Origin of the sequence: Vibrio sp. La 4.2.2, assembly GCF_027586995.1 — a bacterium.
In the GTDB taxonomy this organism is placed as follows: Bacteria; Pseudomonadota; Gammaproteobacteria; order Enterobacterales; family Vibrionaceae; genus Vibrio; species Vibrio mediterranei.
Map to the genome: position 1 here is coordinate 1 of NZ_JAPPTJ010000017.1, position 57,671 is coordinate 57,671.

Annotated in this window: 54 protein-coding genes (1 of these 54 running past the window's edge); 31 read left to right on the top strand and 23 right to left on the bottom strand. The window is 45.3% G+C overall.

Going from position 1 to position 57,671, the window contains the following annotated elements:
- The 6 genes from OH456_RS24275 to OH456_RS24300 form a co-directional block, all read right to left on the bottom strand.
- Nucleotides 1-1,728 (bottom strand): VCBS domain-containing protein (locus OH456_RS24275; protein WP_270034373.1); only part of this gene is annotated, 1,728 nt, incomplete at its 3' end.
- A gap of 296 nt (nucleotides 1,729-2,024) precedes the next feature.
- Nucleotides 2,025-2,516: an Lrp/AsnC family transcriptional regulator gene (locus OH456_RS24280; protein WP_006070243.1), complete on the bottom strand. Its 492-nt coding sequence runs from the start codon at nucleotides 2,514-2,516 to the stop codon at nucleotides 2,025-2,027.
- A 122-nt stretch (nucleotides 2,517-2,638) separates the two neighbouring features.
- Complete coding sequence (locus tag OH456_RS24285) at nucleotides 2,639-2,878, bottom strand: hypothetical protein (RefSeq protein WP_231892911.1); 240 nt, start codon at nucleotides 2,876-2,878, stop codon at nucleotides 2,639-2,641.
- A 311-nt stretch (nucleotides 2,879-3,189) separates the two neighbouring features.
- Nucleotides 3,190-6,246 (bottom strand): efflux RND transporter permease subunit, encoded by a 3,057-nt coding sequence (locus tag OH456_RS24290; protein WP_270034374.1) that lies wholly within the window; start codon nucleotides 6,244-6,246, stop codon nucleotides 3,190-3,192.
- Between the two features lie 2 nt (nucleotides 6,247-6,248).
- Nucleotides 6,249-7,304 (bottom strand): efflux RND transporter periplasmic adaptor subunit, encoded by a 1,056-nt coding sequence (locus OH456_RS24295; protein ID WP_270034375.1) that lies wholly within the window; start codon nucleotides 7,302-7,304, stop codon nucleotides 6,249-6,251.
- Nucleotides 7,304-8,377 (bottom strand): efflux RND transporter periplasmic adaptor subunit, encoded by a 1,074-nt coding sequence (locus OH456_RS24300; RefSeq protein ID WP_006070247.1) that lies wholly within the window; start codon nucleotides 8,375-8,377, stop codon nucleotides 7,304-7,306. Before OH456_RS24300 ends, OH456_RS24295 begins: the two co-directional genes overlap by 1 nt.
- A gap of 270 nt (nucleotides 8,378-8,647) precedes the next feature.
- Between OH456_RS24300 and OH456_RS24305 the strand changes: the two genes are divergently transcribed.
- The 19 genes from OH456_RS24305 to cydX all read left to right on the top strand — a co-directional run bounded on the left by OH456_RS24305 (nucleotide 8,648) and on the right by cydX (nucleotide 25,320).
- Entirely contained in the window at nucleotides 8,648-9,367 is a 720-nt protein-coding gene (locus OH456_RS24305) for a TetR/AcrR family transcriptional regulator (RefSeq protein ID WP_006070248.1), read from the top strand.
- Between the two features lie 166 nt (nucleotides 9,368-9,533).
- Nucleotides 9,534-10,301 carry a transcriptional repressor AgaR gene (gene agaR / locus OH456_RS24310; RefSeq protein WP_124941638.1) on the top strand — a complete coding sequence of 256 codons (768 nt, stop codon included), beginning with the start codon at nucleotides 9,534-9,536 and terminating at the stop codon, nucleotides 10,299-10,301.
- Between the two features lie 352 nt (nucleotides 10,302-10,653).
- The gene (gene agaR / locus OH456_RS24315; protein WP_031494591.1) at nucleotides 10,654-11,430 is read left to right on the top strand and encodes a transcriptional repressor AgaR; all 777 of its coding nucleotides are present in this window, start codon (nucleotides 10,654-10,656) and stop codon (nucleotides 11,428-11,430) included.
- Between the two features lie 8 nt (nucleotides 11,431-11,438).
- Nucleotides 11,439-12,746, top strand: a complete 1,308-nt coding sequence (locus tag OH456_RS24320) for a D-tagatose-bisphosphate aldolase, class II, non-catalytic subunit (protein ID WP_124941636.1) — start codon at nucleotides 11,439-11,441, stop codon at nucleotides 12,744-12,746.
- The gene (locus OH456_RS24325; protein WP_124941635.1) at nucleotides 12,746-13,903 is read left to right on the top strand and encodes an SIS domain-containing protein; all 1,158 of its coding nucleotides are present in this window, start codon (nucleotides 12,746-12,748) and stop codon (nucleotides 13,901-13,903) included. Before OH456_RS24320 ends, OH456_RS24325 begins: the two co-directional genes overlap by 1 nt.
- A 16-nt stretch (nucleotides 13,904-13,919) precedes the next feature.
- On the top strand, nucleotides 13,920-14,393 hold the full coding sequence (agaV, locus tag OH456_RS24330; RefSeq protein WP_031496390.1) for a PTS N-acetylgalactosamine transporter subunit IIB: 474 nt from the start codon (nucleotides 13,920-13,922) through the stop codon (nucleotides 14,391-14,393).
- An 18-nt stretch (nucleotides 14,394-14,411) separates the two neighbouring features.
- On the top strand, nucleotides 14,412-15,194 hold the full coding sequence (gene agaW, locus OH456_RS24335) for a PTS N-acetylgalactosamine transporter subunit IIC (RefSeq protein WP_031496388.1): 783 nt from the start codon (nucleotides 14,412-14,414) through the stop codon (nucleotides 15,192-15,194).
- Entirely contained in the window at nucleotides 15,184-16,068 is an 885-nt protein-coding gene (gene agaE, locus OH456_RS24340) for a PTS N-acetylgalactosamine transporter subunit IID (protein WP_096443784.1), read from the top strand. Before agaW ends, agaE begins: the two co-directional genes overlap by 11 nt.
- Nucleotides 16,069-16,130: 62 nt before the next feature.
- Complete coding sequence (agaF, locus tag OH456_RS24345) at nucleotides 16,131-16,571, top strand: PTS galactosamine/N-acetylgalactosamine transporter subunit IIA (RefSeq protein ID WP_031493582.1); 441 nt, start codon at nucleotides 16,131-16,133, stop codon at nucleotides 16,569-16,571.
- Nucleotides 16,561-17,754, top strand: coding sequence for an N-acetylglucosamine-6-phosphate deacetylase (nagA, locus tag OH456_RS24350; RefSeq protein ID WP_062462927.1), 1,194 nt, complete (start codon nucleotides 16,561-16,563; stop codon nucleotides 17,752-17,754). Before agaF ends, nagA begins: the two co-directional genes overlap by 11 nt.
- Complete coding sequence (locus tag OH456_RS24355) at nucleotides 17,745-18,599, top strand: tagatose bisphosphate family class II aldolase (protein WP_031493583.1); 855 nt, start codon at nucleotides 17,745-17,747, stop codon at nucleotides 18,597-18,599. The genes nagA and OH456_RS24355 overlap by 10 nt, the downstream gene beginning before the upstream one ends.
- 394 nt (nucleotides 18,600-18,993) lie before the next feature.
- Complete coding sequence (locus tag OH456_RS24360; protein ID WP_006069667.1) at nucleotides 18,994-19,950, top strand: MBL fold metallo-hydrolase; 957 nt, start codon at nucleotides 18,994-18,996, stop codon at nucleotides 19,948-19,950.
- Nucleotides 19,940-20,254: a hypothetical protein gene (locus tag OH456_RS24365; protein WP_038227665.1), complete on the top strand. Its 315-nt coding sequence runs from the start codon at nucleotides 19,940-19,942 to the stop codon at nucleotides 20,252-20,254. The genes OH456_RS24360 and OH456_RS24365 overlap by 11 nt, the downstream gene beginning before the upstream one ends.
- Nucleotides 20,242-21,108: a DUF692 domain-containing protein gene (locus OH456_RS24370; RefSeq protein WP_270034376.1), complete on the top strand. Its 867-nt coding sequence runs from the start codon at nucleotides 20,242-20,244 to the stop codon at nucleotides 21,106-21,108. The genes OH456_RS24365 and OH456_RS24370 overlap by 13 nt, the downstream gene beginning before the upstream one ends.
- Nucleotides 21,101-21,808 carry an HvfC/BufC family peptide modification chaperone gene (locus OH456_RS24375; RefSeq protein ID WP_270034377.1) on the top strand — a complete coding sequence of 236 codons (708 nt, stop codon included), beginning with the start codon at nucleotides 21,101-21,103 and terminating at the stop codon, nucleotides 21,806-21,808. Before OH456_RS24370 ends, OH456_RS24375 begins: the two co-directional genes overlap by 8 nt.
- A gap of 1 nt (nucleotide 21,809) precedes the next feature.
- Complete coding sequence (locus tag OH456_RS24380; RefSeq protein ID WP_062462938.1) at nucleotides 21,810-22,409, top strand: HvfX family Cu-binding RiPP maturation protein; 600 nt, start codon at nucleotides 21,810-21,812, stop codon at nucleotides 22,407-22,409.
- Between the two features lie 66 nt (nucleotides 22,410-22,475).
- Complete coding sequence (locus OH456_RS24385) at nucleotides 22,476-24,056, top strand: cytochrome ubiquinol oxidase subunit I (protein WP_270034378.1); 1,581 nt, start codon at nucleotides 22,476-22,478, stop codon at nucleotides 24,054-24,056.
- Nucleotides 24,057-24,065: 9 nt separating this feature from the next.
- Entirely contained in the window at nucleotides 24,066-25,202 is a 1,137-nt protein-coding gene (cydB, locus tag OH456_RS24390) for a cytochrome d ubiquinol oxidase subunit II (protein WP_270034379.1), read from the top strand.
- A gap of 13 nt (nucleotides 25,203-25,215) precedes the next feature.
- The gene (cydX, locus tag OH456_RS24395; RefSeq protein WP_006069674.1) at nucleotides 25,216-25,320 is read left to right on the top strand and encodes a cytochrome bd-I oxidase subunit CydX; all 105 of its coding nucleotides are present in this window, start codon (nucleotides 25,216-25,218) and stop codon (nucleotides 25,318-25,320) included.
- A 69-nt stretch (nucleotides 25,321-25,389) separates the two neighbouring features.
- Here the strand turns inward: cydX and OH456_RS24400 are convergent, their stop codons facing one another.
- The 5 genes from OH456_RS24400 to OH456_RS24420 all read right to left on the bottom strand — a co-directional run bounded on the left by OH456_RS24400 (nucleotide 25,390) and on the right by OH456_RS24420 (nucleotide 34,773).
- Entirely contained in the window at nucleotides 25,390-27,399 is a 2,010-nt protein-coding gene (locus OH456_RS24400) for an alkyl/aryl-sulfatase (RefSeq protein ID WP_006069675.1), read from the bottom strand.
- Nucleotides 27,400-27,638: 239 nt separating this feature from the next.
- Nucleotides 27,639-29,132, bottom strand: coding sequence for a sodium/proline symporter PutP (gene putP, locus OH456_RS24405; RefSeq protein ID WP_006069676.1), 1,494 nt, complete (start codon nucleotides 29,130-29,132; stop codon nucleotides 27,639-27,641).
- Nucleotides 29,133-29,212: 80 nt separating this feature from the next.
- The gene (locus OH456_RS24410) at nucleotides 29,213-29,902 is read right to left on the bottom strand and encodes a 1-pyrroline-5-carboxylate dehydrogenase (protein WP_038227657.1); all 690 of its coding nucleotides are present in this window, start codon (nucleotides 29,900-29,902) and stop codon (nucleotides 29,213-29,215) included.
- A gap of 11 nt (nucleotides 29,903-29,913) precedes the next feature.
- Nucleotides 29,914-33,054: a bifunctional proline dehydrogenase/L-glutamate gamma-semialdehyde dehydrogenase PutA gene (gene putA / locus OH456_RS24415; protein ID WP_270034380.1), complete on the bottom strand. Its 3,141-nt coding sequence runs from the start codon at nucleotides 33,052-33,054 to the stop codon at nucleotides 29,914-29,916.
- A gap of 294 nt (nucleotides 33,055-33,348) precedes the next feature.
- Complete coding sequence (locus OH456_RS24420) at nucleotides 33,349-34,773, bottom strand: 6-phospho-beta-glucosidase (RefSeq protein ID WP_270034381.1); 1,425 nt, start codon at nucleotides 34,771-34,773, stop codon at nucleotides 33,349-33,351.
- Between the two features lie 247 nt (nucleotides 34,774-35,020).
- Between OH456_RS24420 and OH456_RS24425 the strand changes: the two genes are divergently transcribed.
- Together OH456_RS24425 and edd are read left to right on the top strand one after the other, a co-directional pair.
- The gene (locus OH456_RS24425) at nucleotides 35,021-35,533 is read left to right on the top strand and encodes a gluconokinase (protein WP_006069680.1); all 513 of its coding nucleotides are present in this window, start codon (nucleotides 35,021-35,023) and stop codon (nucleotides 35,531-35,533) included.
- On the top strand, nucleotides 35,530-37,344 hold the full coding sequence (gene edd, locus OH456_RS24430) for a phosphogluconate dehydratase (protein ID WP_270034382.1): 1,815 nt from the start codon (nucleotides 35,530-35,532) through the stop codon (nucleotides 37,342-37,344). Before OH456_RS24425 ends, edd begins: the two co-directional genes overlap by 4 nt.
- Nucleotides 37,345-37,399: 55 nt before the next feature.
- On the opposite strand, the gene OH456_RS24435 is transcribed toward edd, so the two are convergent.
- The 3 genes from OH456_RS24435 to OH456_RS24445 form a co-directional block, all read right to left on the bottom strand.
- Nucleotides 37,400-38,407 (bottom strand): substrate-binding domain-containing protein, encoded by a 1,008-nt coding sequence (locus tag OH456_RS24435; RefSeq protein ID WP_006069682.1) that lies wholly within the window; start codon nucleotides 38,405-38,407, stop codon nucleotides 37,400-37,402.
- A gap of 203 nt (nucleotides 38,408-38,610) precedes the next feature.
- Nucleotides 38,611-40,038: a glycoside hydrolase family 1 protein gene (locus OH456_RS24440; protein ID WP_270034383.1), complete on the bottom strand. Its 1,428-nt coding sequence runs from the start codon at nucleotides 40,036-40,038 to the stop codon at nucleotides 38,611-38,613.
- A gap of 9 nt (nucleotides 40,039-40,047) precedes the next feature.
- Nucleotides 40,048-41,397: a PTS sugar transporter subunit IIC gene (locus OH456_RS24445; protein WP_038227650.1), complete on the bottom strand. Its 1,350-nt coding sequence runs from the start codon at nucleotides 41,395-41,397 to the stop codon at nucleotides 40,048-40,050.
- 242 nt (nucleotides 41,398-41,639) lie between these two features.
- Between OH456_RS24445 and OH456_RS24450 the strand changes: the two genes are divergently transcribed.
- The 3 genes from OH456_RS24450 (at nucleotide 41,640) to OH456_RS24460 (ending at nucleotide 42,955) form a co-directional block, all read left to right on the top strand.
- Nucleotides 41,640-41,951 carry a PTS sugar transporter subunit IIB gene (locus OH456_RS24450; protein ID WP_006069685.1) on the top strand — a complete coding sequence of 104 codons (312 nt, stop codon included), beginning with the start codon at nucleotides 41,640-41,642 and terminating at the stop codon, nucleotides 41,949-41,951.
- A gap of 15 nt (nucleotides 41,952-41,966) precedes the next feature.
- Nucleotides 41,967-42,311, top strand: a complete 345-nt coding sequence (locus OH456_RS24455) for a PTS lactose/cellobiose transporter subunit IIA (protein ID WP_006069686.1) — start codon at nucleotides 41,967-41,969, stop codon at nucleotides 42,309-42,311.
- 194 nt (nucleotides 42,312-42,505) lie between these two features.
- Complete coding sequence (locus OH456_RS24460) at nucleotides 42,506-42,955, top strand: hypothetical protein (protein ID WP_051647390.1); 450 nt, start codon at nucleotides 42,506-42,508, stop codon at nucleotides 42,953-42,955.
- Here OH456_RS24460 and OH456_RS24465 read toward each other — a convergent pair.
- Complete coding sequence (locus tag OH456_RS24465; RefSeq protein ID WP_006069688.1) at nucleotides 42,952-43,125, bottom strand: hypothetical protein; 174 nt, start codon at nucleotides 43,123-43,125, stop codon at nucleotides 42,952-42,954. The genes OH456_RS24460 and OH456_RS24465 overlap by 4 nt on opposite strands.
- Between OH456_RS24465 and secD the strand changes: the two genes are divergently transcribed.
- The 4 genes from secD to OH456_RS24485 are packed head-to-tail and all read left to right on the top strand — an operon-like array spanning nucleotide 43,124 to nucleotide 47,592.
- The gene (gene secD / locus OH456_RS24470) at nucleotides 43,124-44,914 is read left to right on the top strand and encodes a protein translocase subunit SecD (protein ID WP_198559387.1); all 1,791 of its coding nucleotides are present in this window, start codon (nucleotides 43,124-43,126) and stop codon (nucleotides 44,912-44,914) included. The genes OH456_RS24465 and secD overlap by 2 nt on opposite strands.
- A 2-nt stretch (nucleotides 44,915-44,916) precedes the next feature.
- Nucleotides 44,917-45,819: a protein translocase subunit SecF gene (gene secF, locus OH456_RS24475; protein ID WP_270034385.1), complete on the top strand. Its 903-nt coding sequence runs from the start codon at nucleotides 44,917-44,919 to the stop codon at nucleotides 45,817-45,819.
- On the top strand, nucleotides 45,816-46,907 hold the full coding sequence (locus tag OH456_RS24480; protein ID WP_270034386.1) for a calcium:proton antiporter: 1,092 nt from the start codon (nucleotides 45,816-45,818) through the stop codon (nucleotides 46,905-46,907). The genes secF and OH456_RS24480 overlap by 4 nt, the downstream gene beginning before the upstream one ends.
- A 31-nt stretch (nucleotides 46,908-46,938) precedes the next feature.
- On the top strand, nucleotides 46,939-47,592 hold the full coding sequence (locus tag OH456_RS24485; RefSeq protein ID WP_006069692.1) for a DedA family protein: 654 nt from the start codon (nucleotides 46,939-46,941) through the stop codon (nucleotides 47,590-47,592).
- 71 nt (nucleotides 47,593-47,663) lie between these two features.
- Here OH456_RS24485 and OH456_RS24490 read toward each other — a convergent pair whose 3' ends face one another.
- Genes OH456_RS24490 through OH456_RS24515 form a run of 6 tightly spaced genes read right to left on the bottom strand, consistent with a single transcriptional unit; the run spans nucleotide 47,664 to nucleotide 52,936 of the window.
- Nucleotides 47,664-48,326 carry an HAD family hydrolase gene (locus OH456_RS24490; RefSeq protein ID WP_031494703.1) on the bottom strand — a complete coding sequence of 221 codons (663 nt, stop codon included), beginning with the start codon at nucleotides 48,324-48,326 and terminating at the stop codon, nucleotides 47,664-47,666.
- Nucleotides 48,319-49,347, bottom strand: coding sequence for an ABC transporter ATP-binding protein (locus OH456_RS24495; RefSeq protein ID WP_270034387.1), 1,029 nt, complete (start codon nucleotides 49,345-49,347; stop codon nucleotides 48,319-48,321). The genes OH456_RS24490 and OH456_RS24495 overlap by 8 nt, the downstream gene beginning before the upstream one ends.
- Nucleotides 49,344-50,150: an ABC transporter permease gene (locus OH456_RS24500; protein ID WP_006069695.1), complete on the bottom strand. Its 807-nt coding sequence runs from the start codon at nucleotides 50,148-50,150 to the stop codon at nucleotides 49,344-49,346. Before OH456_RS24500 ends, OH456_RS24495 begins: the two co-directional genes overlap by 4 nt.
- Entirely contained in the window at nucleotides 50,137-51,030 is an 894-nt protein-coding gene (locus tag OH456_RS24505) for an ABC transporter permease (RefSeq protein WP_270034388.1), read from the bottom strand. The genes OH456_RS24500 and OH456_RS24505 overlap by 14 nt, the downstream gene beginning before the upstream one ends.
- A complete protein-coding gene (locus tag OH456_RS24510; RefSeq protein WP_096443740.1) occupies nucleotides 51,027-51,833 on the bottom strand; it encodes an alkaline phosphatase family protein in 807 nt (268 codons plus the stop codon). The genes OH456_RS24505 and OH456_RS24510 overlap by 4 nt, the downstream gene beginning before the upstream one ends.
- Before the next feature lie 26 nt (nucleotides 51,834-51,859).
- Entirely contained in the window at nucleotides 51,860-52,936 is a 1,077-nt protein-coding gene (locus OH456_RS24515) for an ABC transporter substrate-binding protein (protein ID WP_270034390.1), read from the bottom strand.
- A 223-nt stretch (nucleotides 52,937-53,159) separates the two neighbouring features.
- On the opposite strand from OH456_RS24515, the gene OH456_RS24520 reads away from it, so the two are divergent.
- A complete protein-coding gene (locus OH456_RS24520) occupies nucleotides 53,160-53,876 on the top strand; it encodes a UTRA domain-containing protein (protein ID WP_270034392.1) in 717 nt (238 codons plus the stop codon).
- Here the strand turns inward: OH456_RS24520 and OH456_RS24525 are convergent, their stop codons facing one another.
- Nucleotides 53,877-54,677: a helix-turn-helix domain-containing protein gene (locus OH456_RS24525; RefSeq protein WP_006069700.1), complete on the bottom strand. Its 801-nt coding sequence runs from the start codon at nucleotides 54,675-54,677 to the stop codon at nucleotides 53,877-53,879.
- A 280-nt stretch (nucleotides 54,678-54,957) separates the two neighbouring features.
- Complete coding sequence (gene pdxH, locus OH456_RS24530; RefSeq protein ID WP_006069701.1) at nucleotides 54,958-55,596, bottom strand: pyridoxamine 5'-phosphate oxidase; 639 nt, start codon at nucleotides 55,594-55,596, stop codon at nucleotides 54,958-54,960.
- Nucleotides 55,597-55,953: 357 nt separating this feature from the next.
- Here pdxH and OH456_RS24535 point away from each other — a divergent pair, with 357 nt between their 5' ends.
- Complete coding sequence (locus OH456_RS24535) at nucleotides 55,954-57,345, top strand: HlyD family type I secretion periplasmic adaptor subunit (RefSeq protein ID WP_006069702.1); 1,392 nt, start codon at nucleotides 55,954-55,956, stop codon at nucleotides 57,343-57,345.
- 60 nt (nucleotides 57,346-57,405) lie between these two features.
- Nucleotides 57,406-57,671, top strand: the 5' end (the start) of a protein-coding gene (locus OH456_RS24540; protein WP_031494761.1) for a transglutaminase-like cysteine peptidase. The gene runs 394 nt beyond the window's last position; 266 of the gene's 660 nt are visible here — the first part of the coding sequence; it begins with the start codon at nucleotides 57,406-57,408; its stop codon lies off the right edge, out of view.

The window sequence follows — 57,671 nt, forward strand, 5'->3', positions numbered from 1 at the left end:
GGTGTTATCTAGCGTAAAGGTCCATTGACCACCTTCTTGCACCACAAGTTTGCCGTAAGGGCTATCACCATTGTCCACTGAGAATTTATGCGTTGCACCGGCATCTACATCATCCGCAGTCAAGGTACCGGTAGCCGTTGGTGTACCTGATATAACATTGCCATCGTCATCATGGCCCGCTTCAGTCACAGCACCAACAAGCTTACTGCTGGCATTAAACGTTGGCTGATCATTCGTACCCGTGATAGTAATTGTAACAACTTCCGAGGTCACAGCGCCTTTGTCGTCAGTAACACTGACGGTAAATTGAATTTCTTGTGTTTGACCTTCTTTAAGTGCCTGTGTTTGAGGGGAATTATTATCGAGATTAAAGACCCACAAACCACTAGGTTGCACTTGTAAGCTACCAAAGTCGCTACTTCCATCTTCCACAGCAAAAGTTAAGCTTGAGCCTTGGTCCACATCACTCGCAACAAGTGTACCTGACACTATTGATTGACCAGCCACCTCTGTTCCATCGTCAAGGTTACCAGCCTCAACAACTTGCCCAGAGAAGTTACTTGAAGTCGAAAACTCTGGCTTATCATTTGTTCCAGTAATTGTAATTACAATCGTATCGGTTACCACCGCACCTTTGTCATCGGTAACCAAAACCGTGAATTCAGATGTAGCAGTTTGACCCTCTGCTAGAGCTTGTGTCGCGGTAGAACTGTTGTTTAAGGTGTAGGTCCATTCACCAGTCTTACTATCAATAGAGATAGAACCGTATTGGTCAGATTGGTTAGCGACTGAATAAGCAAGAACCGAGTCGGTATCGTTATCTGTCGCAACAACTTGGCCAGTCGCAGTGTCATTTCCTGCGTCGATATCGCCGTTATCGAAGTGACCAGATTCGGTTACACTCCCTCCCCCTGGTTCGACTATCACAGGAATATCATTGATAGGATTGATGGTGATGGCTACACCACCTGACTGAACAGAGTTTATCTCTCCACGACCATCGTCAACTGTGTAGGTAAATTGGCCAGCATCTTCACCTGCGGTGTATTCCATTGGCGCATCAAATTGTAAACCTTCAAACTCAGCTTGTGTTAACTGCTGACCTAACGTAACCGGTGTGCCATCAGCGAGTGTTAGGGTACCCAATTTAGGAAGCTCTGTGACAGTGAGCGTCAGCACATCACCATTCGGGTCAATAGGAAAGTCTAGGTTTAACTGACCATCTTGCGATTCTTCATCGTAATTACGTAAATCAAAGACAGTAACAGGGGCGGCATTAGAGAAAATATCTAGGAGTGTATTAGTCTGGGTATCGTTAAGACTGCGAGGATCAAGTCCTGTTGTTTCGAAGAAAGTCGCAGCTTGAACTTGTGGGTTTATCGCTTCAACGGTTGCCGCATCGGATATACTGGAGCTTAGGCCATCACCGGCAGCCGTGGCTTGATCTTCATTTTGAGTCGGGTCTTCACCGGATTCAATTTGAGCAATGATGTCTAGTGCATCTTGATCGCCTTGCAGCAGACTTGAGCCAAAATCATCACTTGGAACGTCGACTTGAGCGAGCTTAATGCCCTCTAATTCATCACTAGGCTGCTCGGCAACCTGTTCAAGCACTACGTCTCCAGGTCGGGGATCAACCCCTTCTGGTAATACGACCAATTTTCCTTGTGAATCAAGAACTAGGGTTCCTGTGACATTCACAAGCCCCATTAATGCAGCGATACTCATGGCGAGCTCCTTTAAAACCGACTTCACTCTGGTTAAAAGTTCAAAAAACTGTTACTTCGATACCCAAACACCATTTAGTTGATATGCACTCTCGCACATTCAAACATTATAGGTTTGTTCATCTTCATTTCTAATTTATATGCATAATGTAAATATCAGATATTTATCGTTATATAAATTGAAATTGGAATTAAATTAGGGGAAGTCTCAAAAACGAAATACCAAAAGGCATCTGTATAGAAAACAAGCAGTCATTTCGTTTAAAACAAGAGGATAAAGGTAATGATTTGTATGGTTTAGGTAGTGAGCGTGTCTAAAAGCTCAGGGTTAACGCCGAACCCAGTTTTATGCTCCTCAATGACCACTTCACTGCGAGTTTGAATCACCCCCGGCAAAGTACCCAACTTGGTGGACATAAATGCTTGATAGGACTTCATATCTTTGGTGCGAACTTTGATCATTGTGTCGAAGTCACCCGATAGAGAGTAACACTCTTCAATTTCAGGCATCAGTTCTACCGCTTTGGCAAACTTCTCGAAGATGGAAAAACTGGTTTGATCGAGTCGAATATGAATGAAAACTTGGACATCCAAATTCAGTTTCTCTGGATTGAGCTCCGCATGATACCCAAGAATGAAGCCTTCTTTTTCTAGTCGCTTAACCCGATCAGAGCAGGGAGACGTTGTTAGATTGACCTGTTTAGCCAACTCAACAATCGGCATGCGACCTTTAAGGCTGAGTATTCTTAGTATTTCTAAATCGATTTTATCTAATGCGAGCGAAGCCATTGATTTATCTCGAGCGAACGGACATTCTCTCGATTGTAAATCAATCGTTATGCATGTAAATAGACGTCAGATCACAAACTCACAACAAAACCAAAAGGTTAAACGTAGGGAGCCTGAAAAAATTACGCTAAGTTTGCTTGCTGACTCATGACTGGTTTTGCCGCTTCTTGGTTTTGCTTATTACAAACTCGGCAATACAGCTGACGCTCTAGTTTGTAATAACCACTACCTGTGACAAGTTGAGACATTAATTGCTGGAAGCTCTGGAGCATGGAAGTACTATCATTTGGACTGCGTCGCATCACGGCTTTGTGGGCTGTATCTTTCTTGCATGCTGCGCAGTAGTTAGTTGGCATTGTCATTGTCTCCAGCTGGTCTGATCATTTCGTGACCATATTGTGTAAAAGGTCGGTAGAATTACAAAACGATCATTGCAAAAAATGTGGCAGCTATTCCAAATTCTTGGTCATTATTTTGCGAATTTTTGATCAAGATTTCGAAATTAACTTACAAACCCCTCCAAAAAACCGAAAGTGTAACAAGATGCAAGCAAATTATGTCATCTTGCTGCGAAAATCACGTATCACTACTAATAATCAACAAAGTGCGCATTTAACTGGTACAAAAAAGCCCACTCCTAAGAGTGGGCTCGACGCTTAATTTCGTTAGATAGTTACTTAGCTGGTTTGATATTGAAGAAAATAGCAAACAGTACTGGCACCACGATCAAAGTCAGTACCGTCGCAAATCCAAGTCCAGCCATGATCGTCACCGCCATAGAGCCAAAGAACGCATCAAACACCAGCGGGATCATCCCCAAAATAGTTGTCAAGGCCGCCATACTCACTGGACGCACACGACTCACAGCACTATCAACAATCGCTAAATACGGATCCTTGCCACTTTCCAGCTCAAGATTGATCTGATCCATCAGAACAATACCGTTTTTCAGGATCATACCGCTCAGGCTTAACAAACCAAGTAACGCCGTAAAGCTGAATGGCATATTGGATAGTAAGAGACCAAATGCGACACCAATGATCGACAGTGGAACAGTAAGCCATATCACCAAAGGCTTTTTCAATGAGTTGAATAGCAACATGGTAATAATGAACATCAATAAATAACCCATAGGCAAGGATTTGAACATCGCTTCTTGCGCATCCTTCGATGATTCATATTCGCCACCCCATTCGATCGTGTAGCCATCAGGCAGAGGCAGTGATTCTACCTGTGGCTTAACACGAGCGAATAAACTTGCTGCGGTTTCATCCCCAAGCACATCGTGATCTGCGAGTACGGTTAATGTACGTTTTCTATCACGACGTTGAATAATAGGTTCTTGCCAATCCAAAGTAACATTGTCAATGACTTGCTCGACCGGAACATAGGTCTGAAGCATTGGACTCCATATGGAAATATTCTGCAAAGACGCATAGTCCACACGCTCATCTTCAATTAGGCGAGTCACGATAGGTAGCATCTGAGTGCCATCACGGAATATGCCAATGGTATTGCCACCGAATGCCAGCTGAAGTGTGTTAGATAAATCCTCTTTAGAGATACCCAAACGACGCGCTTTCGACTCGTTAAATTGAGGAACTAGCTCTTTGGTTCTTTCACGCCAATCATGTCGAATGTTTCGCGCCCCTGGATCAGCAATCAGTACATCTTCAACTTGTACCGCAATATCACGTAGTACTTGAGGATCTGGACCTATAATACGAGCCTCGATCTTTGAAGCAGGCGACGGACCGAACTCCATTAAACGTAGCTGGAACGTTGGTGCGGCAAATTCGCTCGCTAAGTTATCATCTAACTTATGTAGTAGCTCAAACATATTGTCGCGACTAGTTGCTCGTACTTGCAGCTGAGCATAGCCTTCGTAGCTCTTCTCTGGCTGATAAGTCAACATGAAGCGTTGTAGTCCTTGACCAACCGACGTAGAGACGAACTCAACGTTATCCTGCGCTTGAATGTATTGCTCCACTTTTTCTGTTTGCTTAAGTGTCTGACGAATATCCGTTCCTTCAGGCATCCACATATCGACAAAGAACATTGGCGTATTAGATGGTGGGAAAAATGACTGTTTCACCAAACCAAACGCCATCACCGCGGCAATGAGCATTGCTACCATGCCCGCGACGGTTAACCAACGCAGTTTTAGAGCAAGTTTTAATGACCAACGGAAGACCGTGAACAAAACACCTTTATATGGGTCAGAGTCATCTGCGCTCTCGTTTTTGTCTGATTCCTTCAGCAGTAAGTCAGCCAAGAACGGTGTCAACGTTAATGCGGTAATCCAACTTAGGAACAGTGAATAACACAGAACCCAAAATAGAGACCCCATGAATTCACCAGTTGCGTCCTGAGACAAACCAATAGGCGCAAATGCTGTAATCGCAATTATGGTTGCACCAAGCAGTGGCCATTGAGTTTGCTTAGCGATACCCATTGCAGCTTGCTTCTTGGTTTGGCCTTGTTTTAGCCCTACTAAAATGCCTTCTACAATCACAATGGCATTATCCACCAGCATACCCAGAGCAATAATCAACGCGCCCAGAGAAATACGATGTAGCTCGATATTATTGATACTCATCATAATGAAAGTACCAAACACCGTTAGCAGCAAAACCGCACCAATGATGATGCCGCTACGCATTCCCATGGTAAACAGCAGCACTAAAATGACGATTCCAACCGCTTGAGCAAGGCTGACTACAAAGTCTTGAACTGACTTATCTACTTCCGCCGATTGATTGTAGAAGTAGTCAAGATGAATGCCCGCAGGTTTGATGCTTTCTAATGATTTCAGCTGTACATCTAACGCCTTACCGACTTCCACTACGTTAACCCCAGACGAAAATGAAATCGCTAGGTTAATAGCAGGCTTACCGTTAAACGTAATCACATTCGACGGTTTCTCTTGAATACCTTTTGAAATATCCGCGACATCTTTAAGACGAATCAAGTTTCCGGTATCACGACCATGGATAATCAGATTTTCCAATGACTCAACGGAATCTAAGCTACCATTTGGACGAATCGCTAAGCTTTCGCCATTAATCATAATCTCGCCAGAGGAAAGCACGCTGTTTTGCTGATTAAGCAACCCCATCACCGCATTCATGTCCAGATTCAGTGCTGACAACCTTTCTAGAGATAGCTCAACAAACAGCATCTCTTGCTGATCGCCTGCAATGGCCACTTTGCCTACGCCATCGACTAACTCAAGCTCTCTGCTTAAATAATCCGCATAGCGCTTAAGCTCAACATAATCATAGCCATCACCCGTGAGCATGATCATTACGCCAAACACATCACCAAAATCGTCAATGATTTGTACCGAGCTCACACCATTTGGGAGCTGCGGTTGTAGATCATTGATTTTTCGGCGCATCTCATCCCAAATCTGTGGCAACTCATCAGGACCATAGTCCATTTTCATACTAACCATGATTTGAGAAAGACCCGAAGATGATGTCGATTTGATGTTATCGATATAAGGGAGTTTGCGGATTTCTTTCTCTAATGGATACGTCAGTTCTTCTTCGACTTCCGTGGATGTTGCCCCCGGATAGGTAGAAATAATCATTGCATCTTTAATGGTAAATGCAGGGTCTTCCAAACGACCGAGATCCATAAAAGATTGCACGCCACCGATAGCTAAAATGATTAGAAACAACCAGCTGATGACGCGGTTCTTAATTGAATATTCCGTTAAACTCATTGTTATTTATTCCCCTTGAGAGCCACTTCTTCACCATCTCTCAGTTTTCTCAAGTTAGAGCTCACCAACACGTCGCCTTGGGTAATACCAGTATCAACAATCACACCGAAACTGTTTATTTGATCCACGTGAACAGGCGTCTTAGTGACGACTCCTTCAGCATGTTTCCATACAAAGAACTCGCCTTGCTTAGTACCGGCCTCAAGCACGGTCATAGGCAACTGATAGCCTTGGATTGAACTTAGCCCTGCTGCCACCATGTCCACGTTCACGGCAACACTCGTACCAGGAAGGATTTTCTCAGTTGGTTGAGGCATCTGAAGCCACAATTCATAGGCACGGCTTTGTGAGCCAGGCTCGCTAGAGTGCTCCAAATACTTCATGCTGTAGCTTTGATCTACACCAGAAAAATAGGCTCTTGGCTGATAAGCATTTTTCTGAGCCTGTGGAGTAATCGATGCAAGAATGTAGTCCGACAAACTGATTTTCACGTACACCTTGTCGTCTTGATAGATAGACACCACAGTTTCACCAGGCCCAACATTCTCGAAACGCTCTTTATCAACACTCGCAACCACACCCGCAAAAGGTGCCTTCAAGCTGGTATATTGAATCTGATGTTGAATGTTCTGATACTGCGCTTTCGCAAGCTGCTTGTTGGACGTTAATTCATCCAGCTCAGAGCTAGAGATCATGTCTCTTGAATATAATTCCGTACCACGACGCAATTGCTTGGTCGCTAGTTCAAATTGTGCTTGTGCATCACGGTACTGTTGCTGAAGTTTTTGGTCATCAAGCTTTGCGACAACTTGACCTTTCTTCACCGATTGACCAGATTTCACGAGTAAGTGTGAGATTTCACCTTGAATACGGAACGCCAGATTGGTCTGCTCAGCTGTGACCACTTGGCCACGAAACTCGCGATATTGCTGTTCAACAGGTTTTTGAACTTCAATCGTCTCCACCTGCAACGGTGCTCGCTCACGCACAGTGATATCTGAATAACAGCCTTGCAACGTAAGGGCAACTAAACCTAATGCTAATATTGACTTTTTCACTAGATACCACCCTCACGAGTCCATAATTTGACTTGCTGTCCTTCGGCTAAGTTTGCCGCGCCTGCTACTACAATTTGGTCGCCTTGTTGTAAACCAGCCGTCACGTCACCCTTTTCATCAAGTGAAAGCTTGATTTGATGAACTTGATGGGTCGCTGGGTCAAAGCGCCAAACCTTACCGCTGGTTTCGTTCTGGTTAATCCATGCGGCAACAGGCAAAGAAAACGCACGTTCTGTGGTTTCACTTTGGATATGTACTTGTCCGGACATGCCTGCGAGTACATTGATATTTTCTGGCTTAGTGATTTTTACTGACGCTGCGTAGCTATTGGTATCAAGATCAGGCTGCATCGCAATCTCTCTAAAGGACGCTTCAATACGCTGGTTACGATGGCTATCTAGCGTGACGAAAAAGTGCTGATGCTTTAGCTCATCCAGCGTCATGTTCTTCACTTCAGTGACCGGAATAGCAAACGTAACGTCTAAGTCTTGGCTACTAATGAGATTCAGAATGGGCTGCTTGGCACCGACCACTTCATATGGTTTTTGATGAGTAACTGACACCACACCATCAAACGGAGCGATAATTTGTGTGTAACCTAGATCCGCCTTAGCTTGCTCAAGCGACGCCTGTGAGGCCTTAAACTGTGTTTCATTGCGATCAAAGGCATCGGCACTGATAAGCTTCTTAGCAAATAACTGCTCGGCACGTTTTAATTGGGACTGTGCGAGATCAAACTCAGCTTGACGAGCATCCAAGGCCACTTGATAGTCCGTTGGGTCAAGTGTCGCTAGAATTTCACCCGCTTTCACCGCTTCACCCATCTTCACATCTATCGAAGATATTTGTCCTGCTACCTGAAACGACAGCTGTGCTCGGTCTGTGGCATCCACTTGCGCCAAATAACTGCTCACTGGCGAGAAATTCAACTCAGGGACTTCGACCACTTTAACTGGCTTGATCACGGGTTCATTGATTTCCGATTGTGCTTGATTACAACCGGACAGGCCGACGGCTGCCAATAAAGGCAACACAATCAAACCACTAGTTTTGAATAGACGATGGGTTTTCATAATATTTATCCCAAATTATATTTTACACTTGTGCAGTTAATTACTTTACAAGTGTGCAGTATAAGTATAATTTGAAAGAGATCAATAAATATTGCACATGCGTGCAGTATAATTTTTACGACTAACTTTATCGCTTTTGGTTATATGAAGAAGTCGAGACATTAACTCAGTAAATTTACTGCTCTTGATGACAGGATTGATGCGAATCTTGTCGTCGAGCACACTATTGCAGTACCCTGTATAGGATTGATTGAATTTAGAAGGTATCGAGTGGAAAAGAAAAAAGGTCGTCGCAGCGCAACGGCAGCGGAAGAGACGAAAAACCTGATCATGACGGTCGCAGCAGAAATGTTTTGTGAGCTAGGCTATGAGCGTGTATCCATACGCAATATTAGTGAGCGCGCAGGCGTCTCTCATAGTTTGATTCGTCACCACTTCGGTAGCAAAGAACAAATTTGGTATGGCATCAGCGACCACCTTCACGCGTATATGCAAAAGTACATTCGTTATCTTCTCGATCAGCTTCCAGAAGACACCCCCGCGAATGTCAAAGTCTACCGTTTTGCTGTAGGTATGTTGGCGCACTGCATTGTCATTCCTCAACCGATCCAACTTATCGCAGACGCAATGCGTCAAGAAAATGAATTCTTCGACTACTTTATTGATAGCACCGGAGAAATTGAGAGCATCGTGTTCAAGTTGGTTGATGACTACAACGCAAATTCCCCACAAACGCCACTCATTATGCATGAGCTGAAGTGGAAACTGATGATGTTCGCCCACGGTTCTGCTTGTATGCTCCCCATGCTCAAAGAAACATGGTCACAGGAAACCACAGATCTGGATGAATGTTTGGTCAAACACTGGTCGCTGTTCGAAGCACAAGTTGCAAATGAGCTGTCTATAGGTGAACAAGACCGTTTGAAGCCGACAAAGGTCGATGAGCTTGTTTATCAGGTTGAATGTGATTGGGGTGAGTGTCCAAGGTAAGGGCTTTATCTTGGAGTCAAAAAGTAGCTGGAGAAGCTACTTTTTGATAACAGATAGCCGCACAAATATGTTGCTAGGTCTCTCCCAATAATCAAAGTACAACATTCGACAAGCCCAATTTGATTAGGTTAGACTTCGTTCATACCTACAATAGATTATCTATCCAATGACTACCACAGCCCAGCGACGCGAAGCCATTCTAGCTCATATACAAACGCACCAAAAAGGTGAAGTAAACCACTTTGCGCAACAATATAATGTTTCAGAAGTTACTATCAGGAATGATCTTAATTATTTAGAGAAAAAGGGCTGTGTTACCCGGTGTTACGGCGGTGCACTTTTAAATAGTAGTTTCACTTTTGACCAACCATTATTCGATAAAAAGCAGCTAAATAACGAAGTAAAAGCGAAAATTGGCAATTACGCTGCTTCGTTAATACCGAATGGAAGCAAAGTCATTATCGACTCAGGCTCTACCACAGAGCAAATTGCCTATCACCTTCAAAACAAGAGCAACATAACTGTCATGACCAATGCCATCAACGTGGCCTACCATCTTGCAAGCCAAGACAATGTTGAAGTGATGGTCACTGGTGGTGTGATGAGGAAAAACTCTTATTCTCTTTATGGTTCAAGAGGTGAAGATTTGTTGACGAGCTTTCACTTTGACTTGTTGTTTATTGGCGTTGATGGCTTCGATGCTCAATCAGGTATCACCACCCCGCATAAGGGCGAAGCGAGCATTAATCGAGCCATGGTAAAGGCCGCCCAAAAAGTGGTGGCGGTAACGGATTCTTCTAAGTTCGATCGTCAAAGCTTCTGCCTTATCGCTCGACCCAATCAAATCGATATGTTGATTACCGACAGTGGAATCCCACCTCAATATGCATCAGAACTCATTTCTCTAGGTATCGATGTACGCATTGTTGATTAGCGTTAATTTCTGCAATAACTCGTAACCTCAGAATTACTGAATATCAATAGTGTGACATTGATCATCTATGATTTCGAAACCTATTATTTAACTCCTCAATAGTATCTCCTTTCACTTGGCATTCTATAAAACCAAGTAGCCATATAGACAAGATTGTTCATTCTATCTCTAAAACTGAAAGACAAACCTTTCACTCCACTTGAAACGAAAGACAGAAACACCCTAAACCGAAAGAAAACCAACTGTGATCTGGCTTTCACTTTTATTAATCCCCGCCTGATTTAATAGAAACCATAAGAAATCGAAACTCTTTGAATACCATTTGAAAGTTAACGAAAGCGAGGTTTTATTCATGAATAGCGAGGAGCGCCGACTTAAAATCATGACGCACATTCGTGCTCATGGCAGCGGAAAAGTTGACGAGTTTGCTGAGCAATTTCGCGTCTCAGCAGTAACGATTCGACATGACCTAAACCTCCTAGAAAAAGAGGGATGTGTTTTTAGATGCTATGGAGGCGCTAATTTAAATCCTAACTTTGCATTTGATCAACCTTTGTACCGTAAAGATCAGATCAACAGAGGGGCAAAACAGAGCATTGCGTACTCAGCTGCAAAACTTATCAATGATGGTGAAGCCGTCATTCTCGATTCAGGTTCTACTATTGGACTCATGCCCCAATACCTCACTGATTTTAAACGCTTAGTCGTTTTAACTAATGCTCTAAACACCGCTTACCAACTCAGTAATAACGAAAACGTCGAGTTGCATGTGGTTGGAGGCAACCTCCGCCGCGCCTCGTGTTCACTCATCGGGAATCACGGTGAACAACTCATTCGTTCTTACTTGTTCGACAAACTGTTTTTAGGTGTTGATGGATTTGACTTGCACGCTGGTATCACTACACCTGATAGCCACGAAGCACAAATCAATAAAGCAATGTGTGACGTTGCTCGTCAAGTCATAGCAGTCACAGACTCCAGTAAATTCGGTAGAAAGAGCTTTTGCATGATTCGTGCGGCAAATCAAATCGATGTATTGGTTACAGATAGTGGTATCCCCCACGCCACACATCAAGCTCTTTTGAATATGGGCGTAAAAGTCATTCTCGCAGACCAAATCGTAAATTAGGAACAACGATGAAAACTCTATTATCACTAGTTGAACAACACAAACAAGGGCAAAGGAACGGGATTTACTCAGTATGCTCAGCACACCCTTTGGTCATAGAAGCCGCGATAAAACAAGCTCAACTAGACGGTACACATGTACTAATTGAAGCGACATCTAATCAAGTTAATCAATTTGGTGGGTATACCGGAATGACGCCAAAGGACTTTTCTGATTTTGTCTTTACTTTGGCTGCACGACTTGGATTTCCGACAGAGCGCATAATACTCGGCGGTGATCATTTAGGTCCAAACTGCTGGCAACATTTACCAGCAATAGAGGCGATGAAAAACTCATCAACTCTTATTCATGACTACATCAAAGCGGGTTTTAGAAAAATTCATCTAGACTGTTCCATGTCTTGCTTAGACGACACAACACCTCTTGAAGAAACCATCATGGCAGAGCGAGCGGCACAACTCTGTTTGATCGCGGAACAAACATGGCAAAAAGTTGGAGGCGAAGCACCTGTTTATGTCATTGGCACAGAAGTACCGACACCAGGAGGCGCATTAGAGTCCTTAGAAGAAGTGCAGTTGCAAGTCACATCTTCAGAACAAGCACTCGTCACATTAGACAAACATAACCTTGCTTTTGATGATATCGGATTAAGCAATGTTTGGCCCCGAGTGGTCGGTCTCGTAGTACAACCAGGTGTCGAGTTTGATCATCATAACGTCCATCATTATGACAGCTCGAAAGCACAAACCCTTAGCAAAATGGTCGAAAGCCAACCTTACTTGGTTTTTGAGGCTCACTCTACCGATTATCAAAACCCGAGAGCATACCAGGACCTAGTGAAAGACCATTTCGCTATTTTAAAGGTTGGCCCAGCTCTAACGTTTGCTATGCGCGAAGCACTCTATGGTCTCGACCGAGCGGAAACCGAGTGGCTAGGTACTCACCATGCAGCTCACCTTCGAAGTACCGTTGAACAAATTATGCATGAACAGCCTGATTACTGGCGCTCTCACTACCTCACAAAGGGACATCAGCAATTTCTTGATTGTAGCTATAGCTTGAGTGATCGCATTCGCTACTACTGGTCACATCCAGAAGTTCAAACTGCCCAGCAAGCCTTGTTTACTCATCTTGAAGCTAACCCGTTGCCTGTCACTCTACTGAGCCAGTACTTGCCCAATCAGGCAAAAGCAATTTCGCAAAACCAAATTCAGAATAATCCCGCTGACATTGTTATTCACAAAATCATGGAAGTAACTCAGGTTTATTCCAAGGCTTGTTATTCAAATGCAGCGGCTTGTAAGGAGACTATTTAATGAGCGTTTTACTAGGCTATGACGAACAATGGCTAGAGCAACACAATGGCATTCATACTGCCACTGAAATTAGTCATCAACCCAGACTATGGCGCAATCTAGCTGATATCTTAGAAAAGCAATACAACTCTGTCAGTGCGTTTCTTTCTCCACTACTAGAGTTACCAGAACTGCGCATTATTTTAGCTGGCGCTGGCACATCGGCATTTGTTGGAGATGCTGCCATGCCTTTCCTTCTCTCCGGTTTGCGTTGCCGGGTTGAATCCATCCCAACAACGGATCTTGTATCAAACCCAGAACAATACCTTGATAAAACTCGGCCTACTTTATTGGTGTCATATGCCCGTTCAGGCAATAGCCCAGAGAGCGTCGCCGCCGTCGCTTTGGTCGATCAGATCGTCCCCAATTGTCATCACTTGTTTTTAACCTGCAACGCAAATGGCGCACTGGCACAGTATGCAAGCAACGCGAATAACGCGTACTGCATGCTAATGCCTGAAGGGTCAAATGATAACAGTTTTGCGATGACATCCAGTTTCACCTGTATGTTGATGTCGACTCTAACGTTATTCGGGCATCAAAAACAGCAAGAATGGAAGGCACAAATTGAGGCTACCGCGTCGTTATGTGAAAACAAATTGCAACAGTGGCAATCTGCTGTCAAAACCCTTGCAGAACAACCATATGAAAGATTAATTGTTCTTGGAAGTGGCGGTTTTTCAGGGCTCGCAAGAGAGGCGTCTTTAAAATCTCTCGAGTTAAGTGCAGGTAACATAATGACTTGCTTTGACTCATCACTTGGCTTCCGTCACGGGCCGAAATTTACCATTAATGGCAAAGCGGTTGTCATTCAACTCATCTCCAGCGATCCCTATACCCGTCGCTATGACTTAGATCTCTTCGACGAAATTCGCCGGGACCAGCAAGCAATGGCACATATCGCTATTAGCGAACAAGCATTAAGCGCAGACCATGTTTTCGAACTAGGACACCTCGGCTTTGGCGATGAATGGCTTTGCTTCCCTTACATCTTATTCTGCCAAATGTTGGCCTTTGAAAAATCCCTAAAACTTGGTCTTGGACCAGATAACCCGTGTCCAACTGGTGAAGTTAACCGTGTTGTGCAAGGCGTCACCATCCATGAACTAACTAATTAACTTAAAGGAATTAATTATGCCAAATATCGTACTTAGTCGAATTGACGAACGTCTTGTACATGGCCAAGTAGGCGTTCAATGGGTAGGTTTTGCAGACGCAAATATCGTCGTTGTTGTTAACGACGAAGTTGCTGAGGACAACATACAGCAGAGTCTTATGGAAATGGTTCTCGCTGACGGTATTGCGATTCGCTTTTGGACTGTGCAAAAAACGATAGACACCATCCATAAAGCCTCTGACAGACAAAAAATTCTATTGGTGTGCCGCACTCCCGCAGACTTTCGTATGTTGGTCGAAGGTGGTGTGCCTATAAGTAACATCAACGTCGGCAACATGCACTATGTCGAAGGCAAGAAACAGATTGCCAAAACTGTGTCTGTTGGAGAGGACGATGTTGCGGAATTTACAAAACTAAAAGCGTTAGGAGTCACGTGCACCATACAAGGTGTGCCGACTGAAAGCGCAACTGACCTCTTTACTCTTATCTAATTAATAAGGAAATCAATTATGGAAATAGGACTCTTACAGGCCTTGATGCTCGGCATCCTAGCCTTTTTTGCAGGCCTAGATTTGTTTAACGGTCTGACCCACTTTCACCGACCAGTAGTGTTAGGCCCACTCGTTGGCTTAATACTAGGCGACTTACAAACCGGTATTTTGGTCGGCGGTACGTTAGAGCTTATTTGGATGGGCTTGGCACCGCTTGCAGGGGCTCAGCCACCCAATGTCATTATCGGGACAATTGTAGGCACAGCCTTCGCTATTACAACAAAAGTAGAGCCTAACGTTGCGGTGGGTGTTGCCGTGCCGTTTGCGGTCGCCGTCCAGATGGGGATCACTTTATTGTTCTCCGCAATGTCTGCTGTTATGTCGAAATGTGATGAATACGCACAATCGGCAGATACCGATGGTATCGAACGCGTTAACTACATGGCGTTGGGCGTACTAGGTACATTCTATTTTCTCTGCGCTTTTTTACCAGTTTTCTTAGGTGCAGAGCACGCTGGAAAGATAGTAGAGGTTCTTCCAAAAGACTTGATCGATGGCCTTGGTGTAGCAGGTGGCATCATGCCAGCTATCGGCTTCGCAGTACTGATGAAAATCATGATGAAGAATGCCTACATCCCTTATTTCATTCTTGGTTTTGTCGCCGCAGCTTGGCTGCAACTACCTATCTTAGCTATTGCAGCGGCTGCGACAGCAATGGCAATTATCGACTTCATGCGTAAATCGGAACCCACTCCTGTAGCAACAGCAGGCTCAACTAAGGACTTTGAAGATGGAATCTAACGTAAGCAACGAACTAAACCTTAAGGTAACGGATCCAGCAGTTCAGCCCGCTCCTGGTGTCTCCGATGACGAGTATGAAAATAAAGAAATTGGTACTGAGTTAACCAAAGCCGACATCAATAAGATGGCCTGGCGTTCATTATTGCTACAAGCGTCATTCAACTATGAACGTATGCAGGCATCGGGTTGGTTGTACGGCCTATTGCCAGCTCTTAAAAAAATCCACACTAATAAAGCTGACCTTTCAAAAGCGATGCAGGGCCATATGGGTTTCTTTAATACACACCCATTCTTGGTGACTTTTGTTATGGGTATTGTTTTGGCAATGGAGCGTTCAAAACAGAACATTAATAGTATTCAAAGTACCAAAATAGCCGTTGGTGCGCCGATGGGGGGAATCGGTGACGCTATGTTCTGGCTAACGTTACTACCCATATGTGGTGGTATAGGTGCAGACCTTGCTCTCCAAGGTTCAATCATGGGCGCAGTGTTCTTTATTGTTTTGTTCAATGCCGTGCATTTTGGCTTGAGATTTGGACTTGCACATTATGCCTACCGTATGGGTGTTGCTGCGATACCAGTAATCAAAGCGAATACCAAAAAAGTAGGACACGCTGCTTCCATGGTTGGTATGACGGTAATTGGAGCACTCGTTGCTACCTACGTCCGACTATCCACGACTGCAGAAATCAATGCAGGTGATGCAGTGGTCAAACTTCAGGCCGATGTGATTGACAAATTGATGCCAGCATTCCTTCCGCTTGTCTACACCTTAGCGATGTACGCCTTGGTAAAACGTGGATGGAGCCCACTAAAACTTATTGGTATCACGGTAACACTGGGTGTTGTTGGTCGCTTTATGGGATTCCTGTAAGCCGCTTATCAATCGATAAATAACATATGGGGCTAATTTTTTAGCCCCAAAAAGGAAGACATATGATTGCTGTAATTTTATCGGGTCATGGTGGGTTCGCTTCTGGTATTGCCAAAGCGATCACACAAGTTATCGGAGAACAACCTCAATTCGGTTTTATTGATTTTCCAGAAGAGTCCACGACCCCTTTGCTGGAACAGGAAATGCGCCAGAAAATTAAAGAATTGGACTCCAATGAAGGAATAGTGTTCCTTACCGATTTATTGGGTGGCACACCGTTTAGAACCGCTTCTCTAATCAGTCAGGAACGCTCAGACATTCAAGTTATTACTGGTACAAATATGCAAATGGCTGCCGAAATGCTTCTTGAGCGCGACGGATTGGCATTAGCAGAATTTCCCGACCAAGCCATTGAGTGTGGTCGTCGAGGAGTAACCTCTCTTGCGGCAGAAATGACCACGAAAAATGATAACTCGGTGATGGTTGAAGAAAATGGTATCTGAAGTTTTATATTATCGAGTACCAAAGCTCTTGCATGACCAAACGTGGCTAGATGATGCTGTCATCGGCATCAACAGTAGCGGTTTTATCGAAGAAATTCAGTCTTATGACTCTGTGAAGCACACAAAATTCACAAATTTAGGTGACAGCATTCTCTTACCGGGTCTAATCGATAGCCATGTTCATGGCGCTAAAGGCTGTGATGTCATGGATGCAAGTCATCAGAGTTTAGACAGCATGTCTCGCTACTTCGCTAGTTTAGGTGTTACTGCATTTGTTGCCACTACCGTCACCGCACCAATAGCTAAAATACGCGCGGCTTTACAACAAGTTGCTAAAAGCAAACTACTAGGACTTTCTGGCGCGGAGCTACTCGGATCGTATTTAGAAGGACCCTATTTTACTGAAAAGAACAAAGGCGCTCATCCAACAGAATGGTTTCGTGAACTATCAATTGAAGAGCTCGATAATTGGATTTCTTATAGCGATAACCAACTCGTGACTGTTGCTCTCGCTCCAGAGAAGAAAGGTGCGATTGAAGCGATTCAATACCTACGCAAACAAGGGATAAAAGTCATGCTCGGGCATACCGATGCCAGTTACGAGCAGACTAATGCCGCTCTTGATGCGGGAGCAAATGGCATTGTCCACTGTTACAACGGCATGAGAGGTATACATCATCGAGATCCAGGTACAGTAGGCGCAGGTTTGATTCACCCTGAAAGCTATGTAGAGATGATTGCTGATGGACATCACGTTCATCCAAGTGCCATCGATATCGCCCACCGCTGTTGTGGCTCCCGAATGACTCTTATTACCGATGCCATGTGCGCAGCGGGTATGCCTGATGGTCAATATTCTCTTGGAGAATACCAAGTAAAAATGAACAAAGGCGTTGTCACTACGACATCCGGAAGCTTAGCTGGGAGCACTCTTAACTTGCTAGATGCAGTGCTTAGTGTTCAGCGATGGCTTGATATTCCTCTAGAGCAAGCCTGGCTTATGGCATCACTAACTCCCGCTAAATCGCTAGGCTTACAACAAAAATTGGGCTCATTAGAAGTAGGAAAAGCTGCTTCGATGGTCGCTATTAATTCAGATTTTTCTATTACCAAAACTTGGGTTAACGGTCGAATCGTATTTGATTCTGAAGTGTCGCCAAGTCAGGAGGTTCCATGTATTTAATTTCTTCTCGTGAAATGCTAAAACGTGCTCAACTTGGTGGCTACGCAGTGCCTGCATTCAATATCCACAACTTAGAAACTGTCCAAGTCGTTGTGGAAACTGCATCTGAAATGGGGTCTCCCGTAATCCTTGCAGGCACTCCCGGAACCTATGACTATGCTGGTACCGACTACTTAATAAGCATATGTAAAGAAGCCGCTCATAAGCACTCTATACCTTTAGTGCTTCATTTAGATCACCATGAAGACCTACAAGATATCCGACATAAAGTTGAACACGGCATCCGTTCAGTCATGATCGATGGCTCTCATTATGCCTTTGATCAAAATATCGAAATAGTCCGCTCTGTCGTCCAATACTGCAATCGATTTGATGCCAGTGTTGAGGCGGAACTAGGTCGCCTCGGAGGTCAAGAAGATGACTTAATTGTTGATAGCGCCGATGCATTGATGACAGACCCAGCCTCAGCTGCAGAATTTGTCCGCCGAACGGGGATAGACTCGCTGGCTGTAGCCATCGGAACGGCTCACGGATTATACAAAGCTGAGCCACAACTAGACTTTGACCGACTGGAGAAAATCCGTTCAATGGTTGATATCCCATTAGTTCTCCATGGTGCTTCTGGCGTTCCTGATGAGATGGTAAATCGATGTATTGATTTAGGTATTTGTAAGGTTAATGTCGCAACAGAGCTAAAGATTGCATTCTCTAACGCGGTTAAAGATCATTTCAGTGAACATCCTGACGCGAATGACCCTCGTAAGTACATCACCCCAGGTAAAGCCGCTATGAAACAAGTGGTTATCGATAAAATAAGAATGTGTCGCAGTGAAGGCCGACTGTAACCCTATCTATTCACAAACCAAAATTTAACAACACCTGCCCCCTATATTAGGTGTTCGGGCATTCCTACCGGAGTGCCCTTTTTTGTATTTGAAAGTATGCGTTAACCGCATTTTCAGATTATTTATGCTTCCATAGGTATGTTTATGAATAATGAAACCTTGCATTAGTCTTGGCGAATTAATTAACTAGCTCATTTGTCCGTTAGTATGGCTTCATTATCAAATGTTCATATTAACTAAACACAACATTAAATATATTCATACATACTTAACCTTATTTTTTCCTTATCGTATCGGCGTGCTTTGACAGAGATCAACAAACTTGATGATTCCCTGTCTGCACTTTCACGCTTTGACCAAAAGTAGTCGATGACAAAAACGATAGGAAATGGTTATGAAATGGCCGATAAAAGCGCTAGCAGTCGCGCTAAGTTGCTCACTTGGGGCGACACAATCTTTTGCAATCAATCTCGAACCCCTAGATAAAGACTTTACCCTACAAATCCTTGGTTCTGGAGGTCCCATCTCTGATGATATGCGCGCCTCATCGGGAGAATTGATTTGGTGGAAAGGCAAATCAAGAATCATGATTGACGCGGGTGGCGGTAACTACCTACGATTTGGCCAAGCAGGAGGCAAACTCGAAGACCTCGATCTTTTAGCCATCACTCACTTCCACACCGATCACGTTGCCGATCTTCCAGCTCTGCTTAAAGGCGCTTACTTTTTCGAACGTGAGGACGCACTAGATATCACCGGTCCAGAAGCTGGTTCTGCATTTCCGAGTTTAACAGGCTATATGGATGCGATGTTCAATCAGGAACACGGAGCTTACGCTTACCTTAATGGACTTTATGATGGCTCAGATGGCCTGTTCCCAATCACCCTCACCGATGTTTCTTATCAAGAAACCACACCACAAAAAATCTACGAATTAGATGGGCTTACTGTTTATGCACTCGGCATCCCTCATGGAGATGTACCTACTTTGGCCTACCGAATTGAAAGTGAGGACGGCGTCATTGTTATTTCTGCAGACCAAAATGGCAGTAATCCCGCCTTCATTCCTTTTGCCAAAGGCGCTGACATTCTAGTAATGCCTATGGCCATTCACGAAGAAGCCGATGCTATCTCATCGTTTATGCATGCGAAACCTTCGACCGTGGGGGAAATTGCCGCTGAAATTAATCCTAAGCTACTGATTTTAAATCACTGGATGGGGCTAGGCCTCAAGCGTAAAGCACAGTCAGTGGAGATCGTGAAAAAGTACTACAAAGGAAAAATATTCTCTGCTCGTGATCTGTCGAGCTTCCCAATGGCGTCTTTCAAGGAGACTTCAAATGAACAATAAAATGGCTATATCAATCGCACTCAGCTCACTGGTATCAATGAACGCGGCACTCGCTGCCATCAGTGAATCTGCTGAAGCTCCTGTTACCGCTCAGCCAACAGAACAGCATGGCGGTAAATGTGCCGCAGGTAAATGTGGAACCGAAAAACGCTTTGAAAAACAAGAGCTCGATAGCGATCCACAAGATAAGTTAGTGCGCGCGCGTGACGGGAAGTGCGGCCTCTCTGGTCAAGGTATCAATGCGCCTGCGGACGCAGTGACATCAGCAAACAGTAAGGTGACAGGTGGAGTATGCGGACAATAACCAACACCAGCAAGGGATTGGGTCTGCGTATGGAGCATGTGGATATGCTGAGTGACATGCCTAAGCATCCCGATATCGACTTTCTCGAGCTCGCACCTGAAAACTGGATGAATCTCGGTGGCGCAAAACGGGAGCGTTTGGAGCAAATCGCTGACAAATACCCCTTGGTCGCTCACGGTCTCAGTCTATCCATTGGTGATTGCGTGCCGTTAAACGAAAGCTACCTTAAAGATGTTGCCCGTTTTCTTGATGAATTTGATATCGAGATTTACAGCGACCATTTGAGTTTTTCTCGGGACAGTCAGGGCTACCTTTATGACCTACTGCCGATCCCAAGAAGCAGAGAGAATATCGACTATCTAGCCTCTCGAATCCAACGCGTTCAAGACGTGGTCGCTAGGCCTTTGGTGCTCGAAAACATCTCGTTTTATCACAATTATGACAACGACATTCCTGAAGGCGAGTTCTTTGCAGAGCTTATCGAGAAATCTGGCTGTCAGATGCTGCTGGATATCAATAATGTCTACGTCAACAGCATCAACCACGGTTTTGATGCTTATGAGATGCTGCAAAGCTTGTCGAGCGACGCGATTCGCTATTACCACATTGCAGGACATCTGCAGCAGAGTGATCAATCATTACTCGATACTCATGGCAAACCCGTCCCTGACTCGGTAATTGAATTGGCTCATTATGTGTTTAACCTCCACGGCAACAAACCACTGCTGTTAGAGAGAGACCACAACGTGCCACCACTGGTCGTCCTTACTGAAGAGCTACGAGACATCCATGCAGTTGTCAAAGCTGCTGAACGACAAGTCCAGCTGTCTGAAAGTGGGGTCCTCTATGCTTAGCCCTCCAGGATTGATGCTTCAGCAAACTGAAGCACTTGCGCAGAAGATACGATTAGGTCGCACTGAAGGATGCCAGTACGGTGAGTTTATTCGCGACAACGTTTTTGGTGTCGTAAACAACACCTTTCCTTTTTTCGTTGAGCGAGTCGGTCATCAAGCTTTGGTTCAGTTAGTGGAAGACTTTCTGTTGCAGCATTGTGCAATGGAACCTGAGTTTCATCACATCGCGACAGAGTTCGTGCAGTTCATTCAGCATGGTACTTGGGTCAACCAACTTGACCTTATGGTACTTGAATACGAGTGGATCGCCTTCAGCGCAGAAATTGACCAAACTCGAATCAATATCGAGTCTTGCAGTGACATTGTGTATCAGAACCCTGAGCAATACACCTTGAGCTGCAATCCCACTCTGCACTTAGTGGAGTTGCCTTTTGAGGTGTCTAGTCACTCAATACAAATAACCGATAGCACTCCACCAAACTACTACGCGGTATTTCGAAACGCTCAACACCATGTTGTCTCACAAAAACTTCGGCCCATCGATGTGGCACTGATTCAGACCCTTCAACCCTCATATTGTTCGAGCTTACAGACATTCCAACAACAAACTGAAGCTCAACTCGCCGATTTCGATGTACATCTTTGGATACAACATTTCACCCATCTCGGGCTGTTAAACATCAACACCCTAGGAGAATAAAATGATTAAGTCAGTCTTAACTTGGTATGACAACCTTATCGACAAGTGCCGAAAAATCGACTTTTTGGTTCTACTGTCTATTCGTCTTTTCTTGGTTCCGGTTATCTATGTCGGAGCGCGCTCTAAAGTACTGGGATTCGCAGGCACGGTTGCCTGGTTTGGCGCCCCCGTAGCAGACGGTGGACTTAACCTCCCGTTTCCAGAACTTCTTGCGTTCCTCGCTGCTGCAACTGAAGTCGTCGGGTGTATCTGTATAGCCCTAGGCTTGTTTACTCGCATTATCGCGATTCCTATGATTTTTATGATGAGTGTGGCCAGTGCCATGGTGCATTGGAAACATGGCTGGGATGCGATTGCGACAGGGAGTATGGAATCAACCATTCGTCTAAACGGCTTTATCACTTGGTTAGCGGAAAACTTTCCGGGCCGCTACAACTACATCACCGAACTTGGTGACCCTGTTATGCTCAACAACGGTATGGAATTCGCTGCCACCTACTTCGTGATGTTAATGGTGCTTTTTGTCTACGGCGGTGGTCGTTATCTAAGCCTCGATTACTGGCTAAAAAAGCCCTTTCTAAACAAGCCTGCAAACGCTTAATCACCAAATAAAAACCAATCTTTCTACTATTTCTACCCGCTACGCTCGTAGCGGGAAGGGGATGCTATGTTAACAGATGTCGTTGATCTGTCGCGTCTGCAATTTGCTAGTACCGCGCTGTATCATTTTATATTCGTGCCTCTCACCATAGGGCTATCATTCTTGCTAGCCATTATGGAATCGGTCTATGTAATGACGGGCAAAGCCATTTACAAGGATATGACCAAGTTCTGGGGCAAGCTCTTTGGGATCAACTTTGCCGTAGGGGTTGCAACAGGCTTAACCATGGAGTTTCAATTTGGTACCAACTGGTCCTATTACTCTCACTACGTTGGTGACATCTTTGGGGCCCCGCTTGCGATTGAAGCACTAGTCGCCTTTTTTCTTGAATCGACATTGGTCGGGATGTTCTTCTTTGGTTGGGATCGGTTAAGTAAGCGTCAACACCTCACAGTTACTTGGCTTACTGCACTGGGTTCAAATTTCTCTGGTCTTTGGATTTTGATGGCTAATGGCTGGATGCAAAACCCTGTCGGTGCTGAGTTCAATTTTGAAACAATGCGTATGGAAATGACCAGTTTCACCGACGTGATTTTCAACCCAGTGACACAAGTGAAATTCGTTCATACCGTCGCCGCAGGTTACACCACTGGTGCACTATTTATCATGGGTATCAGCGCTTACTACTTGCTGAAAAATCGGGACGTAGCATTTGCAAAACGTTCATTTGCTATCGCTTGTTTGTTTGGCATGGCTGCCATCTTTTCCACACTTCTGCTGGGCGATGAATCTGGTTATGAACTTGGCGATGTTCAAAAGGTTAAGCTCGCAGCGATTGAAGCGGAATGGCACACCGAAGAAGCACCAGCTTCATTTACCGTCTTCGGACTTCCCAATCAAGAAACCATGGAAACCGATTATGCGCTTAAGATCCCCTATCTCATGGGCATTATCGCAACACGCTCTTTGGATAAACCTGTGTTGGGTATCAGTGATCTCATGGCAATCAACGAACAACGAATACGCAACGGAATGATCGCTTATGGTTTACTCCAGCGTTTAAGAAATGGTGATAAAACCGCCGAGAACATCGCTCAGTTCAATGACGTTAAGTCTGACCTTGGCTACGGTCTTCTGCTGAAGAAATACGCACCCAATGTCTCTGATGCCAGCGAACAACAAATAAAAATGGCTACACAAGACACCATTCCGCAAGTCGCACCACTATTCTGGAGCTTCAGAATTATGGTGGTGTGTGGCGTCTTGATGTTCGCGCTGATTGGCTTTTCGTTTATTCAAGTTTGCCGTCAGAAAATCGGCAGCCAACGATGGCTACTTAAATCAGTACTTTGGGCGATTCCATTGCCATGGATAGCTTGTGAAGCTGGATGGTTTGTCGCTGAGTATGGCCGACAACCGTGGGCCATTGGTGAAGTTCTGCCTGTCAGTATGGCCACTTCAGACTTGGCTGCCAGTGATATTTGGATTTCGCTAGGAGCCGTTTACGTGCTCTATACCCTGTTCCTTATCGCTGAGATGTATTTGATGGTGAAATTCTCCCGCCGCGGGCCAAGTGTACTGAAAACCGGGCGTTACTATCACGAACAAAACCGTTCACTCGACAATGTTATAGACAACTACAAATAAGGAGATCATATGTTTGACTATGAAACACTCCGCCTCTTCACATGGGCGATCGTCGGTATACTGATCATCGGCTTTGCTATCGCGGACGGCTTCGATATGGGCGTCGCCGCGCTACTGCCTATTGCCGGAAGAAGTAATGTTGAACGTAGGATTATGATCAATAGCATCGCGCCACATTGGGACGGTAACCAAGTTTGGCTGATCACTGCGGGGGGAGCGATTTTCGCCATCTGGCCTGCCGTCTATGCTACGGCTTTCTCTGGTTTTTACTTGGCGCTGGTTCTGGTTCTTGCCGCGCTATGGTTACGCCCTATTGGCATGGATTATCGAAACAAAATTGACGACCCTAGATGGCGACGCGCTTGTGATATTGCTTTAACGGTCAGTGGTCTCGTACCACCTTTAGTATTTGGTATTGGCTTTGGTAATTTATTTGTAGGTCTGCCATTCGAGCTCAATGAATTGCTGATGATCAGTTATAAGGGCGGATTTTGGAGCTTGTTTACTCCACTCCCCATAGTGTGCGGTGTCGTCGCGATGGCCATGACTCTGCTTCAAGGAGCTACCTTCCTGCAACTAAAAACGGTGGGAGAGCTTAATGAAAGAGCGCGATCCATCGCAGTGTGGACCGCGTGTACCGCGCTGATTATGTTCGTTGTCGGTGGCGTCATCGCCAATGGCCAAGATGGCTATATCATCCAAAGCCTTATCGATACCAATGGCGTTTCAAACCCAGTAGGCAAAGAGGTCTCGGTTGTCAGCTATAATATGCTGCATAACTTTGTTCGATATCCTACGTTATTTATCGTACCCCTTGGGGCATGCGCTTTGCTACTTTTCTCGGCGCTGCTGTCCATGGCGAAGCGCGGTGGCTGGGCATTTTTGTGCTCGAGTCTGGCAATTCTAACCATCATATTGACCGCAGGCATTGCGCTGTTTCCAATGATTATTCCATCAAGTTTAGAACCTTCTCACAGCTTGACGTTGTGGGATGCCACATCAAGCTACAAAACGCTCAGCATCATCTCAGTGGTCGCCGTTGTGGTTGTCCCTGTAATCCTTGGATACACGACTTGGTGTTATTACAAGATGTTCGGCCGAATCGACAAGCAATTCATTGAAGACAACAGCACATCGCTGTACTAGGGAGATAAAACGTATGTGGTATATCTGTTGGGTTCTAGGTGTGTTGCTCGCATGCTCCTTCGGGGTCATCAATGCGATGTGGTTAGAGCAACGCAATAAAGAAGATATGGATGGTTAATCCATTGTCTGAAAAGACAAAAGCCCACGACAACGTGGGCTTTCTCGTTTGTCTACTTATTTTGTACGATTAGTTCATACGCGGTTGAATCAAGTTGAAGTTTGCTGGGATATTGCTATCTAGAACGCCCATAAACTTGTTCAGTACCGATTGGTCTCCGGTTACTTTTAACGCACCAGTAGCAAGGGCATCTTTTACTGTCAGTTTGTGGCTGATGATACCAAACAGCGTCATGTTATCGGCTTTGATCGTACCCATTGAATCTTGAGGGTGATAATCCAGCGCTGAGTTCATTACACCATTCTCGACTTCTACACCAAATGATTCTCCGTTTAATTCAAAATCAAAGGCAATTCGGCCTGCGTCTAATGACTTCTGAGGAACGATACGTGTTGCGAACACATCCATCATCAAATCAGAAGGAATGGCTTTAATCACATCTGGACCTGCTGAGTTCACAACTTGTGGCAACAAGTTATCGTTACGAAGCTCTTTTGCAGCCGTCAAGTACCAGTTGCGATTAAGCGCGGTTTCCTCTTGGAAGCCTAGTTGTTCAAACGCATCAGCCATCAAGTAATTGGCTTTCTTGTTGTCTTTGTTATACGACTCAATGTTGTTTAGCAGCTGAACAGTAAATGCATAATCTCCTTGTTGGTAGTAATCCAGCGCTTTCTCAATCACAACATCCTCGCCACCAAAGCTCTCAACATAACGCTTACCGGTATCTGCATCAGTGTGACGAGCTATTTCCACTGGGTTACCGTCGAACCAACCTAGGTTGTTAACGTAGGTAGCAATGACATTGTTTTCGAAGTTGCCGTAGTAATCTCGGTTGTTCCACTGTTTCATGATCGGGTCAGCGATTTCGATCTTCTTAGCAATATCTCTTGGACGATAACCGTAGTTAGCTAATCGAGTGGTTTGGTCGTTAATCGCTTTGTACAAATCACGCTGACCTTTCATGTAGTTAATGACTTCTTCGTTACCCCAAGTTGGCCATGTATGAGGGCCAAATAGCACTTTCGCACTGTCGTGCCATTCAACAATCGCATTATTGATGTATTTCGCCCATTTACCAGCGTCACGCGTTTTAGCGCCGCGCATCGTGTAAATGTTGTGTTGAAGGTGATTAACGTCTTCAGCCATAGAAACCGCACCCCAAGCTGGGATTTCGAAGACCATTTCCGATGGCGCTTCTGATTCAGGAACCAAACGGAAGTCGAATTGCAAACCATCAATGGTAACCGATTCTTTTTGCTTAGTGATTTCGTGAACCGTAGTTGGCAAGCCATTAGCACCCGCAGCCACCAGCGGACCTAGCGCTGCTGTGGTAATACCTTTTTCATTTTTCGGTAGCAGGAAGCCATATTGGTACACAGCACGACGACTCATAATGTTACCAAACAGTACGTTTTCACCTACGGCATGCTCAACAAAACCTTGTGGTACATATACTGGAATCTTGCCACTCGCAATATCTTCCTCAGATGCAAGACCTGACTTAATAACACCTTCAATGCCACCATAATGGTCGGTGTGAGAGTGTGAAATGATGATAGCTTTTAACGGACGGTTGCCTCGATGCTTCGCGTAAAGCTCATAAGCCGCTTTCATGGTTTCTGGTGAATATTCGATATCGTAAAGAATGATGCCGTTGTCCGTTTCGATGATGGTTAAGTTAGACACATCATTACCGCGTACCTGATAGATTTTGTTTGGTAGCACTTCGTACAAACCACCACGGTTTACCAACTGAGAGTGACGCCATAAGCTCGGGTTCACCGTATCTGGCGCTTGTTTACCTTGCACAAATTGCATTGCTGGCACATCAGCAATACCTTTGATGAATCCACCATTATCTAGGGGAGCAATAAAGCCGCGATCTACTTCTTCAAACGCTTTTTTATTGTTGAAGTCTAACTGCTTGTAAACCTCTTGGTTGGCCTTTGCCGTGTATGACGTTGCACCCTTTGAGTTAGCAGTGAAGTCATAACTATCTAATGGCGCGGCATTGAGTGCCTGGGCCATAACCATAGTAAGCGGAAGGAGTGTGAAGAGCGTTTTAGTTGACTGTTTCATGGATACCTCGTTCAAAATTATTTTGCTTTGTTAAGCTGACGAGGTGCATGTTAATCAAACCGATTCGCTTGAACGATAGTGCAGAATTTAGAAGTCGATTAAATATGATTCAGTTATTGAGATTTATCTTCAATTGTCTGATTGGCATACACTTTTTAGTATTAATAGAACTAAAAAAAGGCCCTCAGTAACTGAGGGCCATTTGATGTATTAACTATGCTAAATCACAAACATGGTGATTAGTCTAACTCGATTAGGTTCTTCTCAAATGCTTCATGCTGAGCTTGAACCGCTTTGTCTGGGCCACCAGTCATTGAGCTAACTACCATAATCGCAATCCAAGATAGGATAAACCCAGGAACGATTTCGTAGATATCGAAGATGCCGCCAGTTAGCTGTTTCCAAACTACGATAGTCACACCACCAACTAAAATACCCGCGATAGCGCCATTACGGTTCATACCAGACCAGTATAGGCTTAGTAGGATTGCAGGACCAAAGGCAGCACCGAACCCAGCCCACGCATAAGACACTAGTCCAAGTACCGAGCTGTCTGGAGTCATCGCAAGAACCAGTGCGATAATTGACAATAAGATAACACCGACACGACCTACCATCACTACTTGCTCAGATGTCGCATCTTTGTTGATGATTTGCTTATAGAAATCTTCTGCCAACGCCGACGAAGACACTAATAGCTGAGAATCCGCTGTACTCATAATAGCCGCGAGAATTGCAGCCAAAAGGATACCAGCGACTACTGGGTGGAATAGCGCATTAACTAGTAACATGAAGATTTTCTCACCATCTGCCAGTACATCGCCACCAGTGCCTGTAGTGTAAACCAGACCTACAACACCCACTAGCATTGCACCAAGCATAGACAACGCAGACCAAACGACAGCAATACGACGAGCAGTCGTTAAGTCTTTGTTTGAACGAGATGCTTTAAAACGCGCGAGGATGTGTGGCTGACCAAAGTAACCTAGACCCCATGCCACGAGAGAGATGATAGCGATTGCAGATAGCGGCTGGCCTTTCGTGTCATTCCATAGAGTAAGAAGCTCTGGGTTAATGGCTTCAAGATCAGACGTTAGCTGACCGAACCCACCTTGCATACCAATCACAGGAACAATCATCAGTGCCGCTGCCATCAATAGGCCCTGAACTAAGTCAGTCCAAGATACTGCTAGGAAGCCACCGAATAACGTGTACGAGACAACACATACCGTACCGATGATGACGGCAATGGTGTAATCCAAGCCAAATACTGTTTCAAACAGTTTACCACCTGCCACTAGACCAGAACTGGTATAGAAAAGGAAGAAAAGCAAAATGAAGAACGCAGATACAACCTGAATCACTTTTGAATTGTCGTTAAAACGACGAGACAAATATTCAGGCAGGGTCAGTGCGTCAGTAGTAATACTGTAAGTACGTAGTCGTTTTGCACAGATTAGCCAGTTTAGCCATGTACCTACCAGCAAGCCGCCAGCAAGCCAGAAAGCTTCAATACCTGCTGCATACGCATAGCCAGGAAGACCTAGCAGTAACCAGCCACTCATATCCGATGCACCTGCAGACAAAGCCGCTGGCCATGGTCCTAATGAACGACCACCTAGAAAGTAGTCGCTAGAATTGGCCGTGCGCTTGTAAGCAATCACACCGATAGCGAGCATCAACGCCAAATAAGCGATGAAAGTAGTTGTAATAGCGAAGCTATTTTGAATCATTATTATTTCCTCATCCTAGAATACAGCCTCCAACATAACGGTGATATTGGAGGCTGGTAGGGGTCCGTAACCTTATGTCACTAGCTACCAAGCTCAAGCAAAGTAGCGTTGCCCCCCACTGCTGTAATATTGATGGTTCTTGTTCTTTCTGTTATGAACCTCAACACGAGATTCGGATCGTGCGCCACAGGCAGCAGCGCCAAATCCGTCTCAGACACCAAAAGACCTATCGCTCCATCGCGATTAGCCAGTTGATGGTTAACCTGCCATTCAGTGTCTTTAGAGCCAACAAGACCAACCACTCGTACATCGAACTCGATAAAGGTGGAAGCTTCTTCTAAAGCCACAAATTGAACTAGGTTAGTAGGCAGTTGAGAACGCTCGACTGCCGATTTTAAAATTTGATTAAACTTGTCGTTACCAGAACAAACAATGACACCATTACCAGCGATAAGTGCTGCGGTAATTTGCGCCATTGCCGCGATCTTAGCTTGTGCTTCTTCGCTCTCTAGAACCACTAAAACCACACCACGCCCCGCCGCATAAAGCTCATTGGTTTCACCCGTTGGCCCTGGCATCACATGCGGGTTAGCTAATAACACGTTAGCTTGTTGAATATGGAAAGCCATCACGCTAGCGAGCGTAGCGTTCAGTTCATTCATATTACGCTGAGCAGAAAGTAAGCACTCACGTTGCTCAGCAAAATCACTAAGATTCCAACCTTCCCATGCTGTCAAAACATCGGAGAAAATAGTTGCGTTATTGACCATGATTTTTCTCCTTATTTCGCCGCTTGATTAGCGTTGGCGTTAATGACATCAGTAAAGCGATATAGGTAGTGTGGGCCACCTGCTTTTGGTCCAGTTCCGGAGAGACCCTGTCCTCCAAATGGCTGAACCCCTACCACCGCACCGACTTGATCACGGTTGATGTAGCAGTTCCCCACTCGAGCGTGTTTTTCCACCCACTCGTACGTCGATTCATTACGGCTGTGGACACCTAGCGTCAAGCCAAAGCCTGTAGAGTTAATGCTCTCAACCACTTTTGGTAGTTCAGATGCTTTGAAGCGGACGATATGGAGAATAGGACCGAAATGTTCTTCCGTTAGCACAGAGATATCAGAAATTTCAAACGCACAAGGCGGTACAAAATCCCCTTCTTGGCACTCAGCATCAAGCGACAGTTGCGCCACTTTGTTGCCTTGTTTTGCCATCGCATCAATATGTGCCAGTAGTTTTTGCTTCGCATTGGCATCAATTACTGGGCCCACATCGGTAGCATGCAGATATGGCAAGCCCACTTTAAGCTCATCCATTGCGCCTTGAATCAGGTTAATAACACGCTCCGCAATATCCTCTTGAATAAACAGAACACGCAATGCAGAACAGCGCTGTCCGGCAGAAGCGAAGGCAGAGCGAACAACATCGCGAACGACTTGCTCAGGCAGTGCAGTCGAGTCAACAATCATCGCATTTTGACCGCCGGTCTCTGCAATAAATGGTACTGGCGCAACTTGACGTGCTGCAAGCGTGCTATTGATGCGCTGGGCCGTTGGCGTAGAGCCAGTGAAGGCAACACCAGCAATCGCTGGGTGCGAGGTTAACGCCTGACCTACATCAGCACCGCGTCCTGTAATCAGTTGAATCGCATCAGCAGGGAAGCCTGCTTCAAGCATTAACTCAACAGCACGTACAGCGATAAGAGAAGTTTGCTCCGCAGGTTTAGCCACAACGGTATTACCCGCAACCAATGCTGCCGTGACCTGACCTAGGAAAATCGCCAGTGGGAAGTTCCACGGACTAATACAAACAAACACACCTCGTCCGCCGCGTGTCAATGTTTTTGACTGACCGTCAAAGCCAAGTACCGATTGCGTTTCAAAAATATGTGGTTGTTTCGCATAGTAACGACAGAAATCGACCGCTTCGCGCACTTCATCAATACTGTCGTGAATGGTCTTACCCGCTTCCTGATGGCAAATCGCCACCAACTCATGCAGATTTTCTTCTAGCTTGTCTGCCAGTGTTAGTAAGCACTGACCACGCTCAACATATGGCGTCTGCGACCAACTAGTGAAACCTTGCTCTGCTACTCGGATAGCTTCGGAAACATGATCAAGGTTAGCCATAGCCACTTGCCCCACGACAAGACGGCGATCATAAGGCGCAGTGATCGTATCAACGTTAGCACCTTCCTTGATCATGCTTTCGTATTGCGATTGACCATTAATGATCGGAGCACCTTGCCACTGCTTAGCTCGGAACACTTCAACTTTGTGCTCGTAGTCTTTCACTTCGCTCTCAATATCAACGTTCACACCCACGGAGTTTTTACGATCGGCAAAAATAGCGGGAGGTAGATCGATATTAGCGTTGTGTAGGGTGTCATTGGCAAGCAATGCATCTACCGGATGAACAGTTAAGCTGTCAACAGGACAACGCGCATCAACAAGGCGGTGGACGAAGCTGCTGTTTGCACCGTTTTCCAGCAGACGACGCACTAGGTATGGCAGCAAGTCTTTGTGACTACCCACTGGTGCGTAGATTCGTACTGGCTGTTTATGCGTATCCATCACATGGTCATAAAGTGAATCACCCATACCATGTAAACGCTGGAATTCGTAATCGGTGTGCTGAGCCATTGTCGCAATGGCCGTCACTGTGTGTGCATTGTGACTCGCAAACTGCGGGAAAATATTGCCACGCACGTTTTCACTCAATAGGAATCGAGCACACGCTAGGTATGCAACATCGGTCGCTTCTTTACGGGTATAGACAGGGTACGCATCATAGCCCGCTTGCTGAGACCATTTGATTTCGCTGTCCCAATACGCACCTTTCACTAAGCGGAGTGGAATCAGGTCGCCTTGCTGCTTCGCTAAAGCGTTAACCCAAACCAAAACAGGAAGTGCACGCTTAGAATAAGCCTGGATCACCAGACCAAACTTGCCCCACCCTTTAGCCACGTCGCTACGATACACTTTCTCAAATAATTTAAGTGATAGCTCAAGACGGTCAGCTTCTTCCGCATCAATCGTAATCGCCACATCCAGCTCTCGCGCTCGAGTGAGAAGCTGAGTTAACGTATCGCAAAGCTCAGTCAGCACACGCTCTTCGTTAGCGACTTCGTAACGAGGGTGAAGTGCCGACAGCTTGATTGAAACTGATGGTGCTGGACTAGTATCTAAGCCGTATTTATCACTGCCTACTGCTTCGATCGCCATCAGGTAGTCTTTGAAATACTTGTCAGCATCAGATTTAGTGAGCGCCGCTTCACCTAGCATGTCATAAGAGTAGGTAAAACCGCGATCACGCATCTTTTTGCCATTCTTCTGAGCTTCACCAATGCTGCGGCCCAAAACAAACTGATGCCCCATGATCTTCATGGCCTGATACATGGCTTTACGAATCACAGGCTCTGAGAACTTGTTGACTAAACGGTTCACTGCTTTTGCTGGGCTTTGTGATTCAGACTCAGCAAGCCCGACAACTTTGCCCGTCAGCATAAGACCCCATGTTGACGCATTGACAAACACAGAGTCAGAATTTTTCAGGTGAGATTTCCAATCAGCGACACTCAGTTTGTCGCGAATAAGCGCATCAGCCGTTGCAGAATCAGGAATGCGCATTAACGCTTCTGCTAAACACATCAGCAAAATGCCTTCTTGAGTATCTAAACTGTACTCAAGCAGCAAAGCATCAATCATTTGAATGGCATTTTTATCGGCACGGATGGCTTCGATAAGCTCGGTGGTTTTCTGTGGGATTTGCTGGGCTTCATCGCCTTGCGGCGTCGCCAGAGGTAAAAGCTGTTTCAACCATTGAGACTCATCCACCATGTAAAGTGGAGAGATCAGTGACCAGAGCTGTTCAAGCGGCTGCTCGACAAACTCCGTTTTTAGCACATCTGTTGCTGTAAACATGTGTGTTCCTCAATCTCTACTCAGTCGAAAAAGACGACTGGACTACTACAATGGCAGGCAGTGTATTTTGAGTGTTAAGGAATTACTTGTCAAAAACTCCGAGCTTTTTGCTGTTTTCTACGCTTATTAACAAAATTAATACAAGGTCACATCGAGTTAGACAAAATGAGCCGTTACAATCTGCAACCAAATTAACATATTGTTTCGTTCTCGCTAAACATTCCCCTCAGTTTTAAAACACAAAAAAGGGATGCACATAGGCACCCCTTCATAATCACCAATGAGAAACGGAGGTTATGACAAATCTTCACCGTTGGATTCAATCACTTTTTTGTACCAGAAGAACGACTTCTTACGAGAACGCTTCAACGTACCATTACCTTTGTTGTCACGGTCAACGTAGATAAAACCATAGCGTTTACTCATTTCTCCAGTGGATGCGGCGACCAAATCAATGCACCCCCAAGGCGTATACCCCATCAAAGGCACACCATCTTCAATGGCCTCTCCCATCGCTTTGATATGAGCGCGCAGATAGTCGATGCGATAGTCATCGTTAATCTCGCCATTCGCTTCCACCACATCTTTGGCTCCAAGGCCATTTTCTACTAAAAACAACGGCTTCTGGTAACGATCATAAAGGGTATTCATGGCGATACGCAAACCGAGAGGGTCAATAACCCAGCCCCAATCGCTTGCTTCAAGGTGTGGATTGCGAACCGACTTCACGACATTGGCTTCACTGGTGTTGCCTTTATTCATATCAGCGGAAGCGCAGCGAGAGGCGTAGTAACTAAAAGAAATAAAGTCCACAGTGTGCTTTAGAATCTCCAAGTCGCCGTCATGAATCTCAAGTTCTACACCTTTATCGCGGAACGTTCTTTGAGCATAAGATGGGTAATAGCCTCTGGCTTGGACATCAATAAAGAATAGATTCTCTCGATCTTTATCAAGCGCCATTTTGACATCTTCAGGTTTGCAGGAGTACGGATAGAAGTTGCCACCCGCTAACATGCAACCCACTTGGTTATCAGGGTTAATCTCATGGGCGATTTTGGTCACTAGAGCACTTGCCACAAGCTCATGGTGCGCCGCTTGATATTTCACCTGCTCTTTGTTCTCACCTTCTTTAAATAGCAGGCCAGCACCAGAGAATGGACTTGCTAGCAAGATGTTGATTTCATTAAATGTGAGCCAGTACTTAACCAAACCATCAAATGCTTCAAAACAAGTGCAAGCATAACGCTCAAAAAAACCAATCATTTCACGACTGCGCCACGAACCATATGTGTTTACCAAGTGCATTGGCACGTCGAAATGGCATAAGGTAACAAGAGGTTCAATACCATGCTTCTGACATTCACGGAACAGATCTTGGTAGTAAGCAATCCCTTCTTGATTAGGTTCTAGCTCATCGCCTTTAGGGAAAATTCTTGCCCAAGCAATAGAAGTCCGGAACACTTTGAAGCCCATTTCCGCTAATAGCGCGACGTCTTCTTTATAGCGATGATAGAAATCGATAGCTCCATGACTTGGATAAAATTCCGATTCATCGAGCGCTACTTGCTCACGTAGACCCAGCTTAATAGGCATACGATTGTCACCGTACGGAATCATATCGACCGTAGTTAGGCCTTTACCGCCCTCTAGATGCCCACCCTCAGCTTGGTTAGCAGCGATAGCTCCGCCCCATAAAAAGTTCTCTGGAAATACCGACATTGTTACCCCTCAAATAGTACATCGTGAACCGATGAGCTAGCATTTTATCAACACTATGCCAGCCTCATTTCGGCTGTAATTAAGTTTTTTAACTGGATGTGCTCTTGTTCACAACATTAAAAGTTACCGGTATCATGTTACCAGTAACATCGATAATATGAAGTCCAGTTTGTGAATTAATTGAATTGTGCGGATTGGATCAAATTTTGATTCGTGAGGAGGGAACTTGGGGAAGTGCATTATTGTTATGGGAGTTTCTGGCTCAGGTAAGAGCACAGTAGGCAAAGGGATTGCCGATGTATTAGGCGCAAAGTTTATCGATGGCGATGATCTTCACCCGAGAAGCAATATCGACAAAATGGCCGCAGGCATACCGCTGAGTGATGATGACAGAGCGCCATGGTTGACGCGTATTAACGATGCCGCGTACAGCCTAGGATGCAAGAATGAGCATGGTGTTATTGTTTGCTCTGCACTTAAAAAAGGGTACCGCGACACATTAAGACTTGGCAACAATAACCTTATCTTTGTGTTCCTAGATGGAGAGTTTGAACTCATTCGACAACGTGTCGAACAACGAGGAGGGCATTTTATGAAAGGCTCCCTCCTGCGAAGTCAGTTTGAAGCTCTAGAACGCCCTGATTGTGAACTGGATGTCTTGACTGTACCTATCGACATGCCACTAGAACGTGTGATTCAGACCGCCGTTCGTGATATCCGCAGCCAATTATCTAATGCCACGCTTGAGGTTGTATCATGACTCATACAACCTTACTGGCCGTTACGCAGCGTATCGAGCAGCGCAGTGAAAAATTAAGACAACAATATTTAGCGAATATTGCGAAGCAAAAACTAGCAGGCAAAGGGCGCTCGCAACTCTCGTGCGGCAACCTTGCACACGCCGTGGCTGCAGCGTGCGATGCGGACAAACAGTCCTTACTCAACAACACCAGCGCCAACTTGGCTATCATCTCGTCATACAACGACATGTTGAGCGCTCATAAGCCCTATGAGGGTTATCCGGAACTCATCCAACAAGCGTTAAGTCCGTTAGGCCATACCTCGCAAGTCGCGGGCTGTGTTCCCGCAATGTGCGACGGAGTCACACAAGGACAGCCGGGTATGGATATGTCGCTGTTTTCACGCGATCTTATCGCCCAAAGCACCGCCTTCTCACTCAGCCACAATATGTTTGATGGTAACTTACTGCTTGGTATTTGCGACAAGATAGCGCCCGGTCAATTAATGGGCGCGCTGGCGTATGGCCATCTTCCCACTGCGTTTATTCCCGCAGGTCCAATGGCAACGGGAATCTCTAATGAAGAGAAGGTCACGATTCGCCAACAGCACGCCGCTGGAGAGCTTGGTAAAGATTCGCTGCTAGAAATGGAATGTCGTGCTTACCACAGCAGTGGTACCTGTACCTTCTTTGGCACCGCCAATACCAATCAATTAGTGTTTGAAGCCATGGGGTTAATGCTACCCGGCAGCGCGTTTGTACCACCAGATTCCCCGCTGCGAACAGCATTAACACAAGATGCCGCGAAGCGAATCGCCAGTAGCATTGCAGGTTCAGCAAACTATCGCCCATTGTGTGACGTAGTCTCAGCAAAAAACTTGATTAACGGTGTGGTAGCCCTACTCGCTTCTGGTGGTAGCACGAATCACAGCATTCATATGATTGCCGTCGCCCGAGCTGCAGGCTTGCTACTAACTTGGCAAGACATCAACGATCTTTCCGACATCGTACCTCTGGTCGTCAATATTTACCCGAATGGCACCAGTGATATCAATGCATTTCATGCAGCGGGCGGTGTCCCTGCTCTATTAACCAGACTCAACCAGCAAGGGTTACTGCATCGCGATACCGTGACGGCATTTGGCCATTTTGAAGATCAGCTTTGCTACCCAGAATTAGACACTCAATCTGATGATCAGGTCCTCACTTGGTTACGCTCTAATGGGACGAAAAACCCTGAGGTCATTGCTAATGACAAGCAGTATTACCAAAAAACGGGCGGGTTAAAGCAAGTATCAGGTAACTTAGGGCAAGCTATCGTTAAAGTGTCGGCGGTAAAACCAGAGCACCAGATTATCGAAGCACCAGCCAAAGTATTTAACGATCAGAGTCAAGTGGAAGCAGCCTATCAGCGAGGCGAACTCGAGTGCGACTGCGTGGTCGTCGTGCGTTTTAATGGCCCAGCAGCTAACGGCATGCCTGAGCTGCATAAATTGATGCCATTGCTTGGTAATATCCAAAATAAAGGTTTTAACGTCGCCTTGGTGACCGATGGTCGGCTGTCTGGCGCGTCAGGGAAAATCCCCGCAGCGATTCATGTATCGCCAGAAGCCCTGCGAGGTGGAAACATTGCACGTATACAAGATGGCGATAGGGTTCGATTAGATTGCCACCGTGGAGAACTCAAAGTATTCGAAGGTATCGAGAGTCGCCCTCTAGAGGCTCATGATGCCGAAATCCATCAACAGACTTGGGGCAGAGATCTGTTTGCAACTTGTCGCCAGAACGTCTCAGCAGCAGACCGAGGAGCGAGTTTCCTCTTTGCCGACTAAACCATGTTGACCCCGCGAGCCTACCCCCGAGTTTTCATTAAGGCGAGATTCTGAGTTAGAGACTCTCTCCCTCAGTAATCGTAAAGCCCATATCAAAAACTTTTTGCTCGCTTGGGGCTCCTGATAGCGCCGATAGTAATAACTCGGCGCTCTTTTTTCCAATCTCAAATCGTGGTGTATCAATACTTGCCAAGGTTGGGCTAATCACTTTACCCATATCCAGAGCGTTAAAACCAACGACGCTAATATCCTCAGGAACTCGTTGTTGCTTAGCACGACACGCCATAATAGTACCAATCGCAATATCATCGTTGGTGCAGAATACGCCATCAAGCTCTGGTTGAATTAGCAGAGCTTTGTCGAGCAAAGTACTACCCAAAGCAAAACTAGAGTGCTCTTTGGTTAATACGTGTAGAGGTTCCAGCCCTGCCTCAGTGACCGCTTTATCATAGCCGTGCATACGTAGCTGAGTTCGGGTATCTAGGCGAGCACCAAAATAAGCGATATTGCGCTTACCTTTGGCTATCATTTGCGTCACCACTTCATAAGCCGCCTGCATATGGTCCAAACCGACCGCCATATCAATAGGATTAACCGGTAAATCCATGGCTTCTACCACAGGAATACCTGCGGTTTTTATCATTTGCAGCGTGCGCTCGGTATGATTGGTGTCCGTCAAAATTAGGCCATCTACTTGATAAGAAAGAAAAGATTCGATTTTCTTTTCTTCCACATCACGATCGTAGCTGTAGTGAGCGATCAAGGTATCGTAACCATTGAGGTTAGTCACATGCTCAACACCTTGCGCGAAGCTAGAAAATACTTGGTTAGACAATGAAGGCAACAGTATACCAATCGCTTTACTCGACGATTTCGACAGCATCGCAGGCGTTCTATTATGGATATATCCTAGCTCTTCAACCACTTGAGCGATTTTATCGCGAGTCGCTTGGGCGACCGAATCTGGATTGCGCATGTAGCGACTTACCGTCATTTTAGTGATACCCACTCTATCAGCAATATCTTGCAAAGTTGGGCGTGAACGTTTTGCTTCCATAGTCATTCAACGAATTCTCAAGTAGTAGTGAATGTTACTGTAACATTTTTGCTGTTAATGAACTAACGGTTATCCAAATCTCTAGGTAGGGACGGTTGAAGAATAACGATTTTTATATCAGATTCAAATAGATAGCTAGTAATATTAGGCAGGGCAAACAAAATTGGGAGAAAAGAACGGCGAGTATGTAAACTCGCCGATATTAGGGTTTAGCGGTACTCATCATCCAGATCGATATCTAGACATCGAGTCTCAGACAAGGTTTTATACCATTGGCCGGATTTTTTCACCCGACGGTTGCGATTGTCTTCCAGATCAATCTCTACCAAGCCATAGCGGTTCTTGAAAGCATTCATAGGTGAGACATTGTCCGTGAACGCCCAAAGCATGTAGCCTCTACAGTTTGCGCCGTCTTCGATCGCTCTTAGCAAATGGAACAAGTGCCTTGAGATAAAATCAATACGGTAGTCATCTTGAATCTGGCCTTGTTCATCTTTGAACTCAGCTTCATTTTCAATGCCCATACCGTTTTCACTCAAGATCCACTCGATATTGCCGTACTCATTTTTAATGCGCATCGCCATATCATAAACAATAGCCGGATCGATCTCCCAACCTCGTGAGAAGTTCATTTCTCTACCCGGTAAGTCAAAGCCGCTAAAGTACTTTTTCGGATGAAACGGCACGTGCTTTGGCCATTCCGCTTCCGGCGCTTTCACTCTGTGTGGGTAATAGAGGTTGGCTCCAATAAAGTCCACAGTATTATGTTTGATGATCGCAAGGTCTTCTTCCGTTGGTGTGAAGTCAATGCCATTGCCTCTCAATAACGTTAACAACTCCGCCGGATATTCTCCTTTGATAGCCGGGTCCAAAAACACACGATTGTAGAACAAATCGTAGATTTCAGCCGCTCGCTTGTCATGCACCGCACTAGAACGTGGATAGGTCACTTCAGGGTTTAGCACCACGCCGATTTTTCCGTCGTAGCCTTGGTCACGATAAGCTTTAACGATTTTTGCCGTCGCTAAGTTTTTGGCATGATTCCACACCATCCACTTATTGGTATCTTGTTCGTACGGGTAACGAATCGCATCAAGATACACTCGGGTTTGCACCACGATAGGTTCATTGAAACTAAACCAATACTTCACCTTATGAGCGTAACGCTTGAACACTTCCTCCGCGTAGTGAACAAACATATCAACCACTTTAGGCGAGCTCCAGCCACCGTAATGTTCGAGCAAATAAGCGGGCAGCTCATAATGCTCCAAACAGAACATCGGCTCGATACCCTTGGCAAGCATGGTATCAATGACCTTATCAACGTAGCCTGCATACTCTTCATCTACAATCCCTTGCTCATAATCAAGCATAAAACGAGACCAGTTGATGGAGCTGCGGTAGTGGGTTAACCCCACCACCTGCATGAGGTCAATATCTTCAACATAACGGTTGTAGAAATCAGTCGCGACAGCTGGCCCATAGCCGTTATGCCAGACTTTTCGGTCATTCTTGTACCAAGCATCAATATAAGAATCTTGGCTATCTTTCTTACCACTCCAACCTTCGGTTTGCCATGCAGACGCTGCTGCACCAAGAATAAAACCTTCAGGAAACTTCATAGAGTATTGAGTCATTATGCGTCCTTAAGCTACCGCTTCTTTCGCTTCCGTTTTTTGCTCGCTTTCTAGATTATCGAGCTGCTCTTTGAACTGGTTCTCACACACTTTCACAAATGGTAGGTAGATGAGAATCGAGGTAACAATACAAGCGATCTGAGTCACCACTGCACCAAGTGAACCACCCGTCGCCAGCCATGAGCTCAGAATCGGTGGACAGGTCCAAGGAATCATCACCACAGCCTTACCTGCAAAACCAATCGCTGTTGCGTAGTAACCAATCATACCGGTAATTAGTGGTGTAATAATGAATGGAATCGCTAGAATCGGGTTTAGCATGATAGGCATACCAAACACCACTGGCTCGTTGATGTTGAATGCACCTGGACCGACAGAAAGCTTGGCAATCTCGCGCATATCTTTACGTTTCTTACATACTAAGAAGACTGCGACAAGTAGGCCAATCGTGACACCTGAACCACCGATACTCATGTAGATGTCCCAGAAAGGCATCGTAATGATGTTCGGAATTTCTTCACCGTTTTCATAAGCTGTCATATTTGCGGCAATCGCACCAAGCAGCAGCGGCTCACGTAGTGGCTTGATCATTTGGTTACCGTGAATACCCACTACCCAGAAAACCTGAGCTAGGAACATCAGTAGAAGCACACCAGGTAGACTTTGGATAGCACCTTCAAGCGGACGTTGAATCGCTGCATACGTTGCATCATAAAGCGTCATTCCCGAAATCTCGTAGAACGCAAAACCAAACGTAGCAATCGCAGTAACTGTGATGATAGACGGCAGCAATGCAGAGAACGAGTTCGCCACATTTGGTGGCACAGAATCAGGCATCTTGATTTGTAAAGCGTTAACTTTCAGAAGCTTGCTGTATACCTCAACCGATAGGATTGCGATAAACATACCCAAGAATAAGCCTTTAGTGTCGGTATATTGGCGAGCAATAACATTACTCACTTCAAACGCTTCACCTGCTACAACCACTTCATAGGTAGTTGGAATGACCGCTACGAAACAGATAACCGCAAGCAAACCCGAGTAAGCGTTAACTTGACCATTAAGCTTGCCAAGCTCAAGACCAATCATAAAGATGGCCCCGATGGTCAAGAAGTTCAGTGTCGCATAGTTTATTTGTCCCATGATTGGACGGTATTCAGCCAAAAAGGCAAATGTTTCAAAGGCAGCAAGACCTGACTGAGTACCCATAACCATGTTAGAAATCAGTACGCCAAACGCACCAACGATAATGACTGGCATCAGCATGACAAATGCTTGCTTGATAGCCATCACGTATTTCAAGCTGGTAAACCAGCCCGCCCAGTAATTGAGCTTTTCTGTAAACGCATTATTAAGCACGAGGTATCCCCTTCCATTCGTGTCGTTCATATTTGTTACGGGTAACATTACGGGTAACAAAACTAGAAAACAAAGAAAAATCCGGATAATTGTTAGCTTGAGCACGAAAAAAAGCCTAATTACTCATCAAATTTGAGCTAGATAACACTTTTGATAGATAACGTATTGCCGAATTGATAGTTACCCGTAACACTAGGAACAACAAAAAGCACAAATAAGTGTCAATAACAGGAGAAACAACGATGAAAATTCTATTGCTATGTTCGGCGGGAATGTCGACCTCTATCCTAGTAAGAAAAATGGAAGAAGCTGCTAAAAACCAATCTATTGACGCTGAAATATTGGCTGTGCCTATTGCTGAATTCGAAACTAAGCTAGCCGACTGGGATGTGTTCTTACTTGGTCCACAAGTGAAATTCCGCCAACAAGAATTTGCAGCCTTGGCGGCAGAGCAAGGCAAGAAAGTCCTAGCGATCAATCCTATGGATTACGGTGCAATGCGCGGTGAGAAAGTTCTGGCAACAGCCATTGAAGCACTCAGTGAAACAGCTTAAATAGGGGTATCAAATATGGATCTTGAGATCACCATCATGGGCTTAATCTGCAATGCAGGAGAAGCGAGAAGTCTATCCATGGAATCTATTAAAAGTGCCCGTAACGGACAGTTTGAACAAGCACAAAGCTACCTAGATCAAGCAGATGAAGCAATTCGTCAAGCTCATGTAGTTCAAACGGAATTAATAGGCGCCGATGAAGGTGAAGGTAAAATCCCGGTCACACTAGTGATGGTTCATGCTCAAGACCATTTGATGACCACCATACAAGCAATAGAAAGTGCTCGCGAAACAGTGCATCTGTATCAACGTCTCAACAAACTCGAACAGAGCGTTTTTAACAACGTTAGTATGGCTTAATTAATTTGCCGCAGCGTAAACAACAGTCCGATTGCGTTGCGGCAATATACTAATCAACAGCCTACCAAAAGCTCCCTTCAGTAATAGATACAATTACTAACACTTTTACCTTTTCTATTCGCCCATTTTGTGACCAGCATCCGGTATACTGCCCGCGAACCAGAAAGTCATCGCTTACACGTAAAGGTTATTCATTGGTTAAACGTTGGTATCGTCTATTTCTAGCACTTCTGATTACAGTTTGCACACATACTGTAAGCGCGGACGAGTATCTCACGCCCAATACTTCCAATCTCGCTAATACTGTTATCACCGTCGATCTTTCGACGACGCCATCTGATGATTTTAATGCCCCAGCAGATGATAGTGGGTCGATTCTTAATGATTACATGGGTCCACTGTTTCTTTCTTCATCCAGACGTGTCATTAGTGATAGTTGGGATGCCGACCAAAAAGCAGCGCCTGATTACCACCTATTAATTGCCTTCTTAGCACCTCCATTACTGGCGATCGCCACAAGAAGCACCTCACTTATTCCACCGCAACGTCATTGGACGAGTCGCACACAAAGCGCTCCCTCAAGAGTGGCAGGCTGGAAAGAAGCCAACACTTTGTACGCTCACAGACAGCCTCACTCAAACTAACTCTCAAGATCAAGTTCAGGACTACCTGAACGCTTCAACACGCGCAGCACATTAAGAGTAGCGACTTGCTGATGACTGAAATAAATGTCTTCACAGACTGATTTGGTTACGGCTTTCATCTCTTTCATGATGACCATGCGCTCATTTTGATCCGTTTTAGAGAGTTTCATTGTGAAAAAACCATCACGTCAACCAATCAACCGCTACGCCAAGTGGAAGTACGTGGTACTTATATTCAGCTTGCTCGTCATGCTGTTAAGTGCTCTACCTTCTTTGTATGGTGAAAATGCCGCCCTTCATATCAACCATCGAGGGCAAATTTCTGATGCGAGTCAAATCGCTCAATACCTTGAACATGCCAACATCACCCCCACTAGCATTGAACAAGATGGTGATAAAACCATCGTGATTCTAAAAAGCCCCAAACAACAAGCTGCAGCGCAAACACTGCTAAAACAGTACTTAGATGAATCCACAACCGTCGCACTAGCGATGGAGCCAGCAGCTCCTCAATGGTTACTAAAATCAGGTTTTTCGCCTATCGCTCTGGGCCTTGATTTGAGAGGCGGCGTCCAATTTTTATTGGAAGTCGATATGGAGCCCGTCTATCAAGCACACCGACAAATGGTTATCGATGAGTTCTCTTCGGAGTTTCGAACTAGCCGAGGTCGAATCACGGGCGATAGCGTTCAGCTCAATTTGTTTGGTGGAACTTCTACCGCAAAAGCACGAGCCTTTTTACGTCAGCAGTTTCCTAACTGGCACACGTCAATCCAAGACAACACGATTCGCCTCTTATTGACAGATGAAGAGAAAAGCACTCTGCGCAACCTGACGGTTCAGCAAAACTTGCAGATCATGCGAGAGCGTATTGCCGAGCTTGGCATTACCGAAGCCTCGGTACAACGACAAGGTGAGAATCGCATTCGCATAGAATTACCCGGAGTTCAGGATCCTGCAGCGGCTAAAGACGTTATCGGTGCAACAGCTTCGTTAGCCTTTCATGCAGTCACAGATGGTCGAGGAAACCGCACCCAAATTCTACCAGACAATGACGGAATCCCAGTTAATTTGGAGCGCCGCGCCATTCTTGGCGGAGAGCATATTATCGATGCGCGCGCGGGTGTCGGTGATATGGGAACCGCTGAAGTTAACATTTCGCTCGATACATCGGGTGGCCGAAAAATGTCTCAGTTTACCCGAAGCAATATTGGTAACCCGATGGCGACGGTCTACAGCGAGTACAGCCGCAATGCTGCGGGCGATAGCGAACAGCTCAGTAAGGTGATCAGTATTGCCACCATTCAGTCACAGTTGGGTAGCCGTTTTCGTATTACTGGTGTTGGCACCATGCAAGACGCACAAGAGCTAGCACTTTTACTAAGGGCTGGTTCACTCACAGCCCCAGTTACCATTATTGAGGAACGAACCATCGGTCCTTCACTGGGTGCTGAAAACGTCAAAAATGGCTTTGCTGCATTAGCGCTAGGATTAGGCCTAACACTAACTTTCATTGCACTTTGGTATCGACGCTTAGGCTGGGTCGCAAATGTTGCCTTGCTCGCCAACATGATGAGCTTATTTGGGTTAATTGCGCTGCTTCCCGGAGCTGTACTTACCTTACCTGGTATTGCAGGTATGGTGCTGACCGTCGGTATGGCAGTGGATGCCAATGTACTCATTTTTGAACGCATCAAAGATAAAATGCGCGAAGGGCGAACGCTAGCTCAGAGCATTGAAAAAGGGTTTAGCAGTGCCTTTCGTTCTATTTTCGATGCCAACCTCACCACTATGATTGTCGCCATTGCACTGTATGCCATTGGTAATGGTCCCGTTCAGGGCTTTGCTATCACACTAGGGCTTGGTCTATTAACCAGTATGTTTACCGGCGTGTTCTTATCGCGCGCCATCATCAATCTTGTTTGGGGGCGTGATCAGCGCCGAGAAGTGAGGATTTAGATATGACTCTTTCACAACATTCTCTTAGCCGAGTTCGCTTTAGCATGTCGGCAATTTCTGCGCTGCTTTTTGCTTTAGCCGTCGCTTTTATCAGTTTTAAAGGTTTTAACTGGGGGTTGGATTTTACTGGCGGTCTCGTGGCTGAAGTACGCTTAGACGCATCGATTGTCGCAACGGAGCTCAAAGCGTCACTTGATAACGCCTTGATGCAAGATGTCCAAGTGGTGAGCTCGACAGAGCCCGGCCGTTGGATCTTACGCTATAACCAACTCGATGATGTGGTGTTGTCCTTAACTCCAGCATTAAAGTCCATCAGCACATCCGTAGAGATCCTAAATAGCAGCATGGTAGGCCCTCAAGTCGGCCAAGATATGGTTGAGCAAGGTGGCGTGGCAATACTAGCTTGTTTTGTGTTGACCATGCTTTATCTAAGCTACCGCTTTGAATGGCGACTCGCTCTAGGCGCATTAGTGGCGCTGGTTCACGACATTGTTATCGTACTCGGTCTGTTTGCCGTCACCCAGATGGAGTTCAATCTCACCATACTCGCCGCTGTACTTGCAGTGCTTGGTTACTCTTTGAATGACTCCATCATTATCGCTGATAGAGCCCGCGAGCTATTCAAAGCAAAGCCAAACGAGTCAGCGGATGCACTTATCAATAACTCGGTACGTGCCACTTTCTCGAGAACTCTTATTACCTCAGGCACCACATTGGTAACCGTTTCTAGTTTGTGGTTGCTAGGAGGACCTGCGTTAGAAGGCTTCGCTATTGCATTGTGTGTGGGTATTGCCTGTGGGACATGGTCGTCAATTTCACTTGGAGTCACCTTACCTCAAATAATGGGTGTCCGACCTGAACACTACAGAGTGGCAACACCGAAGCCAGAGGAGGCAATGCCATGACGCAGTTCTTGAAGCAGGAATTCGTACTGCTACTTGGCATCATTACCGTTGTATTGTTTAAATTTGCTGGTGACACTATCTTGCAGGCTCAAATGAGCTCAACTATCGGTATGGTACTTACCACGGCTCTGTTCGCAGTGGTCATGGCTTCAATATTTGCCGTGGTTCGCCATTCTGATGCTTTAGCCATCAAGTTAGGTGACCCCTATGGAACATTAATTCTGACCCTCTCAGTCATCCTCTTGGAAGTAGTGATGATTTCTTCTGTCATGTTGACGGGAGAAGCCAACTCCGTTTTGGCAAGAGATACTATGTTTGCAGTTGTGATGGCCGTCCTCAATGGTTTAGTAGGTATCACATTACTCATCGGCGGGCTGAAATACCACACACAGAAGTACAACCTTGATGGTCTGAAATCTTACCTCGTCGCCATCATTCCTTTATCGTTGCTGTGTTTGGTGCTACCTAATTTCACTAGCGTCACGGAATCAGGGGCAATGTCTAAAGCGCTCACCATCACGCTAGTCTTGGCTTCAGTGGTGTTATACAGCGTATTTCTGTTTATTCAGACGCGCAGCCACACCCATTTTTTCATGGATGAAGACCACCAGGATAACCACGATTTTCATGGCCCTCTAGAGAGTAACTTTTACCACTCTCTATTACTTGTAGGTTACTTAATCGTGGTGATTCTGCTGGCTAAAAGTCTGGCTATCCCTATCGAAGGTACCGTCAGCTTACTTGGTGCGCCACCAGCACTGGGTGGTCTCATCGTCGCTATCTTGATACTTGCGCCTGAAGCAGTCGGGGCTGTTAAAGCCGCTTTAAACAATCAACTGCAGCGCGCGATGAACTTGTTCTTTGGCTCCGTACTGGCAACTATCGCACTCACCGTACCGGCTGTCCTTCTAATATCTGAAGTCATACAGCAACCAATTCAACTGGGCTTGGTACCCGCTGAAATGGTCTTGCTCGCGACCACACTTATGATGACCGCCGTCAGCTTTAGTAGTGGCAGAACCAACTCCTTAAACGGCATGGCCCACCTCATTTTGTTCTTTGCTTACATCATCTTGATGTTTGAGTGATGTACTTAACTGACCATTAAGGATTTTTATCATGCAAGAAATATTCGTTGCTATTTGGCACCATGATTTCGACACTCTGGCTCAAGTAAGCTCACTCAATAGCTTTCTCTTGTTGCTTGCGTTTATTTTATTACTCGAATCCAGCTTCGTTTTCTTACCACTGCCGGGAGACAGTCTAGTACTGTTTGTCGGCGGATTAGTTGGAGTAGGAATTTTGGAGTTTTATCCCGCAGCTGGAGCACTCTGTTTAGCCGCGTCATTGGGAAGCATTAATGCCTATATTCAAGGACGAGTTTTAAACCAAACTCGGCTTGTGCCTTTTTTGCACCGCGTGTTACCCAATGATTCACTCCCTAAGGCCAAACACTTACTGAGTCGCTATGGATTCTTATCTTTATTCATCTCCAGATTTGTCCCATTTGTAAGAGTCTTGACACCGATGCTTATGGGATTATCGAAGCTGAATTTCATGCGAACTCTATTTATCAGCATGAGCAGTTCTGTTATTTGGTGCTTGATCCTTATGCTCTCTGGTAAATGGTTGATGATTCATCCAAGACTTAATGACTACCAAGAACTACTTTCTAAATCGTTGGTGATAGTCAGTTTGTGCCTAATGGCGGGAGCGATTGTTGGTTTGTTGTACCGCTACTTACGCTCTAGCAAAAACAATATCGCCACTTAAGAATAGCGCCATGATGCCGCCGCTATTGGCTTAGATAGCAGCGGCGGATTTCTAGTATCAAGGTAGGGGCACTATAGTGACCACTTGAGTTGCTTCCACCCTTGCTTTTCACCTAATGCTTTTAGTGCTGGACATGGATTGACCAAATAAGCGTAATCAGCAAACTCGCACAAAGGTCGATCGTTAATGGAGTCGGTATAAAAATGAATCTCGGTATAGCTGTTATCTTGCGCAGATAACCATTGCGCGAGTTTTGCCACTTTGCCCTCTCGATAGGTCGCAATGCCTTTTATCTTGGAGGTGAAACTGTTCTGTTTGAGTTCTAAATCAATACCCATCGCTACATCAATCCCAAGACGCTTAGCTATCGCTTCAACTAAAAAGCTAACGGAGGCCGAAATAATAATAGTTTGGATATCGTCACGCTTTAGATCTGCAAGCAAAGTCTGCGCTTGTGGAAAGAGGCGGGACAGGATTTTTTCATCGATGCACTGTTCTACCCATTGCTGTACTCTCTCAGTAGGAACGTGGGTCAACGGTGCAATAGAAAACTCGAGGTAATCTTCCATATCCATCTTCCCTTCCGCATACAACGCCATTAGCCGTTTATCTTGGTCAAGGAAATCAGGTTGCATGGCAATGCCTTGCTCTACCAAAAACTCATTCCACAGCACGGCGCAGTCAGCATCAAACAAGGTTTCATCCATGTCGAATACATATAGGGGTTTAGACATTTTCGGCTCTCACAGGTTGAATTTCGTTAAGGTTAAATAGCAGTTCTAATTGGCTGCCTGTTGCGAGTAATCGCTCCGAAGAACGGTTAAGAAGATCCACCGTCAACTCACAGTCATCAATGTCGACTTGATAGCGAATAACATTACCGAGCAACTGATGGTTTTTAATCACGCCTGTTCGCGGCGCAGAGATATGGTTAGCGTACTCGCGTCCTTGTTCTTTGACATAAATCGACTCCGGACGAATCGCGACTTTCGAGTTCACATCCATATCAAATAACGATTTTGCTTTATCTGCTACCACCAAATTGTAATGCCCCATAAAGCCTGCCACGAACTCATTTACCGGATGGGTATAGATGGCTTCGGGTGCACCTTGCTGAACAATCTCGCCCTTATTCATCAAGAAAATCCGGTCTGACATAATCATCGCTTCCTCTTGATCGTGAGTGACAAAGATAGTGGTCAGATTAAGCTCTTTTTGAATAGAACGAATTTGTTGCCTAAGGCTCTTACGAATTTTAGCATCCAGCGCAGACAGAGGTTCATCCAACAAGAGAATTCTTGGTTTGACGACCAGAGCACGAGCCAATGCCACGCGCTGTCTTTGACCGCCTGAAAGCTGATGTGGATAGTGGTTTTCTTTACCCTGCAGTTCCACCAGCTCGACGACTTTTGCAACTTCACGCTGTATTTCGGCTTTACCCAAACTTTGCATCTTAAGTCCAAAAGCGATATTGCCCGCCACCGTCATATTCGGAAACAGAGCATAGGACTGAAATACCATGCCGATACCACGTTGCTGAGGCGCGGCATGGGTAATATCTACTCCATCGACAATGATCTGCCCACCTTCTACTGGGTTCAGACCTGCGAGACTGCGTAGCAATGTCGACTTACCACAACCGCTGGGGCCAAGTAAGGTAATGAACTCACCTTTCTGGATGGTAAATTCGATGTCTTCAAACACCGTGTTGCTGCCAAATCGTTTGGTAAGATGATTGACGGATACGTAACTCATGATTTGCCCTTCTGTTGATTACTGCTAAAACGGCTGGCAAGCCATGTCAGTAGGAAGATAAAGAAAAAGTAAGTCATCACTAACGCCGAGGTGAAGTGACCACTGGTTTGACGCATGTTGTAAAGATAGATTTGTAGTGTTTCGTAGCGAGTTCCCACCAAAATATTGGCGAACACAAACTCACCGAGTAAAAACGAGAACGATAGAAATAACGACGCCAGCAATCCTTTCTTCAAATTCGGAACGATGATCAAGAGAAATGCTTTTGTGGTGCTCGCTCCTAGCAGGTGCGCCGCGTCCATCAAATCGTTGAGGTTAATGGCCTCAAAGCTGTTCGAGATTGCTCGATACATAAAAGGCAGCGCGATGGTGAAATAGGTTCCGATAAGGATCCATGGAGTCCCAACCAAAGGAATGGCGCTATCGGCGTAGATTTGAAGCAAACCTACCGATGACACCACAGGAGGTACCGCAAATGGCAGCAAAATCAGTACATTCATTAGCTTGTCGAGCTTTGGAAAGTAGTAAAACACCACAAAGATCGCTGGAAGGATTAATACCACGCTAAGTGCAAGTGCCGCAAAGCACACCAGTAATGAACGCCCAAAGGCGGCGAGAAAGCGAGAATCCGTCAGTAGTTGAACATACCAATTTAAGGTAAACCCATCTGGTAATATGGTCGCCCCCCAACTTGACGACAACGAGTAAACCAAAGTAGCGACGATTGGAATCAGCATGATACCAACAATTCCGTAGACAACGGTTTTGTGATAGTAAATGCTCACATTGCTATTTCGATGCATGATAACTCCTCGACAATAGCCACTGATTGATGATGGTGATAAAGGCTAGAATGGCCATGAGAATCACCGAGATTGCTGCAGCAAGGTTCGGTTCTAAGAACAAATCTCCAGACACCAAACTCGCAATTCGTACCGTAATCACGTTGTAGTTACCGGTTGTTAGTGCGTAGACGCTCGCATACGCGCCCATGGCATTGGCGATGAGAATAATGAAGGTGCCAAGTAGAGCTGGTGATAACACCGGAAGTGCTATTTGAGTCCAATATTGATGCGTTTTGGCACCGAGCAACGCAGATGCCGACTGCCAATCATCTTGCAGCGCATCAAAAGCAGGATAGAGCAACAACACGCCAAGCGGGATCTGGAAATAGATATAAATAACCAGTAATCCCCACTTGCCATACAAGTTGAAACCTTCAATCAACCCATACTGCTTCAGCAGTAGCGTGACTGCACCGTTAACCCCTAAAATAATAATGAACGCAAATGCCAACGGCACACCGGCGAAGTTGCTGCTCATATTGGTAAAAGCAATCACACCATCACGAAGCTTGCTGTCCACTCGGCGCAGTGATGACACCAACAATGCTGCGATAGCCAGCCCAATGACACTCGACCAAATCGATAGCCAAATACTGTTGCTAAAGGCCTGCATCATAAAACTCGAATCGAAGACCTCTGAGTAGTTCTCAAACGAAAACACGCCATCATATTGAAAACTATTGAAGAAGACCCAAACCATAGGAGCAAGCTGAAACAGGTAGAAAAACAGCACAAATGGCGCAAGCCAAAGTACAGGCTTGAACTTGTTCCACAGTGATTGTTTTCTGCTTATTCGCTGCTCATCTGGACAAGTAGGTGTTAGTGCTGCGCCACTCATAATGCAATCAATTCCGGTGAGTAAGGCTTGCGATGTTCCAGCCCAAGCAACTGACAACAGACGCCACAAAGCTCCGTTTGCTTCACATCTGTTGCGGCATGGGTAAACTGCTCACCAATAACAAACAACGGCACTTCGCGCTCTTCAGGCAAAATACCACCATGCGACAAGTCATTATTCATACCGTGGTCACTGGTGATCATCACTTGATAGCCCGCTTCCACCCACGTCGTAAGGTAGTTAGATAGGAAAATATCGGCGGCTCTCGCACTGTTTCGATACTGCCTAGAGTCGAGACCATGCTTATGCCCAGTATTGTCGATATTCATAGGATGTATCAGCAAAAAGTCGGGGTGATATTTCTGCCTCAAGGATTCGGCATCAAGGAACAGGGCTTCATCAGGATAATGATCCCAATGATAGAAACGACCATATTGAATGTTCAACGATTCATCGTCAGTGAATCTATCGCGCACTGCATCATAAGGCGCACGGTTGTAGAGCTCACTAACCCAATGATAAGCCGCGGCCGCGGTCACTTTACCCTGAGACTTCGCCAAGCTGAATACCGATTCTTGATTCGACAAGCGAACGATTTCATTGTTTACGATGCCACTTATGACAGGAGGAACTCCGGTCAAAATACACTCATAAAGTGGTCTGGACATAGAAGGGAGTTCGCATTGAATGGGATACAACGTCGCTTTTTGTTGCTCGATTAAGCCATTCAAGTAGCCCATGCAATCACGGGCTACTTGATAATTGAGACCATCGAGGACAACAAGGATAACCTTATTGCTCATACTTACCTCTGTATAAAAGTCTCAAATTACTGTTGGTGAATCAGTACGTTTTCTTGCCACTGGCGAGGCAGGCGACGCGCTGACTTTTCCCAAGCTTTAAAGTCTGTGACAGGATGAACGTTACCGTATTGGTCGTTAGCAATCAGTTTAGCTTGTACCGATTCAGGCAACTTAACGTTGGAACGAATTGGACGCGCATAACCTTCAGCTAGGTTGATCTGCCCTCGGTCACTAAAGATGTGTTCACGAGCTAATTTTGCAGCGTTAGGGTTTTTCGCATACTTGTTGATAATCGTGGTGTAACCGGAGATCACCGAGCCATCTTGCGGGATATTGACGCTAAAGCGTGAGCGGTTAATTTGGTCACGATAATTAAGCGCATTGAAATCCCAAAGGATTGCCACTTCTACTTCACCTTTCTCAAGGTTGGCAATACTAGGGTCAGTGAATGATAGACGCCCTTGCTTGGCAAGCTTAGAGAAAAACTCAATCGCTGGGCCAAGGTTAGACTCATCGCCACCGTTAGCGAAAGCTGCCGCCAAAACGGCATTATTAGCCTGCGCTGCCACACCCACATCGCCGACCGTCACTTTGTAGTCGCCCTCAAGAAGGTCTTGCCAAGTTTTTGGGGCATCTTTGACCAAGTTGTTGTTTGAGATAAACGCGATAGTCCCTGTATACGCCAGTGCCCAGTGGCCGTCTTTATCTTTGGCCCAATCAGGAATTTCGTCCCATGTGGTAGGCTTATACGGTTGCGTTACGCCCTTTTGAACCGCCACTCGAGCGAACGCAAAGCCGACATCACCAATATCTGCTGTCGCATTTTTCTTTTCAGCTTCAAACTTAGCAATTTCCTGTGCCGAGCTCATATCCGTATCTTGGTGCTTAAGTCCATAATCAGACTTAAGGTCATTCCAAGTATCTTTCCAGTTTGCCCAACTATCAGGCATACCCACACTGTAAACCGCACCTTCCTGCTTCGCCGCTTCTGTAAGAGCAGTGACGCTATCGTTAGCAAAAGCAGTGGAAGAAATCGCAGTGGCAATAAGTGTCACAGCACTGAGTTTTGCGGTGATACTTGCACGGTTAAGCAAAGTTTTCATTGTCTCTATCCCTCTGGACTAGGTCAGTAAGTTCACTTTTTATGCTATTTGGGGAATGTGACAATTTATGCGCCTGTATTTGACGTTTTTATTGAGGTTAGATGGCAGTTATACGTCAAATTTATTAAAGCCAGTGACTGATAAGTCAGTTTCTGTTGTCATGAAACTGTTACTCGCCTGTCGTATCTTGTTCATGCCGATGAATCATGGACTAGATCACTCAATGCCAATCCAAACAACACAGCTCAGTAAAATAAAGACGACTATTCGAGAACAAATCCAAAGTAATATCATGATTGCAGGCCAGAAACTGCCATCCGAACGAGACCTTAGCGACCTGTTTTCTACTACGCGTATTACCATTAAAGATGCGCTGACTTCACTAGAAACTGAAGGATTGATTTATCGAGAGGAACGTCGAGGTTGGTTTGTCTCTCCAGAACGTATTCGCTATAACCCATTGTCGCGCAGTCACTTTCATCAGATGATCCGCGAACAGCACCGTATCGCCGAAACTAAGCTAGTCAGTGTAAGAAGTGAAATGGCGAGCGGAATGTACGCCAAGGCATTGGCCGTAGATACCTTTACACCCATCCATATTATTGAACGCTTAAGGTATATCGATGGTCGGGTCGTGCTGTTTGTAGAGAACTGCCTGATCGCTGCCCTGTTCCCAAAGATACTGGAAGAGAACCTGACACTATCGCTCACTAAGTGCTACCAAGAGAAATACCAATTCCATACCCAACGTTCACACTTCGACGTCATCCCTACGTCCGCTCCAAGTCATGTGGCACAAGCCCTTAACTTGGTGGAGGGACAACCCGTTGTCAAAATTTGCCGCGTGAACTTTAACCAATATGGGGTATTAATGGATTGTGAGTTTGAGTATTGGCGACCAGATGCCATGATGATTTGTATTGATAGCGAGTCGCAATGATCAAGAGAAGCGCTTTCGATATTGCGAAGGAGAAACACCTTGTAAACGTGAAAAGGCATGCGTAAAAGTGCTTTGTCCTGAAAAGCCTGTTAACTCAGCGACTTGACCAAGGTTTAAGTTGCCTTGCTCAATTAAGCGTTTTGCGGCATCGACACGTTTGTTCAATACATATTGATGAGGAGTAATACCGATTTGCTCTTTAAATAGCATATGAAATTGGCTTTCGCCTAAAAATACGCTTCCAGCTAATTGAGCCACAGAGATCTTATGACACAGGTGCTGTTCAATGTAACGATCGATCTGTTCAAGATCGAATCGTGAGTCACGAAGTGATGTTTTAAGATCCGAGATATGGCGTTGCAATAATGCTACGACCGTGTCATTGCATGCACGACTTAACAGCAAATCATCAGGGCTGCTTTTCATTTCCGCCACTAACATTTGTATCAGCTTTTGAATTTGGATATCCAACTGAAAATAAGTCTTGGATTGAGATAACTCGTTGATTCGTTGAAGAAGTACCGGATCGTCATTGTTAGGGAGAGGCATATTCAACACGAGAATATCTGGCTGATCAATCACACCTCCGAAAGCATGATCAAGGCCTGACGTTACCACGCACCCTTGCCCCGGGCCGACGAGGTTACCGACACCACCTACATCAAACTCAGATTTCCCCTTCAACCCAATCACAACTTGGGTGTATTGGTGCTCGTGTGAGTCCATATGAGAGGGTAACCGAACGATTTCTGCTGGTTTTGGGGAAGCATGATCAAGGATGTCATTGTTTCGTGTCACCATGTTTCCGGCCATCTTGTAAAATGAGATTCGATCCGCCGAGTATACCCATTTCAATAGCAATTGGAAAAAGTAATCGCCACCAAGCTTGTGATAACGGGCACGGAGTGATGATTTTGTATCCCGCTTAGAACTGCGAAAAAGGATCCTTACTTGATCAAGCTTCCGGAACCATGATCATGAAGCGATAAGTTACGGTGGTTGTAATTTGTGCGATATAGATGATAGAGACATAAAAAAAGCTGCGAAAACCGCAGCTTAGAAACAATATTTGCACTAATGGTTACGGAGCGAGTCGCTCTGCATCCCATTGACCTTGACCGTCTTTACTAAATAAGAAGCGATCATGAAGTCGGTGTTCACCACCTTGCCAGAATTCAATCGATTCAGGGCGAATGCGATAACCACCCCAGAATGAAGGTACAGGAATTTCACCTTTAGCAAATTTCTGCTTCAACTCTAGGAACTTACCTTCAAGTACGCCACGAGTTGAAATACGACTACTTTGCTTACTTGCGATAGCAGCAAGTTGGCTTTCTTTGGGACGAGAGGTGAAATACTTCATGTTTTCCATTGCCGTCAATTTCTCAGCGACACCCGTAATATGCACTTGTCGTTCTAATGGATGCCAAGGAAAGTGTAAGCTTACTTTACTGTTGTGCTCTATATGTTGAGCTTTACGACTACCCAAGTTGGTGTAAAAAACGAAGCCTTCACTATCCACATTTTTCAATAACACGATGCGTTGAAACGGCATTCCGCGTTCATCAACCGTCGCCACTGTCATTGCCGTAGGATCGGTCAATTTAGCGTCGACAGCTTGTTGCAACCAAAGATTAAATTGAACAATAGGATCGCTATTCAAGTCCTTTCGACGTAACCCCCCTTGAGAATACTCTCGGCGGATATCTTCAATTCCCATAACCACTCCTCACGTTTTTCTTGAATTCTGCGCTCTAAACTACTAGAAAACAACCCGCTAACGGTATCTTATTATCGATTTTTGAATCCAATCTCCTAGTTTGTATTCGAGCTTATGACACACGCAGCCATAACAGACAAATTTTCGATAATTCATTACTTTATAAACAAGAATCCACTGCTAAACTTCTAAATACGTTGAAAACATACCGATAGATGCAATTCTTGAAATATTAGATTGTTGATAAATATGCAGGATAGATCGACTCTTTGTTGTTGAAAAGGTTACATTTCATTAACGATGGTAATAAAATCATATTATTAGATAAATCCTAGCCATCTGGATTCCGAGTTGAACATGGATAAAAAAGAATACAAAAAGGTCTCTGACGCTGAACTCGACTACATCGATGACAAAACCGCGGCCTTACTCCTTAATACCCCCACCAGTGCTCGGATTATGCTGTGGGTTATGGTGCTCTTTTTTATTAGTGCGGCAGTGTGGGCATCTTGGGCTGAAATAGACAAAGTGACGGTCGGGCAAGGCAAAGTCATTCCTTCATCACAAGTACAAGTGATCCAGAACCTCGAAGGTGGCCTTGTTAAAGAAATTTTGGTGAAAGAAGGTGACACGGTCAAGAAAGGTCAGCAACTTCTGCTTATTGACGATACGCGTTTCCGCTCAGATTACCGCGAACGAGAGCAACAAGTTCTCAATTTGACCGCCAACGTCCTACAACTCTCAGCCTCCTTAACCAGTGTGGTCATCAATGAAGATGTCAAAGATAAAGAATGGCAAAAGTCGGTGACCCTGGATTTCAACAAACTCGCGTTCCCACCTACTTTTGAAGAAGAGAACAAAGCGCTGGTTGCCAGACAACGCGCTGAATACCGTCAGGACCTCAACAAGCTACGCAATGAGCTTTCCGTTATTGATCAACAAGTTCGTCAAAAACAACAAGATCTGATAGAAATCCAAGCGCGAGTCCATAACCTCAGAGAAGGCTATAACCTTGCACGTGATGAACTGAATATCACCAAGCCTCTTGCCGATGAGGGAGTTGTTCCTAAAGTCGAATTATTAAAGCTTCAGCGTCAGGTCAATGACACTCGACGTGAGTTAACCTCCACAGAACTGAAAGTCCCAGCTTTAAAATCTGCTATTCAAGAGTCCATGCTAAGCCGCATTGATATTGCACAGAAGTTCCGTTCAGAACAGCAAGAAAAGCTCAATCAAGCTCAAGATAAGCTCTCTTCTATGACTGAGTCAGCCGTAGGGTTGGAAGATCGTGTAAACCGTACTGTTGTGGTCTCTCCTGTTAACGGCACCGTTAAGACACTGAACGTCAATACTGTAGGCGGCGTTATTCAACCTGGAATGGATATCGTAGAGATAGTGCCAACGGAAGACACTTTGTTAGTGGAAGCCAAAATAGCACCACAGGATATTGCTTTCCTAAGACCCGATCTTCATGCCATCGTCAAATTCAGTGCGTATGACTTCACCAAATACGGCGGATTAGATGGCACCTTGGAGCATATCAGTGCCGATACGACTCAAGACGAAGAAGGAAATAGCTTCTATATCGTAAGAGTAAGAACTGACAAAACCAATTTTGGACACGATGAGCAGTTACCGATCATTCCAGGTATGACAGCGTCCGTGGACATTATTACAGGCAAGAGAACGGTTCTGGATTATCTACTCAAGCCAATACTAAGTGCGCAAAACAACGCACTGAAAGAATAAAGGAATGTAGTGTTACGGATTGAGCGGACAGGAAGTCTGCAAACTAAGTTCAAAACCGCACTGTTGGTATGCGGGGTAATCACAGCTATTTCTTTGGCTGGATATAGTGACGCCTATACCAAGCAAGAGCAGCGTTGGATAAGCACCGTAGCAAAAACGTATGGACCTCGAGCCGGTAAACGAGTCGAAACTTGGCGCACTGTTATCGAAGATTTACAGGGTAAATCAGAGAAAGAGCAACTTGCTGGAGTGAATCAGTTTTTCAATCAACTCAACTTTGTCGACGACATACATTTATGGGGTAAGAAAGACTACTGGGCCACACC

What these genes read in the sequence shown, in the direction of transcription:
- OH456_RS24385 (WP_270034378.1), top strand. Translation starts at nt 22,476, where the DNA reads ATGTTAACAGATGTCGTTGATCTGTCGCGTCTGCAATTTGCTAGTACC.
- edd (WP_270034382.1), top strand. Translation starts at nt 35,530, where the DNA reads ATGACTCATACAACCTTACTGGCCGTTACGCAGCGTATCGAGCAGCGC.
- secF (WP_270034385.1), top strand. Translation starts at nt 44,917, where the DNA reads ATGACTCTTTCACAACATTCTCTTAGCCGAGTTCGCTTTAGCATGTCG.
- OH456_RS24455 (WP_006069686.1), top strand. Translation starts at nt 41,967, where the DNA reads ATGGATCTTGAGATCACCATCATGGGCTTAATCTGCAATGCAGGAGAA.
- OH456_RS24380 (WP_062462938.1), top strand. Translation starts at nt 21,810, where the DNA reads ATGATTAAGTCAGTCTTAACTTGGTATGACAACCTTATCGACAAGTGC.
- nagA (WP_062462927.1), top strand. Translation starts at nt 16,561, where the DNA reads ATGGTATCTGAAGTTTTATATTATCGAGTACCAAAGCTCTTGCATGAC.
- OH456_RS24400 (WP_006069675.1), bottom strand. Translation starts at nt 27,399, where the DNA reads ATGAAACAGTCAACTAAAACGCTCTTCACACTCCTTCCGCTTACTATG.
- OH456_RS24375 (WP_270034377.1), top strand. Translation starts at nt 21,101, where the DNA reads ATGCTTAGCCCTCCAGGATTGATGCTTCAGCAAACTGAAGCACTTGCG.
- OH456_RS24485 (WP_006069692.1), top strand. Translation starts at nt 46,939, where the DNA reads ATGCAAGAAATATTCGTTGCTATTTGGCACCATGATTTCGACACTCTG.
- OH456_RS24525 (WP_006069700.1), bottom strand. Translation starts at nt 54,677, where the DNA reads ATGGTGACACGAAACAATGACATCCTTGATCATGCTTCCCCAAAACCA.
- OH456_RS24425 (WP_006069680.1), top strand. Translation starts at nt 35,021, where the DNA reads ATGGGAGTTTCTGGCTCAGGTAAGAGCACAGTAGGCAAAGGGATTGCC.
- OH456_RS24285 (WP_231892911.1), bottom strand. Translation starts at nt 2,878, where the DNA reads ATGACAATGCCAACTAACTACTGCGCAGCATGCAAGAAAGATACAGCC.
- OH456_RS24520 (WP_270034392.1), top strand. Translation starts at nt 53,160, where the DNA reads ATGCCAATCCAAACAACACAGCTCAGTAAAATAAAGACGACTATTCGA.
- OH456_RS24300 (WP_006070247.1), bottom strand. Translation starts at nt 8,377, where the DNA reads ATGAAAACCCATCGTCTATTCAAAACTAGTGGTTTGATTGTGTTGCCT.
- agaR (WP_031494591.1), top strand. Translation starts at nt 10,654, where the DNA reads ATGAATAGCGAGGAGCGCCGACTTAAAATCATGACGCACATTCGTGCT.
- OH456_RS24490 (WP_031494703.1), bottom strand. Translation starts at nt 48,326, where the DNA reads ATGTCTAAACCCCTATATGTATTCGACATGGATGAAACCTTGTTTGAT.
- agaW (WP_031496388.1), top strand. Translation starts at nt 14,412, where the DNA reads ATGGAAATAGGACTCTTACAGGCCTTGATGCTCGGCATCCTAGCCTTT.
- agaR (WP_124941638.1), top strand. Translation starts at nt 9,534, where the DNA reads ATGACTACCACAGCCCAGCGACGCGAAGCCATTCTAGCTCATATACAA.
- OH456_RS24320 (WP_124941636.1), top strand. Translation starts at nt 11,439, where the DNA reads ATGAAAACTCTATTATCACTAGTTGAACAACACAAACAAGGGCAAAGG.
- putA (WP_270034380.1), bottom strand. Translation starts at nt 33,054, where the DNA reads ATGTTTACAGCAACAGATGTGCTAAAAACGGAGTTTGTCGAGCAGCCG.
- agaF (WP_031493582.1), top strand. Translation starts at nt 16,131, where the DNA reads ATGATTGCTGTAATTTTATCGGGTCATGGTGGGTTCGCTTCTGGTATT.
- pdxH (WP_006069701.1), bottom strand. Translation starts at nt 55,596, where the DNA reads ATGGGAATTGAAGATATCCGCCGAGAGTATTCTCAAGGGGGGTTACGT.
- OH456_RS24410 (WP_038227657.1), bottom strand. Translation starts at nt 29,902, where the DNA reads ATGGTCAATAACGCAACTATTTTCTCCGATGTTTTGACAGCATGGGAA.
- OH456_RS24420 (WP_270034381.1), bottom strand. Translation starts at nt 34,773, where the DNA reads ATGTCGGTATTTCCAGAGAACTTTTTATGGGGCGGAGCTATCGCTGCT.
- OH456_RS24480 (WP_270034386.1), top strand. Translation starts at nt 45,816, where the DNA reads ATGACGCAGTTCTTGAAGCAGGAATTCGTACTGCTACTTGGCATCATT.
- OH456_RS24515 (WP_270034390.1), bottom strand. Translation starts at nt 52,936, where the DNA reads ATGAAAACTTTGCTTAACCGTGCAAGTATCACCGCAAAACTCAGTGCT.
- OH456_RS24500 (WP_006069695.1), bottom strand. Translation starts at nt 50,150, where the DNA reads ATGCATCGAAATAGCAATGTGAGCATTTACTATCACAAAACCGTTGTC.
- OH456_RS24280 (WP_006070243.1), bottom strand. Translation starts at nt 2,516, where the DNA reads ATGGCTTCGCTCGCATTAGATAAAATCGATTTAGAAATACTAAGAATA.
- OH456_RS24440 (WP_270034383.1), bottom strand. Translation starts at nt 40,038, where the DNA reads ATGACTCAATACTCTATGAAGTTTCCTGAAGGTTTTATTCTTGGTGCA.
- OH456_RS24495 (WP_270034387.1), bottom strand. Translation starts at nt 49,347, where the DNA reads ATGAGTTACGTATCCGTCAATCATCTTACCAAACGATTTGGCAGCAAC.
- OH456_RS24450 (WP_006069685.1), top strand. Translation starts at nt 41,640, where the DNA reads ATGAAAATTCTATTGCTATGTTCGGCGGGAATGTCGACCTCTATCCTA.
- OH456_RS24510 (WP_096443740.1), bottom strand. Translation starts at nt 51,833, where the DNA reads ATGAGCAATAAGGTTATCCTTGTTGTCCTCGATGGTCTCAATTATCAA.
- OH456_RS24370 (WP_270034376.1), top strand. Translation starts at nt 20,242, where the DNA reads ATGCGGACAATAACCAACACCAGCAAGGGATTGGGTCTGCGTATGGAG.
- OH456_RS24505 (WP_270034388.1), bottom strand. Translation starts at nt 51,030, where the DNA reads ATGAGTGGCGCAGCACTAACACCTACTTGTCCAGATGAGCAGCGAATA.
- OH456_RS24435 (WP_006069682.1), bottom strand. Translation starts at nt 38,407, where the DNA reads ATGACTATGGAAGCAAAACGTTCACGCCCAACTTTGCAAGATATTGCT.
- OH456_RS24325 (WP_124941635.1), top strand. Translation starts at nt 12,746, where the DNA reads ATGAGCGTTTTACTAGGCTATGACGAACAATGGCTAGAGCAACACAAT.
- cydB (WP_270034379.1), top strand. Translation starts at nt 24,066, where the DNA reads ATGTTTGACTATGAAACACTCCGCCTCTTCACATGGGCGATCGTCGGT.
- OH456_RS24360 (WP_006069667.1), top strand. Translation starts at nt 18,994, where the DNA reads ATGAAATGGCCGATAAAAGCGCTAGCAGTCGCGCTAAGTTGCTCACTT.
- OH456_RS24465 (WP_006069688.1), bottom strand. Translation starts at nt 43,125, where the DNA reads ATGAAACTCTCTAAAACGGATCAAAATGAGCGCATGGTCATCATGAAA.
- OH456_RS24535 (WP_006069702.1), top strand. Translation starts at nt 55,954, where the DNA reads ATGGATAAAAAAGAATACAAAAAGGTCTCTGACGCTGAACTCGACTAC.
- cydX (WP_006069674.1), top strand. Translation starts at nt 25,216, where the DNA reads ATGTGGTATATCTGTTGGGTTCTAGGTGTGTTGCTCGCATGCTCCTTC.
- agaE (WP_096443784.1), top strand. Translation starts at nt 15,184, where the DNA reads ATGGAATCTAACGTAAGCAACGAACTAAACCTTAAGGTAACGGATCCA.
- OH456_RS24365 (WP_038227665.1), top strand. Translation starts at nt 19,940, where the DNA reads ATGAACAATAAAATGGCTATATCAATCGCACTCAGCTCACTGGTATCA.
- putP (WP_006069676.1), bottom strand. Translation starts at nt 29,132, where the DNA reads ATGATTCAAAATAGCTTCGCTATTACAACTACTTTCATCGCTTATTTG.
- OH456_RS24355 (WP_031493583.1), top strand. Translation starts at nt 17,745, where the DNA reads ATGTATTTAATTTCTTCTCGTGAAATGCTAAAACGTGCTCAACTTGGT.
- OH456_RS24290 (WP_270034374.1), bottom strand. Translation starts at nt 6,246, where the DNA reads ATGAGTTTAACGGAATATTCAATTAAGAACCGCGTCATCAGCTGGTTG.
- agaV (WP_031496390.1), top strand. Translation starts at nt 13,920, where the DNA reads ATGCCAAATATCGTACTTAGTCGAATTGACGAACGTCTTGTACATGGC.